This is a genomic window from Pauljensenia sp. 20925_1_34 (genome assembly GCF_041432775.1).
In the GTDB taxonomy this organism is placed as follows: Bacteria; Actinomycetota; Actinomycetes; order Actinomycetales; family Actinomycetaceae; genus Pauljensenia.
The window spans coordinates 57672-115342 of record NZ_JAPWAG010000004.1; the positions used below are offsets into that span (position 1 = coordinate 57672).

The 57671-nt window shown below is 67.4% G+C and carries 52 protein-coding genes (2 of these 52 cut by a window edge); 9 read left to right on the forward strand and 43 right to left on the reverse strand.

The annotated features are described in order from the left end of the window. Window positions 1-278: the start of a hypothetical protein gene (locus tag O3669_RS02780; protein WP_295967039.1), read on the reverse strand. 370 nt of this gene lie to the left of the window's left edge; only the first 278 of its 648 coding nucleotides appear in the window; its start codon is at window positions 276-278; its stop codon lies off the left edge, out of view. A gap of 93 nt (window positions 279-371) precedes the next feature. Here O3669_RS02780 and O3669_RS02785 point away from each other — a divergent pair, with 93 nt between their 5' ends. Then, entirely contained in the window at window positions 372-602 is a 231-nt protein-coding gene (locus tag O3669_RS02785; RefSeq protein ID WP_295920191.1) for an RNA-binding S4 domain-containing protein, read from the forward strand. Window positions 603-651: 49 nt separating this feature from the next. Here the strand turns inward: O3669_RS02785 and dnaE are convergent, their stop codons facing one another. From dnaE to dinB, 21 genes are all read right to left on the reverse strand, one after another. Continuing rightward, a complete protein-coding gene (dnaE, locus tag O3669_RS02790) occupies window positions 652-4194 on the reverse strand; it encodes a DNA polymerase III subunit alpha (protein WP_371523556.1) in 3543 nt (1180 codons plus the stop codon). Between the two features lie 108 nt (window positions 4195-4302). Further along, on the reverse strand, window positions 4303-5208 hold the full coding sequence (locus O3669_RS02795; RefSeq protein ID WP_371523600.1) for an RluA family pseudouridine synthase: 906 nt from the start codon (window positions 5206-5208) through the stop codon (window positions 4303-4305). Between the two features lie 8 nt (window positions 5209-5216). Continuing rightward, window positions 5217-5720, reverse strand: coding sequence for a signal peptidase II (gene lspA / locus O3669_RS02800; RefSeq protein WP_371523557.1), 504 nt, complete (start codon window positions 5718-5720; stop codon window positions 5217-5219). 70 nt (window positions 5721-5790) lie between these two features. After that, a complete protein-coding gene (locus O3669_RS02805) occupies window positions 5791-6363 on the reverse strand; it encodes a DivIVA domain-containing protein (protein ID WP_371523558.1) in 573 nt (190 codons plus the stop codon). A 172-nt stretch (window positions 6364-6535) separates the two neighbouring features. After that, window positions 6536-6847 carry a YggT family protein gene (locus O3669_RS02810; protein WP_371523560.1) on the reverse strand — a complete coding sequence of 104 codons (312 nt, stop codon included), beginning with the start codon at window positions 6845-6847 and terminating at the stop codon, window positions 6536-6538. Window positions 6848-6855: 8 nt separating this feature from the next. After that, complete coding sequence (locus O3669_RS02815; protein WP_314769114.1) at window positions 6856-7329, reverse strand: cell division protein SepF; 474 nt, start codon at window positions 7327-7329, stop codon at window positions 6856-6858. A 178-nt stretch (window positions 7330-7507) separates the two neighbouring features. Further along, on the reverse strand, window positions 7508-8266 hold the full coding sequence (locus tag O3669_RS02820) for a polyphenol oxidase family protein (RefSeq protein ID WP_371523562.1): 759 nt from the start codon (window positions 8264-8266) through the stop codon (window positions 7508-7510). Next, the gene (ftsZ, locus tag O3669_RS02825) at window positions 8266-9516 is read right to left on the reverse strand and encodes a cell division protein FtsZ (RefSeq protein ID WP_371523563.1); all 1251 of its coding nucleotides are present in this window, start codon (window positions 9514-9516) and stop codon (window positions 8266-8268) included. The genes O3669_RS02820 and ftsZ overlap by 1 nt, the downstream gene beginning before the upstream one ends. Before the next feature lie 127 nt (window positions 9517-9643). After that, complete coding sequence (locus tag O3669_RS02830) at window positions 9644-10753, reverse strand: cell division protein FtsQ/DivIB (protein ID WP_371523565.1); 1110 nt, start codon at window positions 10751-10753, stop codon at window positions 9644-9646. Continuing rightward, window positions 10750-12141 carry a UDP-N-acetylmuramate--L-alanine ligase gene (murC, locus tag O3669_RS02835; RefSeq protein WP_371523566.1) on the reverse strand — a complete coding sequence of 464 codons (1392 nt, stop codon included), beginning with the start codon at window positions 12139-12141 and terminating at the stop codon, window positions 10750-10752. The genes O3669_RS02830 and murC overlap by 4 nt, the downstream gene beginning before the upstream one ends. Continuing rightward, a complete protein-coding gene (murG, locus tag O3669_RS02840) occupies window positions 12134-13258 on the reverse strand; it encodes an undecaprenyldiphospho-muramoylpentapeptide beta-N-acetylglucosaminyltransferase (RefSeq protein ID WP_371523567.1) in 1125 nt (374 codons plus the stop codon). Before murG ends, murC begins: the two co-directional genes overlap by 8 nt. Window positions 13259-13292: 34 nt before the next feature. Then, complete coding sequence (locus O3669_RS02845; RefSeq protein ID WP_371523569.1) at window positions 13293-14549, reverse strand: FtsW/RodA/SpoVE family cell cycle protein; 1257 nt, start codon at window positions 14547-14549, stop codon at window positions 13293-13295. Continuing rightward, entirely contained in the window at window positions 14536-15981 is a 1446-nt protein-coding gene (gene murD, locus O3669_RS02850; RefSeq protein WP_371523570.1) for a UDP-N-acetylmuramoyl-L-alanine--D-glutamate ligase, read from the reverse strand. Before murD ends, O3669_RS02845 begins: the two co-directional genes overlap by 14 nt. Continuing rightward, window positions 15978-17063, reverse strand: a complete 1086-nt coding sequence (mraY, locus tag O3669_RS02855; protein WP_295966676.1) for a phospho-N-acetylmuramoyl-pentapeptide-transferase — start codon at window positions 17061-17063, stop codon at window positions 15978-15980. Before mraY ends, murD begins: the two co-directional genes overlap by 4 nt. Next, window positions 17060-18457 (reverse strand): UDP-N-acetylmuramoyl-tripeptide--D-alanyl-D-alanine ligase, encoded by a 1398-nt coding sequence (gene murF / locus O3669_RS02860; RefSeq protein ID WP_371523571.1) that lies wholly within the window; start codon window positions 18455-18457, stop codon window positions 17060-17062. Before murF ends, mraY begins: the two co-directional genes overlap by 4 nt. A 17-nt stretch (window positions 18458-18474) precedes the next feature. Next, window positions 18475-20208 (reverse strand): peptidoglycan D,D-transpeptidase FtsI family protein, encoded by a 1734-nt coding sequence (locus O3669_RS02865; RefSeq protein ID WP_371523572.1) that lies wholly within the window; start codon window positions 20206-20208, stop codon window positions 18475-18477. Window positions 20209-20225: 17 nt separating this feature from the next. Continuing rightward, complete coding sequence (locus O3669_RS02870) at window positions 20226-20618, reverse strand: hypothetical protein (RefSeq protein ID WP_295919046.1); 393 nt, start codon at window positions 20616-20618, stop codon at window positions 20226-20228. Beyond that, window positions 20615-21643, reverse strand: coding sequence for a 16S rRNA (cytosine(1402)-N(4))-methyltransferase RsmH (gene rsmH, locus O3669_RS02875; RefSeq protein ID WP_371523573.1), 1029 nt, complete (start codon window positions 21641-21643; stop codon window positions 20615-20617). The genes O3669_RS02870 and rsmH overlap by 4 nt, the downstream gene beginning before the upstream one ends. Before the next feature lie 112 nt (window positions 21644-21755). After that, a complete protein-coding gene (gene mraZ / locus O3669_RS02880) occupies window positions 21756-22187 on the reverse strand; it encodes a division/cell wall cluster transcriptional repressor MraZ (RefSeq protein WP_295919042.1) in 432 nt (143 codons plus the stop codon). 1756 nt (window positions 22188-23943) lie between these two features. Next, window positions 23944-24363, reverse strand: coding sequence for a DUF3040 domain-containing protein (locus O3669_RS02885; protein ID WP_295967164.1), 420 nt, complete (start codon window positions 24361-24363; stop codon window positions 23944-23946). A 65-nt stretch (window positions 24364-24428) separates the two neighbouring features. Continuing rightward, entirely contained in the window at window positions 24429-25775 is a 1347-nt protein-coding gene (gene dinB, locus O3669_RS02890; protein WP_371523574.1) for a DNA polymerase IV, read from the reverse strand. Window positions 25776-25823: 48 nt separating this feature from the next. Between dinB and O3669_RS02895 the strand changes: the two genes are divergently transcribed. Continuing rightward, on the forward strand, window positions 25824-26645 hold the full coding sequence (locus tag O3669_RS02895; RefSeq protein WP_371523575.1) for a spermidine synthase: 822 nt from the start codon (window positions 25824-25826) through the stop codon (window positions 26643-26645). A 98-nt stretch (window positions 26646-26743) separates the two neighbouring features. Here O3669_RS02895 and O3669_RS02900 read toward each other — a convergent pair whose 3' ends face one another. Beyond that, window positions 26744-27820, reverse strand: a complete 1077-nt coding sequence (locus tag O3669_RS02900; protein WP_295919033.1) for a PAC2 family protein — start codon at window positions 27818-27820, stop codon at window positions 26744-26746. 179 nt (window positions 27821-27999) lie between these two features. Between O3669_RS02900 and O3669_RS02905 the strand changes: the two genes are divergently transcribed. The 3 genes from O3669_RS02905 (at window position 28000) to O3669_RS02915 (ending at window position 33582) form a co-directional block, all read left to right on the forward strand. Continuing rightward, window positions 28000-30273: an AAA family ATPase gene (locus O3669_RS02905; protein ID WP_371523576.1), complete on the forward strand. Its 2274-nt coding sequence runs from the start codon at window positions 28000-28002 to the stop codon at window positions 30271-30273. A 60-nt stretch (window positions 30274-30333) separates the two neighbouring features. Continuing rightward, the gene (gene serA / locus O3669_RS02910; RefSeq protein ID WP_371523577.1) at window positions 30334-31539 is read left to right on the forward strand and encodes a phosphoglycerate dehydrogenase; all 1206 of its coding nucleotides are present in this window, start codon (window positions 30334-30336) and stop codon (window positions 31537-31539) included. Between the two features lie 87 nt (window positions 31540-31626). Continuing rightward, the gene (locus tag O3669_RS02915) at window positions 31627-33582 is read left to right on the forward strand and encodes an AMP-binding protein (RefSeq protein WP_371523578.1); all 1956 of its coding nucleotides are present in this window, start codon (window positions 31627-31629) and stop codon (window positions 33580-33582) included. A 54-nt stretch (window positions 33583-33636) separates the two neighbouring features. On the opposite strand, the gene nrdR is transcribed toward O3669_RS02915, so the two are convergent. Together nrdR and O3669_RS02925 are read right to left on the reverse strand one after the other, a co-directional pair. Continuing rightward, window positions 33637-34209, reverse strand: a complete 573-nt coding sequence (nrdR, locus tag O3669_RS02920) for a transcriptional regulator NrdR (protein WP_371523579.1) — start codon at window positions 34207-34209, stop codon at window positions 33637-33639. A 55-nt stretch (window positions 34210-34264) separates the two neighbouring features. Then, window positions 34265-34729 (reverse strand): LysM peptidoglycan-binding domain-containing protein, encoded by a 465-nt coding sequence (locus tag O3669_RS02925; RefSeq protein ID WP_295919019.1) that lies wholly within the window; start codon window positions 34727-34729, stop codon window positions 34265-34267. Between the two features lie 186 nt (window positions 34730-34915). Here O3669_RS02925 and lexA point away from each other — a divergent pair, with 186 nt between their 5' ends. Then, entirely contained in the window at window positions 34916-35596 is a 681-nt protein-coding gene (lexA, locus tag O3669_RS02930) for a transcriptional repressor LexA (RefSeq protein WP_295919016.1), read from the forward strand. 68 nt (window positions 35597-35664) lie between these two features. Here the strand turns inward: lexA and O3669_RS02935 are convergent, their stop codons facing one another. The 3 genes from O3669_RS02935 to hflX form a co-directional block, all read right to left on the reverse strand. Beyond that, complete coding sequence (locus O3669_RS02935; protein WP_314769077.1) at window positions 35665-36654, reverse strand: L-lactate dehydrogenase; 990 nt, start codon at window positions 36652-36654, stop codon at window positions 35665-35667. A gap of 102 nt (window positions 36655-36756) precedes the next feature. Continuing rightward, the gene (locus O3669_RS02940) at window positions 36757-38697 is read right to left on the reverse strand and encodes an ATP-dependent DNA helicase (RefSeq protein WP_371523580.1); all 1941 of its coding nucleotides are present in this window, start codon (window positions 38695-38697) and stop codon (window positions 36757-36759) included. Then, window positions 38694-40226, reverse strand: a complete 1533-nt coding sequence (gene hflX, locus O3669_RS02945; RefSeq protein WP_371523581.1) for a GTPase HflX — start codon at window positions 40224-40226, stop codon at window positions 38694-38696. Before hflX ends, O3669_RS02940 begins: the two co-directional genes overlap by 4 nt. Window positions 40227-40311: 85 nt before the next feature. Between hflX and O3669_RS02950 the strand changes: the two genes are divergently transcribed. Further along, complete coding sequence (locus O3669_RS02950; protein ID WP_371523582.1) at window positions 40312-40926, forward strand: class I SAM-dependent methyltransferase; 615 nt, start codon at window positions 40312-40314, stop codon at window positions 40924-40926. Window positions 40927-40987: 61 nt separating this feature from the next. Here the strand turns inward: O3669_RS02950 and dapF are convergent, their stop codons facing one another. Further along, complete coding sequence (gene dapF / locus O3669_RS02955; protein WP_371523583.1) at window positions 40988-41911, reverse strand: diaminopimelate epimerase; 924 nt, start codon at window positions 41909-41911, stop codon at window positions 40988-40990. Continuing rightward, window positions 41908-42936 carry a tRNA (adenosine(37)-N6)-dimethylallyltransferase MiaA gene (gene miaA / locus O3669_RS02960; protein ID WP_371523584.1) on the reverse strand — a complete coding sequence of 343 codons (1029 nt, stop codon included), beginning with the start codon at window positions 42934-42936 and terminating at the stop codon, window positions 41908-41910. The genes dapF and miaA overlap by 4 nt, the downstream gene beginning before the upstream one ends. Window positions 42937-43008: 72 nt before the next feature. On the opposite strand from miaA, the gene O3669_RS02965 reads away from it, so the two are divergent. Then, the gene (locus tag O3669_RS02965; RefSeq protein ID WP_295919622.1) at window positions 43009-43455 is read left to right on the forward strand and encodes a histidine kinase; all 447 of its coding nucleotides are present in this window, start codon (window positions 43009-43011) and stop codon (window positions 43453-43455) included. Then, window positions 43448-44002, forward strand: coding sequence for a histidine kinase (locus O3669_RS02970; RefSeq protein ID WP_295919620.1), 555 nt, complete (start codon window positions 43448-43450; stop codon window positions 44000-44002). Before O3669_RS02965 ends, O3669_RS02970 begins: the two co-directional genes overlap by 8 nt. A gap of 403 nt (window positions 44003-44405) precedes the next feature. Here the strand turns inward: O3669_RS02970 and miaB are convergent, their stop codons facing one another. From miaB to dapB, 13 genes are all read right to left on the reverse strand, one after another. Next, entirely contained in the window at window positions 44406-45944 is a 1539-nt protein-coding gene (gene miaB / locus O3669_RS02975; protein ID WP_295919617.1) for a tRNA (N6-isopentenyl adenosine(37)-C2)-methylthiotransferase MiaB, read from the reverse strand. 11 nt (window positions 45945-45955) lie between these two features. Further along, window positions 45956-46450 carry a CinA family protein gene (locus O3669_RS02980; protein ID WP_295919616.1) on the reverse strand — a complete coding sequence of 165 codons (495 nt, stop codon included), beginning with the start codon at window positions 46448-46450 and terminating at the stop codon, window positions 45956-45958. A 2-nt stretch (window positions 46451-46452) separates the two neighbouring features. Further along, complete coding sequence (locus O3669_RS02985) at window positions 46453-47082, reverse strand: regulatory protein RecX (RefSeq protein WP_295919614.1); 630 nt, start codon at window positions 47080-47082, stop codon at window positions 46453-46455. Between the two features lie 3 nt (window positions 47083-47085). After that, window positions 47086-48177, reverse strand: a complete 1092-nt coding sequence (gene recA, locus O3669_RS02990; RefSeq protein WP_295919613.1) for a recombinase RecA — start codon at window positions 48175-48177, stop codon at window positions 47086-47088. A gap of 273 nt (window positions 48178-48450) precedes the next feature. After that, window positions 48451-48675: a DUF3046 domain-containing protein gene (locus tag O3669_RS02995; protein WP_371523586.1), complete on the reverse strand. Its 225-nt coding sequence runs from the start codon at window positions 48673-48675 to the stop codon at window positions 48451-48453. 3 nt (window positions 48676-48678) lie between these two features. Next, the gene (locus O3669_RS03000; RefSeq protein ID WP_295919609.1) at window positions 48679-48993 is read right to left on the reverse strand and encodes a helix-turn-helix domain-containing protein; all 315 of its coding nucleotides are present in this window, start codon (window positions 48991-48993) and stop codon (window positions 48679-48681) included. A 170-nt stretch (window positions 48994-49163) separates the two neighbouring features. Next, a complete protein-coding gene (pgsA, locus tag O3669_RS03005; protein ID WP_314769518.1) occupies window positions 49164-49862 on the reverse strand; it encodes a CDP-diacylglycerol--glycerol-3-phosphate 3-phosphatidyltransferase in 699 nt (232 codons plus the stop codon). Window positions 49863-49878: 16 nt separating this feature from the next. Next, window positions 49879-52752, reverse strand: coding sequence for a DNA translocase FtsK (locus tag O3669_RS03010; protein ID WP_371523587.1), 2874 nt, complete (start codon window positions 52750-52752; stop codon window positions 49879-49881). Between the two features lie 56 nt (window positions 52753-52808). Beyond that, the gene (locus O3669_RS03015) at window positions 52809-53708 is read right to left on the reverse strand and encodes a PfkB family carbohydrate kinase (RefSeq protein WP_295919637.1); all 900 of its coding nucleotides are present in this window, start codon (window positions 53706-53708) and stop codon (window positions 52809-52811) included. A 124-nt stretch (window positions 53709-53832) separates the two neighbouring features. Continuing rightward, window positions 53833-55524 carry a ribonuclease J gene (locus O3669_RS03020; protein WP_295919602.1) on the reverse strand — a complete coding sequence of 564 codons (1692 nt, stop codon included), beginning with the start codon at window positions 55522-55524 and terminating at the stop codon, window positions 53833-53835. A 152-nt stretch (window positions 55525-55676) separates the two neighbouring features. After that, the gene (gene dapA, locus O3669_RS03025) at window positions 55677-56573 is read right to left on the reverse strand and encodes a 4-hydroxy-tetrahydrodipicolinate synthase (RefSeq protein ID WP_371523601.1); all 897 of its coding nucleotides are present in this window, start codon (window positions 56571-56573) and stop codon (window positions 55677-55679) included. Between the two features lie 103 nt (window positions 56574-56676). Beyond that, complete coding sequence (locus tag O3669_RS03030) at window positions 56677-57210, reverse strand: GNAT family N-acetyltransferase (RefSeq protein WP_295919599.1); 534 nt, start codon at window positions 57208-57210, stop codon at window positions 56677-56679. Next, window positions 57207-57671, reverse strand: partial view of a 4-hydroxy-tetrahydrodipicolinate reductase gene (gene dapB, locus O3669_RS03035; protein ID WP_295919596.1) — the 3' portion only. The gene runs 276 nt beyond the window's last position; the window shows 465 of its 741 coding nt (coding positions 277-741); the start codon falls outside the window, past its right edge; its stop codon occupies window positions 57207-57209. Before dapB ends, O3669_RS03030 begins: the two co-directional genes overlap by 4 nt.

The following is a 57671-nucleotide window of genomic DNA, read 5'->3' on the forward strand; positions in this document are numbered from 1 at the left end:
GTCTCAACGCGCAGCCACACGGCCGTCCACGGCTTGAGACGCACGATGGACTCTCGGACACCCGACAGCACCAACAGCGAGTGCAAAGCCTCCGGGTACGCGATCGGGGCAAGCACCAAAGCGACCGACAGGCGGCCCCCCTCCAGGTGCAGCGACTCGTCAACGGGAGTATCGTCCGGGTCGAGTGTCGGCTGGGACGAGGACGACGTCCCCGTCTCCCCCAGCGATGCGACCAGCGACTGGAACTCCGCATCGATATCGTCGTTGTGAGCGCTCACCGCTCCTCCTTATTGTCTGTCTCTCCCACCAAGGATACTGTGCATACACGCCCTCGCGCGTCATGCACTCTCCACCAGCGAAAGGACCCCATCATGACAGTGCCCACGATCCCCGTGCGCGGAGCTATCAAGCTCGGGCAATTCGTCAAGCTCGCCTCCCTGGCGGAAGACGGCGCGCAGGCCCGCGAACTCATCCAGGCCGGGGACGTGACCGTCAACGGCGAGGTGGAGACGCGCCGCGGACACCACCTGAGCGCGGGCGACCTCGTCGAGGTCGACGCCCCCTGGGGACGCGCCGCCGCGATCGTCGGCCCCGCCTCCTAAGCACGCCCAACGACGCGAGCCGGGTCCCACCGGGGCCCGGCTCGTCGTCTCAGGATGAGGTCACGACCCCGCCCGCGCCGACGACAGCCTTAATGTGGCTGAAGAAGGCGCTCGTTTGCTCGACGCGCAGCTTCGGATCCAGCTCGACGACCGTCGTGCGTCCCGGCTCCGTCAGGTGCAGGCGCACCGGGGACCCACCCGGGTAGGACTCGAGGACCGCGCGCAGGTCAGTCAGGAGCTCGGGCGTGCACCTGGCAGCCGGCAGGCGCAGGTCGAGGGGCAGGTCCGCACCGCCCGACAGATCCAGGAGGGTCATCGACTGACCGTAGATGGTCATGCCCTCCTCGCGCACGTTCACCTTTCCTTCGATCTGGACGATGATGTCCTGCGCGAGGTAGGTCTGAATCGACTCATACGAGCGCGGGAAGAAGAGCACGTCCACCGAGCCCGACAGGTCCTCGATCGTCGCAATAGCCCACGCATTACCCTGCTTCGTCACCTTCGTCGTCACGCCCGAGACCAAGCCCGCGATCTTGACGATGCGATCCGCCATCGCGCCCTCCGAGCCCACGACCTGCGCGATCTCGTAGTCCTGGTGGCGGGCCAGCGCCGCCTCCACGCCGCGCAGCGGGTGGTCGGAGACGTACAGGCCCAGCATCTCTCGCTCCGCCGCCAGCTTCGTCTTGCGATCAAACTCAGGCAGGTCCGGAATGTCGATCGTCAGGCCCGAGCCGGAGTCGTCGTCCTCGCCCAAGGCACCGAACAGGTCGAACTGTCCGATGGCCTCGTTGCGCTTGACGTCGATGATCGCGTCCACGGCCTCGTCGCAGCGCGCGAGAAGGGCGCGGCGCGTGTGCCCCATCGAGTCGAACGCGCCGGCTCGGATCAGGGACTGGATCGTGCGCTTGTTGCACACCACCTGCGGGACCTTGTCCAAGAAGTCCTGGAACGAGGCGAACCGCCCCTTGTCGGCACGGGTTTCCACGATGGCATCGACAACCGGGCCGCCCACGTTCTGGATGGCGTTCAGACCAAAGCGGATCGCCTCGCCGTCAGGCGCAAAGTTGCCCATCGACGCATTCACGTCCGGGGGCAACACCGTGATGTCCATGTGGCGGCACTCCGCCAGGTACAGGGCGCGGCGGTCCTTGTTGTCCTTCGTCGAGGTCAGCAGGGCAGCCATGTACTCCGTCGGGTAATTCGCCTTGAGGAAGGCCGTCCAGTAGGAGACGAGGCCGTAGGCCGCCGAGTGCGCCTTGTTGAAGGCGTACGCGGAGAAGGGAACGACGACGTCCCACAGGGCCTTGATTGACTCCTCGGAATAGCCGTTGTCCACCATGCCCTGGCGGAAGCCCTTGAACTGCTGGTCCAAGACCTCCTTCTTCTTCTTACCCATGGCCTTACGCAGAATATCTGCCTGACCCAGCGAGTAGCCCGCCAGCTTCTGGGCGATCTGCATGACCTGCTCCTGATACACGATCAGGCCGAAGGTCGTGCCCAGGATGTCCGCAAGCGGCTCGGCGAGCTCCGGGTGGATGGGCGTGATCTCCTGACGCCCGTTCTTACGCAGCGCATAGTTCGTGTGCGAGTTCGCGCCCATCGGACCCGGACGGTACAGGGCGCCCACGGCCGAGATGTCTTCGAAGTTGTCGGGCTTCATGAGCTTGAGGAGGTCGCGCATGCCGCCGCCATCGAGCTGGAACACGCCGAGGGTCTCGCCGCGTCCCAACAGCTCGTAGGTCTTCTTATCGTCGAAGGTCAGGTGATCGAGGTCCGGGTCCGGCTTACCGTTGAGCGCGATGTTCTCAAGCGCGTCGGACACGACCGTGAGGTTACGCAGGCCCAGGAAGTCCATCTTGAGCAGGCCCAACGTCTCACACGTCGGGTAATCGAACTGCGTGATGATCGCACCGTCCTGCGGGCGCTTCATGACCGGGATGATGTCGGTGAGCGTGTGGGAGCTCATGATGACCGCGCAGGCGTGCACGCCCCACTGTCGCGTCAGGCCCTCCAGGCCGAGCGCATACTGGACGACCTCGTGCGTGTCGGGGTTCTCCTCGTAGAACTTACGGAACTCCGTGGCCTCGGCGTAGCGTTTGTCCTTCTCGTCGAAGATGCCGTGGACCGTGATGTCCTTGCCCATGATCGCCGGGGGCAGCGCCTTGGTGAGCTGCTCACCGACCTTGAAGTCCTTGCCGAGGATACGAGCGGAGTCCTTCAGGGCCTGCTTGGTCTTAATCGTGCCGTAGGTGACGACCTGGCTGATGCGGTCCTCGCCGTACTTGCGCTTGACGTAGGCAATGACCTCGTCGCGCCTGCGTTCGTCGAAGTCGACGTCGAAGTCGGGCATCGAGATTCGTTCGGGGTTGAGGAATCGCTCGAAAATCAGGCCGTGCTCGAGGGGGTTGAGCTCGGTGATCTTCAGGGCGTAGGCCACCATCGAGCCCGCGCCCGAGCCACGGCCCGGTCCCACGCGGATGCCCTGGGACTTCGCCCAGTTGATGTAGTCGGCGACCGTGAGGAAGTAGCCGGGGAAGCCCATCTTGATGATGACGTCTTCCTCGTACTGGGCCTGCTTGCGCACGTCGTCGGGGATGCCGTTCGGGAAGCGGTCGCGCAGGCCTCGCTCGACCTCCTTGATGAACCACGAGGTCTTGTCTTCGCCCTCGGGCACCGGGAAGTCGGGCATGTAGTTGGCGCCCTCCTTCGTGGTCGTGAAGTGCACGTCGCAGCGCTCGGCGATCTCGAGGGTCGAGTCGCAGGCGCCGGGCAGCTCGCTCCACAGCGCACGCATCTCGTCCGAGGAACGGATGTAGTAGCCGTCGCCGTCAAACTTGAAGCGATCAGGGTCATTGATGCGCGAGCCCGAGTTGATGCACAGGAGCGCGTCCTGGATCTTGCGGTCCTCGCGCTTGACGTAGTGCGCGTCGTTGGTGGCAACGAGGGGCGCGTTCATGAGCTTGGCAATCTCGAGGACCTGCTGGTGGGTGCGCCGCTCGATGTCGATGCCGTGGTCCATGACCTCGACGTAGAAGTTCTCCGCCCCGAAAATGTCGCGCAGCTCCGCGGCCTCAGCCACGGCCTCGTCCCACTGCCCCAGGCGCAGGCGCGTCTGCACGGCGCCCGAGGGGCAGCCCGTGAACACGATGAGGCCCTCATGGAACTGGCTGAGCAGCTCCTTGTCTGCGCGAGGCCACTTGCCGAACTGGCCGTCCGTCGACGCATAGGACCCCAGGCGGAAGAGGTTGTGCATGCCCGTCGTGTTGTAGGCGACCAGGGTGAGGTGGTTGTAGGAACCGCCGGCGCTCACGTCGTCGGCGCGCTGCCACGGCTCACCCCACAGGACCTTCTGGCGATCGAAGCGCGAGGTCCCCGGCGTCACGTACGCCTCCAGGCCGATGATCGGCTTAACTCCCGCGTTCTTGCAGTTCGTGTAGAAGTCGAAGGCACCGAACAGATACCCGTGATCCGTCAGGCCGATCGCGGGCTGCCCGAGGCGCGCGGCCTCCTCCGCCATCGCTTTCGTCTTCGCCGCTCCGTCGAGCATCGAATACTCGGAGTGGTTGTGAAGGTGCACGAAGGAATCAGCCATGCGTCGATTCTACTGTCCGGGGCGCGCGCCGGGCCGCGCAACTCCCACCCCCGGCGGTCGTTCATCTCACGGCTTCATCATCGACGAGGCCGGGGCGGGGCTGGCGGGTCAGGCGCGGGGGTGGCGCAGCTCCTCGAGGGCGGCGGCCAGGTCGGGCGGGTAGGGGCTGGACACGCTCATCGGCATACCCGTGCGCGGGTGAGCAAAGCCCAGGCGCACGGCGTGCAGCCACTGGCGGGTGAGCCCCAGACGCTCGGCCTGCGTGGGGTCGGCGCCGTAGAAGGTGTCGCCCACGCAGGGGTGGCCAACGGCGGCCATGTGGACGCGAATCTGGTGAGTGCGTCCCGTCTCCAGGTGTACCTCGGTGAGCTGGGCGCCCGCCATGAGCTCGAGGGTGTCGTAGTGGGTCACGGCGTGCTTGCCGCCGTCGATCACCGCCATGCGCCACTCTCGCGAAGGGTGGCGCCCGATGGGGGCATCGATGGTGCCCGAGGCTGGGTCGAGATGCCCAGCGACGACGGCGTGGTAAATCTTGTCGATCGTGCGTTCCTTGAAGGCGCGCTTCATGACCGTGTAAGCCAGCTCGGACTTGGCGACCATCATCGCACCCGAGGTTCCCACGTCGAGGCGGTGGACGATGCCCTGGCGCTCGGGCGGCCCGTAGGTGGTGATGCGGTAACCCGCGGCCTCGAGGTTTCCCAGGACCGTGGGGCCCTCCCACCCCGGACCCGTATGTGCGGCGACACCAACCGGCTTGTCGACGACGACAATGTCCTCATCGTCGTACAGGATCGCCATGTCGGTGACCGGCGTCGGCTTGGTCTCCGGTTCGGGGATCGTGACCTCGATAATGTCGAGAGCGCCCAGACGCTCCGACTTTCCGGCCGCGACACCGTTGATGAGGACGTGCCCCTCCCCTGCCAGCTCCGCGCAGCGCGAGCGCGACAGGCCGAGCATACGGGCCAGTGCGGCATCCACCCGTTCGCCCACCAGAGCGTCGGGCACGGGGAGCATACGCGAGCTCACTTGCCCTTCTCCTCTCGGGGCTCGCGCCCCAGCGCAACTGCCAGCAAAGCGGCACCCAGCACAATCCAGATATCCGCGACATTTCCGACGAACCACGTGCCATAGGCGATGAAGTCGGTAACGTGACCAACGCCGAAGCCGGGATCCGCGGTCAGCCTGTCGATGAGGTTGCCGACCGCGCCGCCCATGAGCGTTGCGATCGCCAGAAGCGAGAAAGGCCTACGGACTCGAATCGCAAGCACAGCGAGGAAGCACATGATGATGAGCGTGAAGACGGTCAGGACCCATGTCCTGTCCGCTCCGAAGGAGAAGGCAGCGCCCGAATTGTGCACAAGCCGCAGCGACAACAGCTCGCCCACAATGGGGCGCTCAATGTCGCCGACGAGAGCGCCGCGCGCCCACGCCTTCGAGGCTTGGTCCGAGACGACCGCGACCACCGCCAAGACGACGGCCCAGATCCACGTCGTGCGTGTGATGAGCGAACGAGTTGAGTCAGCCATGGTTCCCTATCTTAAAGGACCGGCGGCGGCGCACCGCAGGGTGCACCGCCGCCGGGAAAGAGATATGCGATCAGTTCTCGCCGTTGCCGACCTCGTTGAGGAGGGACTCGAGGTGGGTGCGCAGGTTGGTCCGGTACTCGGACTCGAAGGTACGCAGGCCGTTGATCTTGTTCTCAAGCAGCTCGCGCTCCTGCTCGAGCTGGTTGAGAACGGAGTCCTTCTGCTTCTGGGCGTCGGCGATGATCGACTCGCGCTGGGCGTTGGCCTCGGCGATGATCTTCGCGCTCTGCTCTTCGCCGTCGCGCACGTACTCGTCGTGGACGCGCTGGGCGAGGGCCAGCATCGAGGTGGCAGACTCCGCATCCTGGGGGCTGGACAAGACCGGCGCCGCGGGGGCGGGGGTCTCGACAACCGCGGGGGCGGGGGTCTCGGAGGGGGTGAACTCGGAGTTGGACAGCTCGGCCACGCGACGCTCGGCGGCCTCCAGCTTCTCCTTGAGTTCCTGGTTTTCCATCTGCAGGGAGTAGATGGTGGAGACTACCTCGTCAAGGAACTCATCAACTTCGTCCTGGTCGTATCCCTCGCGGAACTTGACGTACTGGAACTTCTTGTTGAGCACATCCTCGGTGGTGAGCAGGGCCATTTCTTCGCCTCTCGGTCGTTTCGATTGGACGCGCGGATCCCGCACGCCTGGACGACCGGGAAGGCCGCCCGCTATCACGTCACAAAAATAATAACTGATATTGTCACACTAGCAACATTCATCACGGCTGGAGTGTCGTTTATGTGCGACCTCTCATGCCGAAATTTAATGCCTATTGGCTAATAAAAAAGAGAACGTTAACCAACCGCTGCGCAACAATGAGAACCAGGAACAACAGCATAAAACCGACATCGATCGCCATTCCGCCGCCCAGGCGCAGGGGCGGAACGAAGCGCCTCAACCAGCGGATCGGCGGGTCGGTCAGGGAGTAGAGAAGGTTTGCCACAACCAGGAAGGGGCCACGCGGGCGCCATCCGCGCACGAAAAATTGGACCCAGTCCACAATGACGCGCACGAAGAGCGCCAGCATGTAGAGGTTGATGAGGACGTTCAGCCCCCACGCAACCCAGTTCACGACGATCACGGGTGAACTCAGCCCTGGTTGTAGAGAGAGCCGCGGCGAGCCGAGGAAGCGCTGTCGCCGGTGACCTCAACCGAAGCCGGGGAGAGCAGGAACACGCGCGCCGTGACGCGCTCGATGACGCCGCGAAGGCCGAAAGTCAAGCCGGCGGCGAAGTCCACGAGGCGACGGGCCTCCTCCTCACCCATATCGGTGAGGTTGATGATGACAGGGGTGCCATCGCGGAAGGCCTCGCCGATGGTGACGGCGTCGGAGTAGGCGGTGGGGTGGATCGTCACGATGCGAGTGAGATCCTCGGAGGGTTCTTCGCGCCGGATGGCGGTCAGCGTCGGACGGGAAACGGGAGTGATATCGGCCACTGGAGCCACCTCTTCCACTTCGTCGACCTCTTCGAAGTCCTCGAATTGATCAAACTGGTCGATGGGCTCCTCGGGCGAGACCCAGCCCATGAACTTACGTGCTCGTGCACCGAACGAATCGCTCATCATTCCTCCTTCTGCCGATGCATAGCCACAAGCTACAGGCGCTTGACGGTTGCGCGCTGCAGGGCGCTCGGCGCGTCGCGAGGAGGGCACCAATAAGGGAAGACACGCATGCCCCGCGGGGCGCAAAGCAGTGACAGCACTGCGATTCTCGCTCACCTTCGCAGGTGCGACGTATCGGTTAGACGGGAACGATGACGAGCGCTTGACGCCCACAGCCAGAATCGCGGCGATACGAGAAAAGGGCTTGGTCCTCGAGGGTGCAGCGCGGGTCTGTCACAACACGCACGCCGAGGGCGCTCAACGAAGCTGCCGCTGCCGCCGGCAGATCGAGGGAGGGCGTTCCCCACGAGGTGCGCGTGCGAATTCCGGGCATGGACGACTCACTCTCAGAGGCCATCTGCTCGGGCACCTCGTAGCAGCTCCCGCAGATCGCGGGGCCGATAAGGGCTTCGATCGGCCCATCGGTGCGTGCACGAAGAGCAGCCACCGCCTCTGACAGAATCCCCCCGAGGAGGCCGCGCCGACCGGCGTGGACGGCGGCGACGACACGCCCGTCGGCAGCCGATAAAACGACGGGCAAGCAGTCGGCGGTCTGTACGGCCAGCGCGGGCCCGCCTCGCCACTCGCGCGCGTCGATGACGACACCGTCGGCCTCCACCGGGCCCCACTCCCCCGTCGCGGGACGCCCCAGCGCAACACCGGAACGAGCCAGCACAGGCCCCTGCTCGCCGCGGGCGATCACCTCGACGACGGTCGAGTGCGTCTGGTTCATCCAGACGACGTCCCTGCCGAGCAGATCGGCGAGCGCGCGACGCCTGCCACGAACGAGTTCCTCGCGGTCGCCGACGTGTAGGCCCACGTTGCCGCATAGCGCACCGGTGCCCGGGTCCACCTCGGTGAGGTGGACCCGGGCACCGGCAAGAAGCTGCGTTGTCATCAGCGCAGGAAGGGCGGGATGTCCAGCTCTTCCTTTTCGGGGGCCTCGGGGTAGATGCGGGGCACCTCGAAGGAGTGGTCGGACTCGTTCTCCTCGTACTCCACGGCGGCGGGAGTCTCCACGGCGGCCGGAGCAGCCTCGCGCACGGGCGCGGCCACGTTCAGTCGGTGCTGCGGGCGACGCGTGGGCAGCTGGGTGATACGCGAGGTCTCGGGAGCCTTGGCTTCGGGAGCCGACGAACGCTTCTGAGCGACGGGCGCGGAGACGCGAGAGGCAGCGGCGGGACGCACCGGGGCCACCTCCGCGACATCGTCGAAACCGGCCGCGATGACCGTGACACGAATTTCGTCGCCGAGGGTATCGTCGACGACAACACCGAAGATGATGTTCGCCTCGGGGTGGACGGCCTCGCGCACGAGCTGCGAGGAGGCGAAAACCTCCTGGAGGGAGACATCGGAGCCACCCTGGAAGAACATGAGCACGCCGTGGGCGCCGTCGATCGAGGCCTCGAGCAGCGGGGAGGAAATCGCACTCTCGACCGCGCGCAGCGCGCGATCCTCGCCGGTGGCCGCGCCGATGCCCATGAGGGCCGAGCCGGCGTCCTTCATGACGGACTTGACGTCGTTGAAGTCAACGTTGATCAGGCCCGGGGTGGTGATCAGCTCGGTGATGCCCTGGACACCCGAGAGCAGCACCTGGTCGGCAGCACGGAAAGCGTCGAGCACGGAGATGGAGACGTCGGAGATCTCGAGGAGACGGTCGTTCGGGATGACGATCAGCGTGTCGACCTCTTCACGCAGCGTGGTCACGCCGCCCTCGGCCTGCGCCGCGCGGCGGTTTCCCTCGAAAGAGAAGGGGCGGGTGACGACGCCGACCGTCAGCGCGCCTGCCTCGCGGGCCACGCGGGCCACGACGGGGGCCGCGCCCGTACCGGTGCCGCCACCCTCGCCGGCGGTCACGAAGACCATGTCCGCGCCCTCCAGCGCGGCGGCGATTTCGTCAATGTGGTCCTCCGCAGCCTTACGGCCGACGGCGGGATCCGCACCGGCACCCAGGCCGTGCGTCAGTTCGCGGCCGATGTCAAGCTTTGTCTCGGCATCGGACATGAGAAGAGCCTGCGCGTCAGTGTTGACCGCGATGAACTCAACGCCCTTGAGGCCGACCTCGATCATTCGGTTCACGGCGTTAACTCCGCCGCCGCCGACGCCGACGACCTTGATCACTGCCAGGTGGTTTTGCGGTGTCGCCATGGATGTCTCCCTTGCATCAGACCCTCAACCTCTAGTTGAAGGTTGATGTTTAATGTGCTTCGTGTCGGAAAGAAATTAGGGGTCCGCGCGTGATCCTTCAAGCCAACACGCGGACAAAGAAGAAGACCTAACTGGTCACAGGATGATTCGGCGCTGACACGTCGTACGTCGTTGCCTTCACATTTGCGAGCAACGTTGCGAGCACTCGCGCTTTTTGCGGCGCATCCTCGCTGGTTCCCCACTTGACAGTTTGGCCCCCTCGCAGGGTGAAAGTCACCTGGTTTCCGGTCGAGGAAATCGCCGAAACCTGAGAGCGAGTCGACTCGTCCAGCGCCCCCAGAACGGAGGCGACGTCGGAGGCTCCCCGGGCGCGATCCTCGGGCAGGGTGACAAGCGGGTATCCTCCCACGCCGCCCACCTGCTCAAAGCGCTCACCCTGGTCGTCGACCAACCAATAGGCTCCCTCGGCTGCCTCGACCACCATGCCCGTGCGCATCGTCACGGACACTTTCAGGCCCGTCGGCCAACGGCGCGAGACCGTGACCGTCTTGACGGCCACGTTGGACAGGACCGCGTGCGCGACCGCCGCCGTGTTCAGGCGTGTCAGCGGCACCCCCTCGAAAGAGGACACCGACGAGCGCACCGACTCGACCGTGACGAGCCTGCCGTCCTGACCCGTGACCTGGACGTTCGCGCTCGAGAGCGCGAAGAGGGGCGAGAAGAAGGCCACCCACCCCACGGCGGTCACAACCACGACCGTGACAACGGACAGCCCGATGCGGCGCAGGAGGAGCATGCGACGCGCGCGCGTTCGCTCACGCAGTCGATCCCCCAGGTCCGTTGCCTCCACGCTGCCCAGCAACGTGGCGGCGTCGGCCGTGCCCACGGGCGTTGCGACCGTTCCGCGCGTGCGTCGACGCTCAAGCGCCGACGACGACTCGTCACCGCGCCCCCGAGAGCCGCGCTCAGCGCTCGCCTCGCTTGGCTCCTCCCCGCGCTGGCGCGACCGGCGCTGAGCGAAGCGTTCGCTCGTGCTGCGCCGATTGGCACCGCGTTCGCTCGCCTCGCGCTTCGAGGCCCCCCGACGGCGGCTCGAACCCTCGCCACGGGACGACCGCGCCTGCTCCGACGAGGCCGGGGAGGCCTCGTCGGTATCGCGCGTCGGAGTCTCGGCGCGCGAAGGCGCGGCTGGCCGCTCGCGCTTGCCCCCCGGACGCCTCGGGGACGGTGGCCTCATGCCTGAGCCCGCTGCCACTCGTCCAGGACATCCGCGCCGCAGCGCGTGATCGAACCCGCTCCCATCGTCACGCACACGCCGCCCTCGGGCGTCAGGGACGCCGCCAGGCGCGCAGCCTCGTGCATGTCCTCGACATAGGACGCACCGGGTACGCGCGAGGAAATGAGCGTCGAGTCGACGCCGGGTTCCGGGTCCTCACGGGCACCGTAGATGCCCGCCAGGACGACGTGATCGGCGCCCGCCAGCGCGTGCGCGAAGCGCTCGGCGAAAATGCGTGTGCGCGAATACAGATGCGGCTGGAACACGACCGTCACTTCTCCCCCGTCGGCGACGACGCGAGCCTCGCGGATCGCGGCCTCCACCTCGGTCGGGTGATGCGCATAGTCGTCGAAGAGGCGGCGAGTTCCCACCTGGCCGCGCGCCTCGAAGCGCCGCGCCGCGCCCGTGAAACGCCCCAGTCCGTCGGCAACGGCCTGCGGATCCAGGCCGCACTCGATGCCGGCAGCCCACGCGCCCGCCGCGTTGAGCACGTTGTGCTCACCGGGCACGGACATGACCAGATCGGCACTCAGGTCGCCCCACGACAGGCGCGCCGACGCACCGCCGGCATGAACGGCAACGTCGGAGATGACGATGTCCGGCTCAGCCAGCGAGCGCTGCGCACGGCCGTAGGTCACGACGCGCAGCCCCTCTGAGCGCGCGGCCTGCGCCAGGCGCACCGCACCCTCGTCCTCCGCACAGGTCACCAGCAGCCCGCCCGGCACCATGCGACGCGCGAACTCCACGAAAATCTGCTCGAACTCCTCGCGCGAGTGGTAGCGATCCAGGTGGTCGGGCTCGACGTTGGTGACAATCTCAATCGCCGGGGAATAGTTCAGGAACGATCCATCCGACTCGTCGGCCTCGGCCACGAAAACGTCGCCCGCGCCCAGGTGCGCGCCCGTGCCCAGCTGCGGAAGCACACCGCCAACGGCCACCGACGGATCCAGACCGCACGCGGCAAGCGCAATCGCCAGCATGCCCGACGTCGACGTCTTGCCGTGCGCGCCGGCCACACCCACGAAACGCATCCCGGTCGCGGCAAGCGCCAGGGCCTGGGAGCGGTGGATCACCCGCTGGCCGCGCTCGCGCGCGATCGCCAGCTCGGGGTTGTCCTCTCGGATCGCCGTGGAGACCACGACGACTGCCTCGGGATCCACGTGGGAGGCCTCGTGCCCCACGAACGTCCCCACGCCCACCGCGCGCAGATGCTCCAGCACGGCCGAATCCTCGCGGTCCGACCCCTCGACAATCGCCCCGCGCGAGCGCAACAGCTCCGCGACGACGCTCATGCCAGCGCCACCGATACCAATCAGATGGAAACGATCGTTCAACGTCGGCTCACTCATGGCCGCCCTCCTTCACCTGCGCCAGCGCCAGATCAGCCAGCGCGCGAGCAGCACCCGCGCGCCCCAGCGACTGCGACGCAGCCGCCATGTCCGCCAGACGGGTCGACCCCAGCAACGGGAAGACGTTGCGGCGCACGAACTCGGCGGTAAAGTCCTTGTCGTCGATGAGCTGGGCGCCCCCGGCGGCGACGTGATCGGCCGCGTTCAGGCGCTGCTCGCCGTTGCCGATCGGCAGCGGCACGTAGATGCAGGGAAGGCCCAGGGCCTCCATCTCCGCGACCGTGCCCGCGCCCGACCGGCACACGACCAGGTCCGCGACGGCCAGCGCGTCCTCCATCGTCGTCAGGTAGTCGATGACGTGCCAGCGATCCGACAGGCCAGCGGCCTCAACCGCCTTGCGCACCGGCTCGTCCTTACCGCGACCGGTCAGGTGAATGACCTGCGCGCCCTCGGGCAGCGCATCCGCGCCGCCCGTCATCGACTCGTTGACGTGGAGCGCGCCCAGCGACCCGCCGGTGACCAGCAGGGTCGGAGCGTCGGGGTTCACGCCCAGGCGCTCGGCAGCCTCGCGCCTGGCGGCGCCCGCTCCCCGGGCACTCGCGCGGCGCTCCGCCAGATCGGCAATCGCCGACCGCAGCGGCAGCCCGGTCACGACCGTCTGACCCGAGCGCGCCGCCAGCGGCGAGGACGGGAACGTCAGGGCGACCACCGCGGCGTTGCGTGCGCCCACCTTATTGGCCAGGCCCGGACGCGCGTTCTGCTCGTGAATAACGATCGGCACGCCCGCGCGCTTGGCCGCAATGTAGGCCGGGGTCGACACGTAGCCGCCAAAACCCACCAGCACGTCCGCACCGTCGAGCGCCTGCGCGCACCGCTTGACCGCGTCCGAGAAACGCGAGGGCAGCGTGAAGAAGGCCAGCGAGGGGCGCCTGGGCAGCGGGACCCTGGGAATCTCCACCAGCGGGAAACCCGCAGCGGGAACCAGATCCGCCTCCAACCCCGCCTTCGTGCCCAGCACGACGACCTCGGCGCCGCTCTCGCGCAGCTGCGCGGCCGTCGCCAGAAGAGGATTCACGTGGCCGGCGGTCCCGCCGCCAGCCATCACAACCTTGACCATAAGCGTCTCCTTAACGCGAGCGTGACCTATCAGTTTATCGTGCGGCGCGCCTACGCGGGGCCACCCGCGGGTCGCGACCAGCCGAGGCCTCGTCCGGCCTCCCAATCATCCGCATCCCCGCGCGCGCACGCGCAAAGGACGCCACGACCGCCACCGAGGTGATCGTAAACAAGAACGACGAGCCGCCGTAGGACACGAGCGGCAGGGGGACGCCGATGACCGGGCCCACCCCCGTCACCGACAGCACGTTGATGACCGTCTGCACGCCGATCCAGGTGCCAACACCCGAGGCGGCAATGACAACAAAGAGCTCCGAGGATTCGCGCGCCACGCGGAACATGCCCCACACGAGCAGACCCAGGCACAGCAGCACCGCGAAGGTTCCGAGCAAGCCGAACTCCTCTCCGACGATCGCGAAGATGAAGTCCGTGTGCGCGGCCTGCAGGTAGTTCCACTTCTCGCGCGACGCGCCCGGCCCCAGGCCCGTCAGGCCACCCGATCCCAGCGCCCACAGCGAGTGATCAATCTGCTCCGGCGCTGACTCATTCGGACCCTTGGCGGTGCCCGGAAGAACAGCCAAGACTCGACGAATACGCGTCGGGTTAGCGAGCACGAGGAACACGAGAATGGGGACGGCCAGCGTCAGCAGGACGCCAAACCAGCGCTTGGGCAAGCCAGCCACCCACACGGCACCCAGCGCGCCCATGGCCACGACCATCGACGTGCCCATGTCGCGGCCCAGCATGACGGCCCCGAGCGCAATCAAAATCGGCAGGGCGACGGCAATGCTCATCGCCTTCAGATCCGAGCGCTTGGACGCCGACTTGGAGACAATCCACGCCAAAAACACGACGAGCGTGAGCTTGAGAAACTCCGACGGCTGCGCCATGATCGGGCCCATCTTCACCCAGTTCGCGTTACCGCCCTCCGAGCGGCCCAGCGGCGTGATGACCAGAGCCTGAAAGACCAGCGCAAAGACGAACAGCGGCGCGGCCATCGTCGTGAGCCAGCGCTGAGGAATGAGCTGAACGACGGTGGCGATAAGCAGCGACGACAGAATAATGAACAGCGGGCGCGCGTACGCCGTGTAGGGGTTCTCCCCCTCCGCGATCGACGTGACGGTCTGCGCCGAAAAACCCATGACGAGACCAAAGAACGAGAGGATGAGCGCCGGGACGATGACCAGGAAATAGGTCATCACCGGGTTCGCCTCGTGCTCGCGCCCCGACCCGAAACGGATCCGAGGCACGCTCACCGTCGGGACGTGCCAGCCGCGCTTATTCGTTGCCACCGGCGCTCCCCCACTGGGCCGCCAGGCGACGCACCGCGTCGGCGAACACGTCGCCGCGCTGGCCGTAGTTGTCGAACTGATCCCACGACGCGCACGCCGGGGCAAGCACGACAGTGTCGCCCGGACGCGACAGAGCCACGGCCTCGTTGACGACCGAGAACATCCAGTCCTCGTGGCCGTCGACCTCGACGTGGGGAACCTCGGGGGCGGCGGCGGTGAGCTCCTTGACCAGCGTGGTGCGGTCCTCGCCGATGACGATGACGCCGCGCAGGGTCGGCTCGACCTGGCTAATCAGCTCGGCAAAGTCCTGACCCTTGGCGTCGCCACCGACAATCCAGATGGCGCTGCGAGGAGGCAGTCCCGCCAGGGAAGCGCGGGCGGCGTGCGCGTTGGTCGCCTTCGAGTCATCGATCCACGTCAGGTCGGCTGCGCGGGCGACGACGGCACGGCGGTGCCCAGCCGGGCGGAAGGCGCGCAGGCCCGCCTCTACGGCCTCGGGCTCGACGCCGTAGGCACGCGCCAGCGCGGCGGCGGCCAGAGCGTCCGACAGGACCGCGGGTGACGGGTGGTCGCCGAACGCCTCGGCCAGATCGGAGATGTGGGCAAGCGCGACGGCATGGCGGTGGCGGTCCTCAACGAACGCGCGATCGACCAGCAGACCCTCGACGATGCCCAACTGGGACACGGTCGGCGCACCGAGGGTCACGCCGATAGCCCGCGCACCCTCGACGACGTCCGCGTTCTCCACCATGGCCTCGACGCGACGATCCGAGGCGGGGTACACGCAAGCGCGCACCGTGTGCTCGTAGACGCGCGCCTTGTCCGCCGCGTAGGCCTCGACGCTGCCATGCCAGTCCAGGTGATCGGCGTCCACGTTCAGGCAGATGGAGGCCAGCGGGCTCACCGTCAGCGCCGTGTGTAGCTGGAAGCTGGACAGCTCAACGGCGAAGACCTCCGCGTCGGAGTCGATCGCCCGGGTGATCGGGGTACCGATGTTGCCAACTTCCTCGGCTTTCACGCCGGAGGCACGCAGGATCTCCCCCAGCATGCCAACGGTCGTCGTCTTGCCGTTCGTGCCCGTCACCGTCAGCCACGGGCGCCCGGCGTGAGGGCCCTCCTCCTGGAGGCGCCAGGCGAGCTCAACCTCGCCCCACAGGTCGATACCGGCCTGGGCGCAGGCGGCGAAGACGGGGTGATGCGCGGGGATACCCGGGGACACGACGACGAGGTCGGGGCGGGCATCGAGCACCGCGGCCGCCAGAGCGTTCGCATCCTCCTCGACGTGGACGGGCACGCCCGCAACGTCGTCGAAGGACAGGGTCTGCGTGGGTCTCGCCGCGAAAGCGCTAACCTCCCAGCCGCGGGTGAGCAGAGCACCGGCGGCTCCCTGGCCGGACTTACCCCAGCCGATAACTGCAGCACTGCGGTTCATCGAGCGGACACCCACTCCGCGTAGAAAGCGCCGGCGCCGGCCACGGCGATAATCGCGGCGATCAGCCAGAAGCGGATGACGATCGTGACTTCCTTCCACCCCAGCAACTCGAAGTGATGGTGGAGGGGCGCCATTCGGAAGACTCGTTTGCCGGTCGCTTTGAACACGCTAATCTGGATGACGTCGGACATGACGACGGCGACGAACAGGCCGCCGACGATGATGGCGAGAAGCTGGGTCTGGGTGAGGATCGACAGGCCAGCGACGGCACCGCCGAGTGCCAGGGAACCCGTGTCACCCATGAAGATTTGCGCGGGGGACGCGTTCCACCACAGGAAGCCGGCCAGCGCACCGATGATCGCGGCGCAGAAGATCGCCAGGTCGAGCGGGTCGCGCGTCTGATAGCAAGCCAACCGGTTGACGTCGGGCTGCGTACACGCCTGGATGCGCTGGAAGTAGGCAATGAAGGTGTAAGCACCGAAAACAAAGATCGACACGCCCGCGGCCAGGCCGTCCAGGCCGTCCGTCAGGTTCGTCGCGTTCGACCACGCCGTGACAATGAGGTTCGTCCAGATCAGGTAGAGGATCACGCCGATAGCCGTGCCCGCGAAGGCGAGACTCAGCGGGGTCGGGCGCGCAAACGAAATCGCCAGCGTGCTGGCATACTCGTTGTATTCGTTGGGATTGATGAGGGTGCCGCCCGCGAAGAGCGAGGCGACGGCGACCTGACCGATGATCTTGCCCGACGGGTGCAAGCCCAGCGAACGCTGACGCATGATCTTAATCCCGTCGTCAAGCAGGCCGATCGTTCCCAAGCCCACGAAGAGGAAGGCCAGCAGGAAGCCCGACCACGAGGGCCCCGCCCCCGCGACGAACGAGCCAATCAGCCAGGCGATCACGGTCGCCAGGATGATGACGACACCACCCATCGTGGGCGTGCCACGCTTCGTCAGGTGCTGAGTCGGCCCATCCTGGCGGATGAACTGGCCGTACTGGTGCAGCACCAGGAAACGGATGAGCAGCGGTGTACCCGTTACGGACAGCGCCATCCCAATGATGAACGCAGCGATAAGACCAATCACCGGGTCATTCCCTTCTCCCGCAGGATGTCAGCCACCTGCCACGAATGTGAACCAAAGGAACCCTTCACCAGGACGACTGCGCCATCCCCGGCGAATTCCAGAGCCAGGCGGGCCGCGTCGGCAGGATCCGACGCAACCTGGCGGTTGGGAACCGCGCTGGCTCCTTCCAGATAGTAGTGGGCGTCGGCGCCCAGGCCAATGAGCGTCTCCACACCGCAGGCCTCGATCATCGCGCCGACCTGCTCGTGCAGCGACTGGGAGTCCTCCCCCAGCTCGAGCATCTCGCCCAGGACGGCGATCATGCGACCGCCCTTGCCGATCGACGACAGCGCGGCGATCCCCGCACGCATCGAGTCAAGATTCGCGTTGTAAGAGTCGTCGATCACCGTCAGCTCGCACCCGTCGATGACCAGCTCGTGGACGTCCATACGGTGGGGGCTCAGCGCTCGCGCACTCGAGAGCACCTGGACAACGGTCGCCAGGTCCACGCCCAGCGTCAGGGCGCCCGCCGCTGCCGCCAGCGCGTTGGCCACGTGGTGACGTCCGACGATCTTCAACGAGACCTGCGCCGTGCCAGCGGGCGTGACCAGCGTGAAGGATGCTCGATCTGCGGCGTCAACGCTCACATCCTGCGCGCGCACCTCGGCTCGCGGGTTACCGGAGGCAGAGAAACGGATGACCTCACCCGAGGCCAGGGGCGCCATCGCCTCGACATTCGGGTCGTCGGTGTTCAAGATAACGGGGCCGCCGGGGCGCGTGCCTCGAATCAGCTCGGCCTTGGCAGCCGCGACGCCTTCGAAACCGCCGAAGCCACCCACGTGAGCGTGGCCCACACACAACTCGATCGCCACGTCCGGGGCGACGATGTCGGTGAGGTAGGTGATGTGGCCGGGGCCCGAGGCTCCCATCTCCAGGACCAGGTGACGAGTATTCTCGTCGGCCAGCAGGACGGTCAGGGGCAGCCCGACCTCGTTGTTAAACGACAGCTTGGGAGCCACCGTCGGCCCATCCGCGCTCATGATCTGAAGCAGCAGATCCTTCGTGGTCGTCTTACCCACGGACCCCGTCATCGCGATGACGTCCAGCGCACCGCCCGCGCGCAGCGCCTCCACGTGCGCCCGAGCCAGGGCACCCAGCGCCTCGGTGGAATCCTCCACGACGATCTGAGCCACGGCCTCGTCAACCTCATGCTCGACGATAACCGCCACCGCTCCGCGCGCCACGGCGCCCGCCACAAAAGCGTGACCGTCGGCGCTCTCGCCCCGCCGGGCGACGTACAGCGAGCCCGCCTGGGCCTCGCGAGAATCCGTCACCACACTTCCGGTCACGCTCACGTCGCTTCCCACGAGGCGACCCGAAACCGCCTCCGCAATCCACTGCGCTGATGTCCGCATGCTTTTCTCCTTCAGGCTCACGGAGTCGTCGGGTACAGCGTAGCCGACCCCGAGGAGGCCGGGATACCCAGGTTTCCGACGGCAGTACGTGCTATGTCACCAAACAGCGGCGCCGACGATTCGGATGAGACCGACGCCACTTTTGGATTGTAGAGAATCACGGCGATCGCCAGGCGCGGCGCGTCCACCGGAATGATGCCGGCCGTCGTCGAGACCAGACCCGAGGCCCCGTCGATGACCGTCTCCGCGGTGCCCGTCTTCACACCCACTCGGTAGCCGGGAACCTTCGACGCAGCCGCGGTACCCAGATCGTCCTCGACAACCGACTCCATCATCGTCAGCAGCTGCGACGCAGTCGTCGCCTCCAGGACCTGAACCGGCTGGGTGCCCTGCGGGACCTCAACCGTGCCGTCCGTGTTCGTCCACGACTTGACGATGTGCGGGGAAATCCGCACACCGCCATTGGCGATCGTCGCGAGCGCCGAGGCCTCCTGGACCGCCGTAATCGCGTACGCCTGGCCGAACATCGTCACATAGCGGTCACGGCCCTGCCAGTCGTCGGAACTGCGCAGCAGGCCAGCGGACTCGCCGGGCAACTCAATGCCCGTCTCCTGACCGAAGCCGAACGCGCGCATCATCGAATAGCGCTGATCATCCGTCATCGTCTGGCCAATCAGCACAGTTCCCGTGTTCGAAGACTCGGCCAGGACGCCCGTCGCCGTCAAAGCCTCACCGTCATGCTCGTGGAAGTCCGTGATCGGGCCACCCGCATCCGGCAAATTCAGCGAGTACGGCACCTGAAACACGCTCGTGGGCGTGATCGTTCCCTGGTTCAGCGCCGCGCCGATCGTGATGAGCTTGCCCACCGACCCCGGCTCGAACGTGTCCTGCACGGCGTGCACCTTCTGCGGGTTCGCGTTATCCGGCTCCTTCGAATTCGAATCCGCGATCACCAGGATATGGCCGGTCGCCACGTCCTCGATAACGACCGTTCCCCAGTCCGCCTGGTGCTTCGCCACACGCGCATCCAGCAGGTCCTGGACCTGATGCTGGAGGTCGGCATGGATCGTCAGCTCCACCGAACCGCCGTTCTTGGGCTCCACCGTCGTGCGCTTACCACCGGGCATGACCGCGCCGTTGGGGGCGATCTCGAAGGCCTGCTGGCCCGGCGTACCCGTCAGCAACTGGTCAAACTGCGCCTCCATACCCGAGGAGCCCTGGCCCTCCGCGTTCACCGTGCCGATGACGGGGGCCGCCACGTTTCCGTTGGGGTACTCGCGCTCGAAGACCGACTCCCACTCAATGCCGTAGATATCCAGCTTACGGATCTCGCGGTAGGTCACCGCGTCCACGTTGCGCTTGATGTACTCGTAGGTCGAATCCCCCAGCATCATGCCGCCCAGCTCCGCCTCGTCCAGTCCCAGGAGCGGGGCGAGCTGATGAGCGGCCTCGGCCGGGCCGCGCCCGACCTCGTTGCCGTCGTCGTCGCGATGCACGTAGGAGGCGATGTTCACCTGGTTCACCGCGATGTCGTAGGTCTGGATCGAGTTGGCCAGCACGACGCCCGTCGCGTCCGTGATCGAACCACGCGCAGCGGCCACAGCCGTCGACGACGTACGCACGCGCTGCCCCTGAGCGGCCAAAACCGGCCCCTCAACAATCTGGAGCTGCACCAGGCGCACACCGCACAGACACAGCGCGCCAATGATGATCACAAGGATCCAGCGCGAGCGCGAAATGACGCTATCCATAGGCACGTGGCTCCGCCTTACTTGGCGGGCGTCCCGCCTTCAACGGTTCCCGTCTCAAGCGTGATGAAACCGGACGCGCCGGCGGGCACCATGCCGTTTTCCTTAGCGGCCCGCTCCAGCTCGGTCGGCGACGCCTTACGGTCAAGCTCGGCGCGCATCGTCCACGACTGCGCCTCCAGCTCGTTGAGAACCAGCTGCTGCTCGCGAATCTCGAAAGACGTCTGCGCCATGCGCGTGTTCAGAACCATCGAGGCCAGCACGGACGCGAGTGCGACCGTGATAAGCAGCACGAGGACAGCCACGGCCGAGCGACGAGGGCGAGTGCCTTCAACGACGTGGAACTCGCGGACCTCCTCGCGGCGCAGTTCCGGACGAGCCGCGGGACGGGCCTTAGCGGTTGCTGCACTCATGAGAGATCCTTCCATTCGGAAATGAGTTCCGCTCCGCGCAGTCGCACGGATGCAGATCGGGGGTTGTGGTCTTGTTCAGCTCGGTCGGCCTTGTTCGCGCCCTTGGTGAGTAGTCGCAGACTGGGGGCCATATCGTCGGGGATGATCGGCAATCCGGGAGGGGCGGAGCTGGTTGATCCGCGCCGCAGCACGTCCTTGACGATCCGATCCTCCAGGCTCTGGTAGGACTCAACGACCAGTCGTCCTCCGACACGCAGGCTCGCCAGAGCACGGGGCAGAGCCCGCTCCAAGATGGTGAGCTCATCGTTGACGGCCACGCGCAGCGCCTGGAACGTGCGCTTGGCGGGGTTGCCGCCCGTGCGGCGGGCGGGCGCGGGAATGGCCTCACGAATAATGTCGACGAGTTCTCCGGTGCGCGTGATAGGCGCGTCGTCCCGGCGACGGATGATGAGACGGGCGATGCGCGGTGCGAACTTCTCCTCGCCGTAAGTGCGCAGGATACGGATCAGCTCACCCTCCGAGGCCGTGGCCAGCAGGTCGGCCGCGCTGGGTCCGCTGGTGGCGTCCATCCGCATGTCGAGAGGCGCGTCCTTGGAGTAGGCGAAGCCTCGCTCGGCCTCGTCCAGCTGCAGGGAGGACACGCCCAGATCCATCAGGACACCGTCGATGCGCGCGCCGGGACCGCACTGCTCAGCCACGGCCTCGTCAATGCGATCGTAGGTCGTGTGAACCGCGCGGAAGCGATCCCCGAAACGCTCGAGGCGCTCCGAGGCCAGTGCGATCGCCTGCGGGTCGCGATCGATGCCGATGACCGTCAGCCCGGGGAAACGATCGAGCGCCCCCTCGGTGTGACCGCCCATGCCCAGGGTCCCGTCAACGAGGACCGCTCCGGGGCCCTCAATGGCCGGGGCCAGCATGTCCAGGCACTCGGCGAGGAGGACCGGGACGTGACGCTCCGACGCGGGGCGCCCGCCCTCGTCCGGGCGGCGCGACGAATCGCGCACCGCATCGAGTGCTTCAGTCATGTCGCGCCTCCTTCACGCTGATCATGTCCGACCCATCCACCCAGGTCCCCCACCGTGCTCCGCCATCGGGGAAGTGATGTCGGAACAGCGGGCGGAGACCTCGGCGTACGGGTCAGAACATCCCGGGGATAATTTCTTCTGCTGTATTGGAGAAGGCCTCCTCCTGGACCGCGAGGTACTCGCGCCAGGCCGAGGCATTCCAGATTTCTGCTCGCGAACCCGCACCAATGACGGCGAGCTCGCGATCCAGACCGGCGTATGCACGCAGGTCCGCCGGAACGCTAATGCGTCCCTGTTTGTCAGGAACTTCCTTGTAGGCTCCCGAGAGCATCACGCGAATCCAATCGCGCGCCTGCTTCGACGACAGGGGGGCTCGTCGAAGCTCAGCAGTCATGCTCTCGAATTCCGCGACGGGGAATGCGTAGATGCAGTGCTCTTGGCCGCGAGTGAGGACGATTCCGCCCTGCATATCCTCACGGAAACGAGCGGGCAGAAACATGCGTCCTTTGTCGTCGAGCTTGGGCTCATACGTGCCAAGGAACATGTCACCGCCCTCCCCTGTTCGGAACTTTCCCCCACTTTAACCCACTTAGCACCATATTTACAGAGAAACTTGCGGCGTGGCGCGCAATACTAAACGGCTTTTCCGCGCGTTTACAACAAAAAGTTCCCGTGGAGAAAAGTGGAGGAAATCTACGACACATTCCGTGACACGTGTGGCGAGAGTGCCTCACGGCCCAGGCGCTCCAAAACTTATTAAGTGGCGGTTTTCCAGCGCTCATAGACGACGGTTCGGCTCATTTCCGCACGTCACAACCAATACGACAGGACAGTTGGCAGTCCACATGGAGGGACACGGGGAGGAAGGTGGAGGAACTCCGGGGGAGGAAGGTGGAGGGACCCACGGGTGCAAGGTGGAGGAACCCCGGGGAGGAAGGTGGAGGGACCCCGGGGAGGAAGGTGGAGGAACTCAGGGGTGCAAGGTGGAGGAACTCAGGGGTGCAAGGTGGAGGAACTCAGGGGTGCAAGGTGGAGGAACCCCGGGGAGGAAGGTGGAGGAACCCAGGGGTGCAAGGTGGAGGGACCCCGGGGAGGAAGGTGGAGGAACCCCGGGGAGGAAGGTGGAGGAACCCCGGGGAGGAAGGTGGAGGAACCCAGGGGTGCAAGGTGGAGGGACCCAGGGGTGCAAGGTGGAGGCCAACGGGAGCATCATGAAACAACCCGTGAAACACAGTGGGGCGACTTTTGTAAAGCTGTACGCGAGCTGGCGTGTTGTTCGGCATTGAGGCGCTGGGCAACGAAAAACACGCGACGAGAGTATGAAGCGCATGCCTGGGAAGACGCGGCAGTAAGGCATCGAAGAGTCGCGGAAGTCTTCGGGGAGGTCCACGCGTCTACCAGGAAGCGGAATGTAACGCTCGCGGCAGCTGGACCCGACAGGTGGTCGTGGTAACCCGCGTATGCGCAGCTGGGCCCGATCAGTGGCAGCGTGGGCGCGCCGCCCATACTGCCACCTGTAGGGTTAACATGCGCATCCAAGGGCCCGGACGACCACCTGTGGGGTTAACAGGCTCTTCGCATTGTGGGGTGTGGGGGTGGTGTTCGAAGCGTCCCGGGGATCGTGGACAGTGTCGTGGGACGACGATCGAACACAGGAGCTCGCCTTGGGCGCCTCATCAACCAAAAGTCGCACGTAATTTGGGTACCCTAACTTTTCATAGGTATCGAGAAAACCGCAGAATTCCAACGATGTGATTTCAACGTTTGAAATACGTGCCGGGGAATTACGTGCGACATTTCTGAGGAACCACAACATGAGACGCCACAAAGACCCAAGCGGAAGACACCCCAAGCAGAAGACAACTCAAGCACAGAAGACCCCCGCAACCCCGACAGCCGCCACAACCGCCACAAGCACGGGGGCACTGCACCCGTTACGTGGCGGTGCACCCGTTACGTGGCGGTGCACCCGAACAGAAGAGGTGCATTGCCTACGGATCGGGTGCAGCGCCCCAACAAACAAGAACAAACGCGGAACTGACACACCGAACCACTCACCGCCGCACCCCTCCATGCGCACCTGGACCCTACTGGCGGCAGGATGAGCACGCCGCCCACGCCGCCACCTGCACTCCAGCCCACTCCGGCCCAATCCGACACCTCCTACACCCTTACATGCGAAGAGCCGGTTAACATGCGCATCACAGGCCCCCGGCCGCCAGACACGAGATGGCAGATCCGATAGCGAAGCGGGGGTGCGCCTCGCGCTCCCCCGCCCTCACGCCCGGATGATCAGATGATCAGTCGTCGTTCTTGCGATCGTCCCAGCGGCGCTCCTGATCCTGAATGAAGGAATCCCAGCCGCCGTTCTCTTTGTTCTTCTTGCGCCGAGGCCTGTCGGAAGCATCCGAGGGCGAGGCGGGCCTGGACAGCGCGTAGAGGATGCCGGCGACCGTCACGGCGAAGCCGGCAACGCCAATCAGAATCGACACGATGGAGTAGCCCAGCGACACGGCGACGACGAGGAGTACCATGCCCAGGACAGCCCCGGCAAAGCCGAGGGCGATGCGGCGGGGAGCGCGCGGGCCGCGCTGGGGCTCGGACTCCGTTTCTTCCGCGGGGGCGGGGGCGGACATCTGCGAGGCCAGCGCGGGATCTTCCTCGCGCAGGGATGCCTCCATCTGCTCGAGGACCTTCTTCTCATACTCGGTGAGAGCCATTTCCTGCCCCTTTCGGACGTTAACTGGTTCAAGCTTAGCGTACGGCGCGCCCCGCACGGAACGCCTCACAGGAGGGTCCCCTGTTCCCCGCGTTCAGGCGAAGCGGCGCGGGATCCGCCGTCCCCGCCCGAGGCCTCGGCCGCGCCGGTCCCAGCGCCCCGTCCCCCGGCCTCGGCACCGAAGGAGCGCCTGCCCGGCAGATTCTTACCCAAGAGCGTGGCGGGTGCCAGGGCTGCGGAACCGAACTTGGAGCGGATCTGGTCCATCGCGCGCTCTGAGGCTGCGGGCTTCTCATCGCGGTCGAGCGTCACGGCGACGCCGCCGGAGCGGGACTGCAGGCTTTCGACGCGCACGCCGAAGAGGCGCACTCCCCCGCTCGGCATCGCCTCGCGGGCGAACAGGGACTGGGCGGCGCGGGCGATCTCGCGCCCGGTGTCGGTCGGTGCGACCAGGCTGACGCTGCGCGTCATCGTGTGGAAGTCGGCGCCGCGCATTTTAATGCCGACGGTCCACCCGACGACACCGCCGGAGCGCAGCCTGCGGGCACAGTCGTGCGACGCCGCCAGGATGAAGTCCTCGATCTCGTTCCGCGAGCGCACGTTCTCCTCGAAGGTGCGCTCCATGCCGATGGATTTTTCGGGTCGTGAGGTGGTCACCGCCCGCGGGTCGATGCCCCAGGAGAGGTCGTGGAGGTGGTGGGCGGAGGCGACGCCGAGGAGTTTGGTCAGGCGTGTCAGGGGCGTGTGGGCGAGGTCGCCGATGGTGTCGATGCCTTCTCGGTCGAGGATGGCACCGGTGCGTCCGCCAACTCCCCACAGTGCGCCGACGGGCAGCCCGTGCAGGAACTCGATTGTGGCGGAGGCGGGGATCAGGAGCAGGCCGTCGGGTTTGGCGTGCGAGGAGGCGATTTTGGCCACCGATTTGGTGGAGGCGATTCCCACGGATGCGGGCAGTCCCACCTGCTCGCGGATGCGGGTTCGGATGAGGCGGGCAATGTGGGTGGGTGGGCCGAGTCGGCGCCGTGCGCCGCGAACGTCTAGGAAGGCCTCGTCGATGGAGACCTGTTCGAGGGCGGGGGTGATTGTCGCGAGGATGTCCATGACCTGGCGGGAGTAATGGCTGTAGAGCGCGTGGTTGCCGGGGATGAAGGCCGCCGTGGGGCACAGGGCACGCGCGCGGGATGTGGGCATGCCGGCGCGTACGCCCAGGGCGCGGGCCTCGTAGGTGGCGGAGGTGACGACGCCGCGCCCGGAGGTGCCGCCCACGACGATGGGCCGTCCGATGAGGGAGGGGTCTTCGCGCATTTCGACCTGGGCGTAGAAGGAGTCCATGTCGACGTGCAGGATCGGCGTGGCCGAGTCGTCCGATCCCCAGTCGCGTTTGGCGCGCGCGTCTCTGGGAGCGTTTGACATGTCACCTCCTGAAGCAGCGAGCACGGTCCCGTGGTTACAGTGTCCACCATGGCACGCTCATCTTCGTCACGCGACATCTCCTTCGAGACGGATTTCGGCTCGGCGCGTATCCGGTGGGATGGCCCGCGCGCGACGCTGTTCCTGGACGGCGTGGAGTCTTCGGCGGTGGATACGTCGGATCCGACGTATCTGGAGTTCGAGTACATGCAGCACATGAGCGCGGTCGTGGCCGCCGCGTGGGGCCAGGGGGATCGTTTCCGAGCGTTGCATGTGGGTGGCGCGGCGTGTGCGCTGGCGTGCGCGTGGTCTGCTACCTTCCCGCAGTCGCGGCACGTGGCCGTTGAGGTTGATCGGCTCCTGGCTGAGCAGGTGCGTGAGCATTTCCCGATCCCAAAGGCCCCGCAGGTCAAGATCCGCGTGGGCGACGGGCGGGCTATCCTGGATCAGACGCGCGAGGGTTCGTTCGACGTGATCGTGCGCGACGCTTTTGCCGCGGGGCTCACTCCCGATCACCTGCGCACGATTGAGTGCGCCCGTCAGGCGCGCCGTTCTCTGACGGATCGGGGCGTGTACCTGGTCAATTGCGCGCACGGGGGTGCGGCCAACGCGCGCCAGGACGTGGCGGCGTTGCAGGAGGTCTTCCCCTTTGTTGCGTCGATCCAGGATCCGAAGGTGGGGCGAAGCGGTCGGCACGGCAACGTCGTCGCACTGGCATGCAACGACGGGGTGGTGGACGCGGACGACATCGATCGGGCGCTGCGTACGCTGGCCTTGCCCGCGCGCATCACCAGGCCCGCTGAGCTGGTGCGCTGGGTGGCGGGCTTCCCCGCGCTCACGGACGCTCAGATCGGCTATCCCCCGTCTCACTGACGAGGTCAGCCCTCCGTTCCCCCGCCCGCGCCGCGGGTGCGGGGTTGCCCGCGTGCCCCCTGGGGCGCGCCGCGAGCAGGGCCGGGGGTGTCCGACGCTTAGGCGCGGTGGCGCGGCGAGGAGGGCCCGGGTTCTTTGCCGTTGCGGCGGGCCTCGACGCGGGCGAGCACGTCTTCGAGGGTGTCGGGCTTGGAGGGAGTCTCGGTGCCGTCGACGCGGGGGGCGCGCTGGACGGACTCGATTTCTTCGGCTTTGGCGCGCGAGACCTGCGCGAGGTAGGCCTCGATGACGTCGCCGATGTCCTTGGTGGACTTGTCCTCGTCGCGGGCGGCGGCAGGCTGGGCCATGCCGGCCAGCGGGATCGCGCCGTCGCCTCCGCTCCACGCATCGAAGTGTTCTTCGAGGTTGGAGACGGTGTGGGAGATGTCCGGGTTGGATTCAACGAGCTTTTCGATGTTCTCCTGGTCCTGCGCGGCGCCCTGCTCGAGGTCGCCGACGGGCAGAGACAGGTCCGCGAACTTGGCCAGCGAGGTCAGCAGCGCCGAGGAGGCGGCCGGGTAGCCGGTGTCGGCCATGTAGTACGGGACAGCGCCGAGCAGCGCGAGCCCGCCAATGCCTCGTTGCCCGAGTCGAATCTGCACGAAGGTCGACAGGGGCGCGGGGAACTGCATGTGGTTCGTGATCTTCGCGCCGCCCGCGGGCAGCAGGGAGGCATCAGTGGCCTGGACGTGCACGGGAGTGGGCCGCGTGTGGGGGACGCCGGAGGGCACGCCGTGCAGCGAGAAGGTGATCTCCACGCCGGCGCGCTTGCAGATGTCGTTGATGGCGTTCGTGAAGGACTCCCAGTGCGCGTCCGGTTCGGCGCCGTGCAGGACAAGGATCGGATTTCCCATGTCGTCCTCGACCAGGTCGAGCACGGTCTTGGGCATGACCATGTCCGGAGAGGACACCCAGTCGTCAACGGTCACGATGGGCCGGTGCGAGCGGTAGTCCATGAGGGTGTCGGCGTCGAAGGTAGCGACGCGCTCGTTGTGCAGCGACCGCAGCATCTGCCCGATCGCTATGCGCCCGGCGGCGCCGGCGTCAATCGCCCCATCGAAGTGGATGAGGAGAATCTTGGCCTTCGCGCCTGCGGCGGGCCCGTCCTCGTAAAGGTCGGTCGCGGTGATGCTCACGTATCCTCCTCATGCTCGGTCTTTTCTCTCATGTCTAACGTACCTGTGGGGGCGGCGCCGCGTCATGCGAGGACACGTTTTGAGCTTGGGGCGAAGTCACGGTGTTGAAAAAAGGCTGCTCACAGCGCAACGACGAAAAGTGAGCAACAATAGAAGGCCACCAATATCGAGGAGGACCTATGACCACGGGCGCGCAGCAGGAGTCACGCACGGACCTTCCGTTGCCTGAACAGGACTTCGTCGACGCCGCCTACGAGCGTCTCGACGCGCTTCGCGCCTCCTACCGGGATCGTCAGGGCCGCATTCATTCGACGCACGGTGTCGGAAACGCGCAGGCGTGGACGGAGCGCGAGGCCCTGTCTGCGCACCTGGGTGAGATGGCCGCGCGCCTGGAGGGCGTGGAGGAGCGCCTCGTGTTCGGTCGCCTCGACATGGTGGATTCGTCGACGCGCCACGTTGGTCGCCTGTCCCTGTCTCACGAGGACGGCACTCCCCTGCTCGTGGATTGGCGTGCCCCCGCCGCGCGTCCCTTCTATCAGGCGACGTCGGCTGAGCCGGAGGGCGTCGTGCGTCGCCGCCACATTTCGACTCGCGACCGGCGCGTGACGGGGCTGGAGGACGAGCTGCTCGACGCCTCGCACGCCCAGGGCCTGGAGCTGCAGGGCGAGGGCGCCCTCATGCATGCCCTGAGTGAGGCGCGCGACGGGCGCATGGGTGACATCGTGGCGACCATCCAGTCTGAGCAGGACCGCATCATCCGCGCCTCCGACAAGGGCCTCCTGGTCGTCCAGGGCGGCCCGGGCACGGGCAAGACCGCGGTCGCGCTGCACCGCATCGCCTACCTGCTGTATGCCCACCGCGAGCGCCTGGAGCGCTCGGGTGTTCTGCTCGTGGGGCCCTCGCGCTTGTTCTTGCGCTATATCGAGCAGGTGCTGCCCTCCCTGGGTGAGACGGGTGTTGTGTCGGTGACGATGGGCGATCTCGTGCCGGGCGTGCGTGCGCGTGCGTCCGAGGACGAGGCCGTGGCTCGGATCAAGGGGCTGCCGGCCTGGGCGGCGATCGTCAAGGAGGCGGTGCGAGCGCTCACGAAGCTTCCCAAGGGGGATCAGGAGCTGCGCGTGTGGAACCGTACCGTGACGCTCACCCGCGGCGACGTGGAGGCGGCCAGGCGGCGCGCCAAGCGCTCGGGGCGTCCCCACAACGTGGCGCGCGAGTCGTTTGCACGCGAACTGATGGACGTGTTGGCGCTTCGCCTGGCGCGCGAGGCTGGGGACGCCGACTCCGAGGGGCGCGTCGAGCCGGAGGTCAAGCGCTCCTGGCTCATTGAGATTCGAGACTCGGTGGATTGCCGCCGCGCGATCAACACGGCGTGGATGCCCACGAGCGCGCAGACGCTGCTACGCAGGCTCTATGCACGCCCGGAGGTGTTGGCGGCGGCCAACCGGCGCGCGAGGTCGCCGTTGCGCCCCGACGAGCTGGCCCTCCTGGTGCGGCCGCGCTCGGCGCCCTGGACGATCTCGGACGTTGCGATCCTGGACGAGTGCGAGGAGCTGCTCGGCCCCATGCCGACCTCGTCGGCTCCCTCGAAGGAGACGGACGGGGGCGAGCTCGAGCGCGCTCGTGCCGCCATCGAGGGGCAGAACCTGGGAGGCGGCATCGTCACCGCGCAGATGCTCGCCGAACACACCGCGGAGCAGGAGTCGTGGGCGCCCCTGGCCGAGCGTGCGGCCAAGGATCGCGCGTGGGCCTACGGCCACATCGTGGTCGACGAGGCCCAGGAACTCTCCCCCATGGCGTGGCGCGCCCTGCTGCGCCGCTGTCCCTCGCGGTCCTTCACGGTCGTCGGTGACCTGGATCAGCGCCGCGGCTCTCAGCGTCCCGCCTCGTGGGAGAAGGCGCTAGGGCCCGCGGCCCGCGCTTTTGCCGCCGAGTACGCCCTGACCGTCTCCTACCGCACCCCTGCGACCCTCACGACCCTTGCCGAGGGTGTGGTGGCGCGTGCGGGGGCACCTGTCCTCTACCCGATGACCGCCGTGCGCGACGTCGAGGGATGCTACCGCGTCACTCACGTGGACGCGCCCGAGGCTGCCCCGGCCTCGTCCCGAGACACCGACCCGTTGTGGGAGGCCGCGCACCAGGCCCGCCAGATCGCAGAGGAACGCCTGGACCGCGAGGCGGGCGCCTCACGCGGCCGCGTCGCCATCATCGTGGGCGCGCAGCGTGCCCGCGCGTGGGGCGCCGACGTCGACGGGGACAGCGCGCTGTCCGAGCGCGTCGCCCTGCTCTCAGCGAACGCAACGAAGGGCTTGGAGTTCGATTCGGTCGTCCTGGTCGAGCCCGGCGAAATCATGAGCGACGGCATCGGCGACCTGTTTGTCGCCCTGACTCGCGCCACCCACGACGTCCACGTCGTCCACGCCGCCGCGCTGCCCGCCGGCATGGAAGAGTGGTAGTCGGTGACCACACAGTGACGATGCCACGCTGGTTGTGCCCCCATCTGCCATGATGGAGTCATGACACGAGCATTACTCTTGGAAAACCCGCACCCGATCGCCGACGAGATTTTCGCCAAGTTCAGCATTGAGGTCACCCGCGTGACGGGCGCCCTGTCTGAGGACGACCTGATCGATGCGCTCGAGGGTATCGACTACGTGGGTCTGCGTTCCAAGACCGAGGTCACCGAGCGCGTCCTGCGCGCCCGCCCGAACCTGAAGGCCATCGGCGCCTTCTGTATCGGCACTAACCAGATCGACCTGGCCACCGCCACCGAGATGGGCATCGCCGTGTTCAACGCCCCCTACTCCAACACGCGTTCCGTCGTCGAGCTCGCGATCGGCGAGATTATCGACCTGTCGCGCCGCGTGACGGTGAAGAACTCGCGCCTGCACCGCGGCGTGTGGGACAAGAGCGCCGACGGCGCCCACGAGGTGCGCGGGCACACGCTGGGCATCATCGGCTACGGCAACATCGGCACCCAGCTGTCGGTGCTGGCCGAGGCCATGGGCCTCAACGTCATCTTCTACGACGCCGCCGAGCGCCTGGCCCTGGGCAACGCCACGCAGATGCCCACCATGGAGGCCGTGCTACGCGAGGCCGACATCATCTCCGTGCACGTGGACGGCCAAGAGTCCAACACCAACCTCATCGGGCGAGGCGAGTTCGAGCTCATGAAGCCCGGCGCCCTGTTCATCAACCTCTCGCGCGGACACGTCGTCGACGTGGATGCCCTGCACGCCGCACTGGTCTCGGGCCACCTGGGCGGCGCGGCCATCGACGTGTTCCCCGAGGAACCGCGCGCCAACGGCGACCCCTTCTCCTCGCCCCTGGCCACCCTCGACAACGTCATTCTCACCCCGCACATCGGCGGGTCCACGGAGGAGGCACAGTACGACATCGGCCGTTTTGTGGCCGCCAAGATCGGTGAGTACCAGGCCAGCGGCTCGACCGACATGAGCGTGAACCTGCCCAACCTGACCATGAACATCGGCAGGCGTTCGCGCTACCGCGTGCGCCTCATCCACCGCAACGTGCCCGGCGTCATGGCCCGCGTGAACTCGATCTTCGCGTCGTCGGAGGCCAACGTCGACGCCCAGATCCTGGCGACCATGGACGAGGTCGGCTACGTGCTCACCGACATTTCGGCCGGCCTGGGTCGCGAGGCCCTGGAGGAGCTGAGCCACCTGCCCGAAACCGTCCGACTGATTGCGACGCCCCTGTAGAAACTGTCGCTTTCATCGCGCTTCCAGGTGGTCAAACGAGGCCGTAACTTACGGTATCGTAGGGGCAGCACCACCAAAGGAGCATAGATGGACCTCACGTCCTCGCTGCGGGCGCTCTATGCGCCCGGCGTCGCCTACGAAATCGCCACTCCCGACCAGCCGATCCCGGATATGGTCCTGGACGTCGCCGCCCGCTATCCCAAGCGTGCCGCCATCGACTTTTTCGCCCGCCAGCTCTCCTACGAGCAGCTGGTCGAGCAGATGCGTCGGTGCGCGGGGGCCTTGCACCAGGCGGGCGTGCGCGCGGGAGACCGCGTCGCTCTCGTCATGCCCAACTGCCCACAGCACGCGGTTGCAGTCCTGGGCACGATGCTGCTGGGCGCCGTCGTCGTCGAACACAACCCGCTTGCTCCCTCCGGCGAGCTCGAGGGCGAGTACGCGCGCCACGGCGCGCGCGTGACGATCGCCTGGTCCAAGACCCTGGAGAAGCTGACCTTCCTGGGCCGAGGCCACACCACCTTCTCGATGGACCTGACGACGGCCCTTCCCACGGCCTCGCGCCTGGCGCTCAAGCTGCCCCTCAAGGCCGCGCGCGACAAGCGCGACCAGCTCACTAGCCCGCGCCCCACCTGGGCTCGCTCGTGGACACGCGCCATGCGCACAGCCACCCCCTGGAACGGAACATGCCCCGCCTCCATGGACGACGTCGCCCTCCTCATCCACACGGGCGGCACGACGGGCGTTCCCAAGGCCGCGGCTCTCACGCACGCCAACCTGCGCGCCAACGTCGAGGAGTCCATCGCATGGGTGCCCGTCCTGCACGAGGGCGCCGAGGTCTTCTACTGCATCCTGCCCCTCTTCCACGCCTTCGGGTTCACGATCGGTTTCCTGGCGGGCCTGCGCCTGGGGGCGACCGTCGTCATGTTCCCGAAGTTCGACACCGCCCTGGTCCTGGCCGCCCAGCGCCGACTCCCCTGCACGTTCTTCCTGGGCGTGCCCCCCATGTACGAGCGCCTGCTGGCGGCAGCCGAGGGCACGGACGTGGACCTGTCCTCCATCCACTTCTCCCTGTCGGGCGCGATGCCCCTGTCGGCGCCTCTGGCCCAAAAATGGGAGGAGGCGACCGGCGGCCTCATGATCGAAGGCTACGGCATGACCGAGGCATCCCCGATCCTCCTCGGTTCCCCCCTGGCATCCTCGCGGGCGCGCGGGGCGCTGGGTATTCCCTTCCCCTCCACGCAGGTGCGCATCGTCGACCCCGAGGACCCCGCGCGCGACGTCGAGGACGGCGCGGTCGGCGAGCTCATCGCAACCGGCCCGCAGGTCTTCTCCGGGTACTGGAATCAGGACGAGGAGACCGCGGAGGTGTTCACCGCCGACGGCTGGCTGCGCACGGGCGACCTGGTCCAGGTGCGCGACGGCTTTATCTACATGGCTGACCGACGCAAGGAGATGATCAACTCCTCCGGCTTCAACGTCTATCCCTCTCAGGTCGAAGATGCGGTGCGCACGATGCCCGGCATCCTCGACGTGGCTGCCGTGGGAGTCCCCGCCGGCGAGAGCGGCGAGGATGTCGTCGCAGCCGTCGTTCTCGAGGCCGGCGCGTCGGTCACGCTCACGGACCTGCGCAACTGGGCGGAAAAGTCCTTAGCGCACTACGCCCTGCCCCGTCAGGTCGTCGTCATGAGCGAGCTGCCGCGCTCCCAGCTGGGCAAGGTCATGCGCAAGAAGGTGCGCGAGCAGATCGTGGGCGCGCGCGGGGCGACCTCCGAGGCCGTGGCTGGTGCCCGCGAGGCCGTGGCCGAGGCCGTGACCGGGGCACGCGAATCGGTGGCCGGGGCACGTGAAGCCATGTCGGAGCGAGTCGCTGAGGCGCGCGGCGCCGCGACCGAGGCGGTTGTCGGCGCCCGCGAAGCGATGTCCGAGGCCGTGGCCGGGGCGCGAGAATCCGTCTCTCAGGCGTCGAGCGAGGCCACCGCGGCCGTACGCAGACTGGCCACAGGCGCCGACCGAACGGACGAGCACGACAGGAAGGACAGCTAGGAGCCACCCGCCGCCGACGGATCGACGAGTCGCCCGCGCCACCAGGCGCGGGCGCTACTCGTCTCCGAGCAGCGACGCAGCGCCGGCACGCTTGCGACTCACCCGGGACTTACGCGGCTTCTTCGGAGCAACCGGGGCGGACACCTCCTCGGACGGCGCGTCGGCGGCCACCTCCGCGGCCTGGGAACGCTCGCGCAGCGCATGGATAGCATCCTCGAAGTCCTCAAGGGTATCGAATGCTCGATAGACGGAGGCGAAACGCAGGTAGGCAATGACGTCGAGGTCGCGCAGAAAGGGCAGGATCGCCTTGCCGACCTCATTGGTGGACACGTTGGATACGCCGGTCGAACGCAGCTGCTCCTCCACCTGCTGGGCGAGGATCGCGAGCTGATCGTCCGAGACGGGCCTGCCCTGGCAGGCCTTTTTCACGCCGGAGACGACCTTGTTGCGGGAGAAGGATTCAACCACGCCCGAGCGTTTGACGACCTGGAACGACGACGTTTCCAGGGTCGTAAAACGCTTCTTGCAGTGCGTGCACTCGCGACGACGCCGGATCGAGGCGCCGTCGTCCGCGATGCGCGTGTCGACGACGCGCGAGTCAGGGTTATGACAGAAAGGACAGTGCACCCCTCAACGGTACACGCTCCAAGCGCCCGCTGTCACAGGAGTCCCGCGAGCCACTTCACCGAACGGGAACGACGACGCGCTGACCGGGCCGCAGAGCTCCGCTGATGCCATTGAGACGTTCAATATCCGCGACGATTTCTTCGACCGGGCGTTCGCTCCTGACCGACTCGGCCATCGACCAAATCGAATCACCGCTGACGGCCGCCTTGATGACGGTCGGCCCATCGTAGGCGCTGGGCTGGATCGCAAGCCCCAGAGCGCCCGCGCCTACGGACAGCGCGAGCGTGGCGAGCGCGCCTGCGACCAGGGACCGACGCGACGAGCGGGCGGGTCGACGCGGAGGAACGGGCGCGCGCAGGAACGCGGGATCGTCCGCCCGCTGGGCTTCGATACGTCGGCGCACGGACGGGGCCGACGAGATGTCACGAACCGTGGCCACGCGCGCATCCTGCGCCGGACGCATCGGGGAGCGGCGCGCCGGGAAGGAAACGGCAGGCCCAGGGGTGTACGGAAGACTCATGGCAACCTCCAAACATCAGTATCGAACACATGTTCGTCGAACACCTGTACGATAGCACGCGCCCATGCGAATGTCGAGACCCACTCGAACATATGTTTCATGTTGCGCGTTTTCGCCTTAAACTTGACGTATCCAGTGGACGCCCACCCATGCACATCTGCGTCCACGCGCACAACAGGAGGGTCCATGACCGAGCGACCGATCAGCGATCGCCACCGCGCGATCTTGCGCGTTATCAACGACAAACTGGCCTCCAGCGGCTTTCCCCCCTCTGTGCGCGAGATCGCATCCTCGGTCGGCCTGGCCTCCCCGTCGACGGTCAAGCACCACCTGGATTCGCTCGAGTCGGAGGGCTACCTCGCGCGCGAACCCGGACTACCGCGCGCCCTCGACCTGACGGACAAGGCGCGCCGAACGCTCGGAATCGCCCCCTCAGCCCCGGCCTCGTCTTCGGTTGTGCCCATTGAAATCCCCGTCTCGCACGTGGAGGAGGAAGGCACCGCGATCCCCCTCGTGGGACGCATCGCGGCCGGATCGCCCATCACGGCCGAACAGCATGTCGAGGACGTCTTTCACCTACCCACCTCCATAACCGGCCGCGGCGACCTGTTCATGCTCGAGGTCTCCGGCCAGTCCATGATCGACGCCGGCATCTTTGACGGAGACTACGTCGTCATCCGCTCACAAAACGAGGCGCGCAACGGCGAATTCGTGGCTGCCATGATCGACGGCGAAGCCACCGTGAAGGAGCTATCGATCACGGACGGTCACGTGTGGCTGCTGCCCCACAACAAGGACTACTCCCCCATCCCCGGCGACGAGGCCACCATCCTCGGCAAGGTCGTCACCGTCATCCGCTCCCTCTAACAGCCCCACCAACGAACGGTGGCGCCGACCCCCGAAGGGATCGGCGCCACCGTTTGCTATAAGCCCGATCAGAAGCCCAGGTCGCGGGCAACATTGCGCAGGCGCTCCGCCGAGGCGGTCAGGCCATCGCGCTCATTGAGGGTCAGCGGCGGGTTCAGGACGCGTCCGGCGCCGTCGCGGCCAACGATCGTCGGGGCGGCCATGACGACGTCCGAGATGCCTTCCCAGTCCTCCAGCAGCGTCGAGATGGTCAGGACGCGCTGCTCGTCGCGCAGCACCGCACCGGCGATGTTCGCGGCGGACAGGCCGATGGCGTAGTTGGTCGCGCCCTTGCCCTCGATGATCTTGTATGCGGACTGGACGACCTCCTGCGCAATGGAGTTGCGCAGAGCGGCGTCGAAGGTACCGCCGGACAGGGTCGGGCCCCACTGGGAGAGCGGAACGTTACCGATCTCGGCGCTGGACCACAGGGCGACCTCGGAGTCGCCGTGCTCGCCGGCCACGTAGGCATGGATGTTCTGCGTGGCAACGCCGGTCTCACGAGACACGAGGTAGCGCAGGCGCGAGGTGTCGAGCACCGTGCCCGAGCCGAAAACCTGGTTGCGCGGCAGACCGGTCAGCTTCAGAGCCACGTAGGTGACGACGTCGACCGGGTTGGTGACGAACATGAAGCGGGCGTCGGGGGCCACATTCTGCAGGTTCGGCACGATCTTCTTCATAAGGTTGACGGTCGAACCGGCCAGCTCCAAGCGCGACTGGCCGGGCTGCTGCTTGGCGCCAGCCGTCACGATAATCAGGTCGGAACCGCGAACGATTTCAACATCGTCGGAGCCTTCGATCGAGCCTGCGGGGGTGAACTGGATGCCATGGGCCATGTCGAGGGCTTCGGCCTCAACCTTGGGCTTGTTGATGTCCTGAAGAACGATCGAACGAGCGTCGCCACGCATCGCACACGCGTAAGCGACGGCCGTACCAACGGCACCGGCGCCGATGATGGCAATCTTCGAGGGACGTCCAGAGGACTTAGAGGGGTACAGGGTCTGCGCTTTGTTTTCCACGTGTCTCTCCTAGATATGAGCAGGCGCTTCCATTGCTGCAGGTCATGGGTCGCCTAATGGTTAATTTACACGATCTTTCACGTGTTGAAAACCACTCTTCACCTACTGATCACCGGCTGCGTTCAGACGCCGCAGAGCGCCGCGCACGACCTCCGGATTCGTGGTGGGCCACATGGCCGGCAGGGAGCGCATGATGAAGGATCCGTAGCGTTTCGTCACCACGCGCGGGTCGAGGATCGCGACGACGCCGCGGTCGCTCGTCGAGCGCAGGAGTCGGCCCGCGCCCTGGGCCATCATGAGGGCCGCGTGGGTCAGGGACACGGACATGAAACCGTTTCCTCCCCTGCGTTCGACGTCCATCGACCGTGCGCGTGACACGGGATCGTCGGGGCGTGGGAAAGGAATCTTGTCGATGACGACCAGGCGGCATGCGTCCCCGGCGACGTCGACGCCCTGCCACAGGGACATGGTGCCCACCAGGCACGAGTCGCGCTCGGCGCGGAAACGTGCGATCAGCTGGGCGAGGGTTTCCTCCCCCTGTAGGTAGACCGTCAGGTCGGTGCGTTCGCGCAGCGCCTGCGCGCCGACGGTCGCCCCGCGCCGGGAGGCGAACAGGGCCAGCACTCCACCGCCCGAGGCCTGGGCCAGGTCCACGAGCTCGTCCAGCAGCTGCTCGGAGGGGCCGTCGCGCCCCGGCAGGGGCAGGTGGGTCGCCACGTACTGGATCCCCTGGTGGGCATGGTCGAAGGGCGAGCCCACGTCGATGCCGTGCCAGGGCACGCCCGACACGGCCATGCCGGTGGCCGCGGCCATGACATCGAAGTTGCCGCCCAGGGCCAGGGTCGCCGAGGTGAGAATCGCGCCTCGCTCGCCGATGCCATTCCCGCCGATCGCGGCCGACACGTCCAGGGGCCCCACCGTCAGGCGAGCGTTGTCGGACTCGTCGCGGGTGATGTAGGCGATCGATTGGTCGGGATCGCGTCCCCACGCGTCCAGGGCCCCGATCAGCTCGTCGATCGCGGCGCGGGCCAGGAGCTTGGCGGCCGGCTCACCCTGCGCCTCGCTGACCTCGTGGCTGGCTCGGCGCGCGGCGTCGTCGAGGACGATCATCGCGTCAACGAGGGCGCTCGGCCGGTACTCCAGGAGGCCGTCGGGCAGGGGTGCCATGGCTGCGCCCAGCCCGGCCCCGGCCTCGTCCAGGTCCGTGGAGTCGATCGACAGGTTCGAGCGCAAGGATCGGGCCACGCGGCTGACCCTGGCCACCGTGATGTCCGCGGCCGCCTGGGAGCGCACGCGGTCGGCCAGCTCGTGCGCCTCATCAATCACGACGGCGTCGTATTCACCAAAAAGTTCGCCCTCGCCGCAGGCGTTGATGCCGAACAGAGAGTGGTTGGTGACCACGACGTCAGCCTCGGAGGCGTCCAGGCGCGCGGCTTGGGCGAAGCACTCGTCGATGAGGGGGCAATGCTTGCCCAGGCACTCGGGCTTGGCGACCGAGGCATGGTGCCATGCGCGGTCGGAGACGCCCGGCACCAGGTCGTCGCGATCCCCCGTCGTGGTCTCGGTGATCCACTCGCGGATGCGCAAGATTTCCTTGCCGAGCTCACCCGTCGGTCCGACGCCGATGTCACGATCCTCGAAGAGCGTGCCCTCAGTCGGGTAGCCGCCGTCCAGCTTGTGCAGGCACGCGTAGTTCGTCCACCCCTTGAGCACAGCGACCTTCAGGCGCACGCCCGTCTCTGACGCGACCGCGTCGACGGCGACCGGCGCGTCCTTGACCAGAATCTGGCGCTGGAGGGCCAGCGTCGCCGTCGAGACGACGCCGCGCACCCCATTCGTCGCGCAGTGCGTCAGCAGCGGGACCAGGTAGCCCAGCGACTTACCCGTTCCCGTGCCGGCCTGAACCAGCAGGTGCTCGCGGTCCTCCAGGGCAGCGGCGCCCTCGGCGACCATCGAGGCCTGCCCCTCGCGCGGAGCCCCACCCATGCCGGCGACGACCGCATCGAGGACGCGGCACGAGGCCTCGACCAGATCCTCGCTCACGAAGCGCTCACCGGCTCATCGTCGGCTATGCCGCCCACTGCCTCGCGGGCGATGATGGCGGCCAAGGCCTCGTCGACGCGGGCCACGATCCGAGTGCCGGTCTCCACGTACTCCTCGCGCTCGACCTCACCCTCCTCGTGGATGCGGTGGACCAGCGAGCCCGCCGAGTAGGGCACGATCGCGTCGATGGCCACGCGGGGCCGGGGCAGCATGTCCTCCAGGGCCGCGCGCAGCGCCTCCACGCCCCAGCCGGTGTGGGCGCTGAGCGGTACCGCGCCGGGGAAGACCGTACGCAGGAGGGCGATCTGCTCGGGCGACGCCAGGTCGGCCTTGTTCAGGGCGATCAGCTCGGGGATGTCCGAGGCCCCCTCGATCGTGTCGATGACGGCGCGCACGGCCTGCACCTGGGAGGCCGGGTCGGGGTGGGCGGCGTCCACAACGTGCAGGATCACGTCGGCTTGGCCCACCTCCTCCAGGGTCGAGCGGAATGCCTCAACCAGCTGGGTGGGCAGGTTGCGCACGAAGCCGACCGTGTCGGTGAGCGTGTACTCGCGCCCATCCGCGGCACGCGCCCGGCGCACGGTCGGGTCCAGGGTCGCGAAGAGCGCGTCCTGGACGAGGACGCCCGCGTCCGTCAGACGGTTCAGCAGCGTGGACTTGCCCGCGTTCGTGTACCCGGCAATGGCCACCGAGGGCACTCCCCCGCGGCGGCGCGAGTTGCGCTGGGTTCGACGGGCGGGTTCCATGCGCGCGATGTCCGCGCGCAGCTTCGCCATGCGCGTGCGGATGCGGCGGCGGTCCAGCTCGATCTTGGTCTCACCGGGGCCGCGAGAGCCGATGCCCGCGCCGCCCGCGACGCGACCGCCAGCCTGACGGGACATCGACTCACCCCAGCCGCGCAGACGCGGCAGCAGATACTCGAGCTGCGCAAGTTCAACCTGGGCCTTGCCCTCACGGGACTTGGCGTGCTGGGCGAAAATATCGAGAATGAGGGCCGTGCGGTCCACAACCTTGGCGTCCACGACGTCCTCCAGCCCACGGCGCTGGGAGGGGGCCAACTCCTCGTCGACGATGACCGTGTCGGCCTCCACCGCGCGCACGATCTCGGCCAGCTCACGGGCCTTGCCGGATCCCAGGTAGGTCGCCGGGTCGGGCTTCATGCGGCGCTGGATAATGCCATCGAGCACGCGCGAACCGGCGGTCTCCGCGAGCGCGGCGAGCTCGCGCAGCGAGTTCTCGGCCTCTTCCTCGCTCTGCGTGGTGCGCAGGCCCACGAGCACGACCTTTTCGAGTCGCACCTGGCGGTATTCGACCTCGGAGATGTCCTCACGGTCGGAGGCACCCGTGTCGACGCGGCGCGTGCCCGCGCGGGCGTCGCGTTCCAGTGCGCCTGCGTCCCCCGAGTTGTCCTGTCCCGCGGTCGAGGAGAGCGCCGCTGCCGAGCGCGCGAGAATGCGCGCGACGACGTCGTTGACGCGCTGGTCGCGTTCCTCGATCGAGGCGTTGGAATCGGTGGGAGTGGTGTCCATATCCGTCCTTCACGTGGGGGCTTCCAGTGTCGCACGGCGGGCCCTCATCTGCGCCTGCGCGCGCGGGCGCGATAGGCTTTCTTCCGTGGACGAACAGTACTTCACCGACTCTGCCCCCGCGAGCGCCGACGAGACTCACGTGATCGAGGTGAGCGCCCGCGGCTTCGATCTGTCGATGTGCGTGTCGTCGCGCGTCTTTTCGGGTTCCAAGCTGGACTTGGGGACCCGTCAGCTGCTTTCCGTCGCGCCCGACCTGCCCAAGGGCGGGACCTTCCTGGACCTGGGGTGCGGTTGGGGTCCGATCGCGACCGTCATGTCGCTGGAGTCGCCGGGCGCGAGCGTGTGGGCGGTGGACGTCAACTCGCGTGCCCTGGATCTGACGGCTCGTAACGCGGCTGCCAACGGGGCCGCCGGGGTGCGCACACTCAAGGCCGAGGAGGCGCTGGCCGCCTCCGCCGAGACGGACACGCGCTTTGACGTCATCTGGTCCAATCCGCCGGTGCGCATCGGCAAGGAGGCGATGCACGAGATGCTGGCGTCGTGGCTGGGCCGCCTCGCCCCGACGGGCGTCGCCTACCTGGTCGTCCAGCGCAACCTGGGCGCTGACTCGCTCATCGGCTGGCTCAATGGCCGGGGTTTCCAGGCCTCCAAGTTCGCCTCCAAGAAGGGCTTCCGCATTATCGAGGTTCGCCCCGCCTAAGGGGTCGGTTCCCGTGACGAGGCCGTGGCCTCGTCCCCGGGTCCTCGCAGGCTCCCTCGGGTCAGGACAGGCGGATGTCGGCCACGCGCGTGGCGGGGCCTGTCAGGAACACGGAGGCATCCGTGATGCGCGGGGTCTCGCCACTCCAGTCGATGACGTCGTCCAGGCCCACGGTTACCGTGCCGCCGGGGATGTCGACCCTCCACTGGGTGGGGGCGCCCGGTCCCCGACGCAGGGCGGTGGCCAGGGCCGCCGCGCAGCAGCCGGTTCCGCACGCCTGGGTCTCCCCCACGCCGCGCTCGAGGACGCGCATGGCGATGTGCCCCTGCTCCTGCCCGGCTTGCGTGAGGTCCACGACCAGCTCCAGGTTCGTGCCCGCCTCGGGCGCGGGGTCGTAGGAGGGGCGCGCGGCGGGCGGAATCATGGACACGTCCACGGTGGGCAAGAAGACGGCGCGCAGGGTCGCCTCGTCGGCCAGCTCGACGACCGTGTGCGGGTTGGGCATGTCCACCCAGATACCGCCCAACACGCCGTCGATGCCCGGGACTCGCACGTCGATCGTCTCGCGCGCCGGAGACGCCGCCGGACCCATGTCGACGCGGTAGCTCGCGCCCTGCCCCTCGTCCTCCGATTCCGGGGTCACGCGCTTGATGCCGCCGCGCGTGGCCACATCCAGCGTCTGTCCAACCGGCAAATCCACGAGTCCCTCGCGGCGCAGGTGATCGACGAAGACGCGCACGCCGTTGCCGCACATCTCCGCCTTCGAACCATCCGCGTTGCGGTAGTCCATGAACCACATCCCGTCGCACTCGACCGCGCGAATGAAGCCGTCCGCGCCGATCCCAAACGCCGGGGAACACAGGGTCGCGACCTCGGCCTCGCTCGGGTCATAGTCGTCAAAGCGATCCGTGGCCACGACGAAGGAATTACCGGCACCGTGCGCCTTGACAACACGGGCATGGGAGGGCAGCTGCGAGTTCTTCATGAATCCACCGTAGCGCGGGCACCCGCCTCACGCAGCCGCCGCCCGCGTGACGAGCGTGCCAGGGCAGCCTCGGCCGCGCGCTCCGTCAGCTCGACCACGTGGGCCGCCACGGCCTCGTCCGAGTCGAACTCCTCCACGTCCAGCCAGTGCACGCGCGGATCCGGGCGCAGCCACTTGACCTGGCACCGGGCCAGCTGACGGGTGGCCAGCGCGATGGATTCCACGGCCTCCTCCTCGCTCATCACCCCGTCGATCACCGCGAGCGCCTGGGCATAGCCCGTCGCCCGCGAGGCGGTCTTGGCCTCGCGCAGGCCCTCGTCGATGAGGGCGCGAACCTCCTCGATGAGGCCAGCGGCCAGCATCTGCCGGGTACGCAGGGCAATACGTTCGTCGAGCTTGTCCATCGGGCGACGCAACGCCACCATCAGCGCGGGGGCCACGAACTCGTGGCGGGGCATGGACGCCGAATAGGGCCTGCCCGTCAGCTCGATAACCTCCAGGGCTCGCACGATGCGACGCGCGTTGTGCGGATCAATGCGCTCGGCCGACACCGGGTCCAGGGCCGCCAAGCGCTCGTGCATGCCGCGCGAGCCCAGCGGCCCGGCGGCCTCCTCCTCCAGGCGGGCGCGCAGCGCGGGATCCGTGCCCGGAAACTCAATGACGTCCAGGAGCGCGCGCTGATACAGTCCCGAACCGCCCGCGACCACCGCGACACCCCCGCGCCCGTGAATCCCGGCGACGTCGGCGCGCGCATGCTTCTGGTAGGCGGCCACCGAGGCCTCGTCGCGCACGTCGAGCACGTCGATCTGGTGGTGGGCGATTCCGCGGCGCTGCGCCACCGGGGTCTTGGCCGTCCCCACGTCCATCCCCCGATACAGCTGGAGGGCGTCCGCCGAGACGATCTCGCCCGCCCCGCGCGCACCCAGCGCCCGCGGGAGGCGCACCGCCAGCTCCAGGGCCAGGTCGGACTTACCCGAGGCCGTGGGACCCACGACCGCGCACACGATCGTTGACGCACATGTCATACAAGACTCCATGTCTCCCAGTGTACGGGTGCCTCCCCCCGCTCCCCTCCGACAACGGCTAGTCTTAAGGCCATGAGCACAACAGATACTCCTCCGGTCACACTCGACCGGATCACGACGGCGGTCGAAGCCGTCGGCCTGATCCCCTTCACCTCCGCCACCGGCCAGATCGCGGCAATCCTGCCCAACCGAACCGTGCGCATCGCGGCGCCCGAGGGCCGGCCCGCCCAGGGTGTGGCCGACTACCCGCGTTTCTTCCACGCCGACCACGCTGACCAGATCGCCTCTGCGGTCCGCCGCCTCAACGCCTCCACGTACCTTCCCAAGGTCACCTCCACGGTGACGGAGACGGGCGCCATTGCGCTGCACCTGCAGCACACCTTCAACTGGGTGGTCGGCGCGACCGACGCACAGGTGGGCGCGGAAGTCCACCAGTTCATCATGGCCGCCATCTCGATGATGAACCAGATCGACATCATGTTCCCCGACCAGTGGACCCAGGAGGCCGACAATGCCTGAGTGGAAGAGCTTTACCTTCGGCGAAGACGGGGAAGCAACCCCCACCCCCGAGCAGCCCGCGCAGGCCGCTCCCGCCAACCCAGCCATGGAACCCGACGAATACGCCGCCAAGTGGGGCACCGAGGTCTCCGAGCTGACCATCGAGCGCATCGTGACGGTCCTGGAAGGCGACGGCCTGGAATGCGAATCCGACGAGTTCATCGTCGCCACCTGGCTTAACGACGTCCCCTTGCAGATCCACCGCGAGCCCGCCGACGCCCCGTGGGCGCAGGTCGAGACCCGCATCGTCCCCCCGGGCGAGGGCCACACCGAGATCTCCCTGCAGGAGCTCGCGAACCGTTGGAACGTCGGGCACCTCCAGCCCACTGTCTTCCCCATCGAGAACGGCGACAACTGGATCCTCGTGGCTGCCTCCCGATTCTTCGTCGGCGAGGGCCTGTCGGATCGCCAGATCCACGCGATGGCCCGCCGCGGCCTCATCATCGGCCTGCAGGCCGCCGAGGAGCTGCCCACCCTCTTCGACGAATCTGAGGATTCCGAGCAGTAGCCTGTCGCCGCTGGCTGCGCCCTCCACCAGTGCCCCGTTCCTGACAGGAGCGGGGCACTCTCGGTGAGTGTGCGCCGACTACATGCGACGGCGAAACGCATACCGCCTGCGCGGTATAGAGTTACGGGTCGCATAGGGGGGCTCGAATCGACCCGCACTACCGAGAGTGCTCCCGCATGCCGGCCGCCTCAACATCGTGACGACCGCCACGAGACAAAGGTAATACTGAGGGCGGCATTTCACGCGGCTTTCACGCACGACATTTTCCCGATTTTCCGCATGTTGGTGGGAAAATGTGCAGGCACGCGAGGCCCCCGTACAGGTGATTGACGAGCAGCGCGAGTATCTGCAGATCACCGCCCAGATGAGGGATCATCCGGGCGGTGAGGTGTCGTGTCGGGTATCAGCGCGGGGCGCCCACACGCAGGGTCGGGATGCCCAGGGACACGGCGGTGTCCGGCTCGTCCTTCGCCTGGCGCGCCTGCCACGCATCGCCAGCGCGCGTGCGGCGCACCTCGAAGAGGCCGCCCTGAGCGCCGGAGTCCGCGATCAGGTGGTGGGGCGCACCGTAGGTGACCGTCGCGCGAATCATGTCGCCCGGACGCGGGCGATCAGCCTGCGCGAGGCCCTCGGGAAGGGCGACATGCACGAGGCGATTATCGCGGGCGCGCCCAGAGATGCGGTGCGTCGAGCCATCCTTGCGGCCGTCGCCCTCGGAGACGAGAATCTCCACGTCGGTGCCGGCCAGCGCGGCGTTGTCCTCGGCGCAGATGCGCTCCTGAAGCTTGACGAGGCGCTGGTAGCGCTCGAGAGCCACGTCGTCGGGCACCTGGTCCTCGCGGTCGGCCGCAGGAGTTCCCGGGCGGCGCGAGTACAGGAAGGTGAACGCCGACGTGAAACGAGCCTGTTCCACGACGTCAAGGGTCGCCTGGAAGTCCTCCTCGGTCTCGCCGGGGAAGCCCACGATGATATCCGTCGTGATAGCTGCCTCGGGAATCGCGGCGCGCACGCGCTCCAGAATCCCCATGAAACGCTCGCGCCGGTAGGAGCGACGCATCTGGCGCAAAATCGCGTCGGATCCCGACTGCAGCGGCATATGCAGGCTCGGCATGACGGTGGGCGTCTCCGCCATCGCGGCGATGACATCATCGGTGAACGCAGCCGGGTGAGGCGACGTGAAACGCACGCGCTCAATGCCCTCGACGCGGCCCACCGCGCGCAGCAGGTCGGCGAACGCGCCGCGCTCGCCAAAGCCCACGCCGTAGGAGTTGACGTTCTGACCCAGCAGGGTCACCTCGATGGCGCCCTGGGACGCCACGGCCTCGACCTCTGCGAGGATGTCGCCGGGGCGGCGGTCACGTTCCTTGCCGCGCAGGTGCGGCACGATGCAGAACGTGCAGGTGTTGTTGCAGCCCACAGAGATCGACACCCACGCCGCGAAGGCGCTGTCTCGGTGAGTCGGCAGGGTCGACGGGAAGACCTTGAGGGATTCCTCGATTTCGACGGCGGCCTTGCGGTTGTGCTCGGCACGGCGCAGGAGCGCCGGGAGAACGTCGATGTTGTGGGTGCCGAAGACGGCGTCCACCCACGGGGCCTTGGCGACGATGCCGTCGCGCATCTGCTGAGCCAGGCAGCCTCCGACCGCAATCTGCATGCCCGGACGCTCACGCTTGACGGCGGCCAGCTGGCCGAGGTTACCAAAGAGGCGGGTCGCGGCGTTCTCACGAACCGAGCAGGTGTTGATGACGACGACGTCGGCACCCATGTCGCCCGCGTCTGTCGCGCGCGCGGCGGCCTCGGGGACCGTGTCAACGGGGACGAGGCCTGCCTGCTCCAGCAGACCCGCCATTCGTTCGGAGTCGTGTTCGTTCATCTGACAGCCAAGCGTGCGCACCGCGTAGGTGCGAGGCAAGGCGTCTAGCTGCGTGGTCGTCGTATTCATCGCACCACAGTCTAGTCGTGCGCGTGGCCGCCAGCGCAGTCGAGCACGTCACGCAAGAGGACGAGAGCGGCGTCAATCGTACCCGCGCGCACCTGTGTCCGATCCCCCTCCACATGGAGGAGGCGATGCTGTGTGCCACCGGGGTGGGCGCAGGCGATGTGGACGGTGCCGGCCGGGAAGCCGTCGGCAGGGCCCGGGCCCGCCACGCCCGTCGTCGACAGTCCGATGGTGGCGCCAAAGAGGCTGCGCGCACCCTCCGCCATCTGCCGGGCCACCTGCTCGTCGACGGGGCCGGTCAGCGCGAGGCGCTCACGCGAGACCCCCAGGACCGAGGCCTTGGTGTCCACCGCGTATGTGCAGGCTCCTCCGCGTACGACGTGGGAGGCGCCGGGAACGTCAACCAAGCGGGAGACGAGGCCCCCGCCCGTCAGCGATTCAGCGGTCGCAACCGTGAGAGCGCGCCGCGCCAGCTCTTGGATCAATCGTGCAACCTGCGCGTCGTCCATTCTCAGGACACCTCCCAACTCCAGCACTCACCGTCGTCCGCACTACCAGCATGCCATTCATCCAGGGCTTCTCGCACCGCATTGGATGCCACAGCCGGTGAATAGCCCTTGCGGGCCAGCATCGAGCACAGTCGCCGGTAGGCCGTGTCGCGGGGAACACCGGCCAGGGAGCGGCGCTTGCGGGCCACGAGCTGCGCGGCCCGCTCCGCCTCGTCATCCCGATCGATCTGCGACAGAGCGTGCTCGATGACCGGCGCGTCCAGGCCCTTACGGACAAGCAGCTCGCGCAGCGCGCGACCCGACGCGCCCGTGCCCGCAAAACGCGAGCGCACGAGCGCGTCAGCGTAGGCCTGGTCATCCACCAGCCCCACAGCCTCGAGTCGGTCGACAACCTGGAGCGCCAGCTCGGCGCTGAAGCCACGGCCCTCGATAGCGCCGGTCAGCTCGGCGCGCGAACAGGCACGCGCATCGAGCTTACGCAGAGCAACCTCGCGCGCGGCCTCGATGGCAGCCGTTCCCGTCAAGGCTGCGTTACGTTCGCGCGCCCTGGCGAGACGCTCCCCGGGGGAGGTACGCCGAACGCGCTCCTCCCCCAGCTCCGGATGATCCTCCGGATCCAGATAGCGCACCACGGCTCAGAAGCCTGCGTCCTCGTCCGGGTCGACGGCGGGAGCCTTCTTGGCCCCCTTCTCCGGTTCGGGTTCCTCGGCGATGCCCAGGGCGATCAGAATTTTTTGCTCGATTTCGTTGGCCAGCTCGGGGTTGTCCACCAGGAACTGACGCACGTTCTCCTTGCCCTGGCCCAGCTGGTCGTCCCCGTAGGTGAACCAGGAGCCGGACTTGCGTACGATGCCGGCCTCGACGCCCATGTCGATGATCGAGCCCTCGCGAGAGATGCCCTTTCCGTAGACGATGTCGAACTCGGCCTGCTTGAAGGGCGGGGCCATCTTGTTCTTGACCACCTTGGCGCGCGTGCGGTTACCCACGGGCGAGCCGGCTTCCTTGAGGGTCTCGATGCGGCGCACGTCGATGCGCACGGATGCGTAGAACTTCAGTGCCTTACCGCCCGTCGTGGTCTCCGGGGAGCCGAAGAACACGCCGATCTTTTCGCGCAGCTGGTTGATGAAGATCGCGGTGGTCCCGGTCGCGGACAGAGCGCCCGTAATCTTACGCAGCGCCTGGCTCATGAGGCGCGCCTGCAGGCCCACGTGCGAGTCACCCATCTCACCTTCGATTTCGGCCTTGGGTACCAGCGCCGCGACCGAGTCGATGACGATGATGTCGATGCCGCCCGAGCGGATCAGCATGTCGGCGATCTCCAGGGCCTGCTCGCCCGTGTCGGGCTGGGAGACCAGGAGGGAGTCGGTGTCCACGCCGAGCGCGCGGGCGTAGACGGGGTCGAGGGCGTGCTCGGCGTCGATGAAGGCCGCGTTTCCGCCGGCCTTTTGCGCGTTGGCCACGGCGTGCAGCGCGACCGTGGTCTTACCGGAGGATTCGGGACCGTAGACCTCGATCACACGGCCGCGAGGCAGACCGCCGATGCCCAGCGCCACGTCCAGGGCGAGAGAGCCGGTGGGGATCACCTGAACCGGGGGACGATTGTCGTCACCCAGGCGCATAACGGAGCCCTTGCCGAACTGCTTATCGATCTGCGACAGGGCTACTTCGAGCGCCTTGTTGCGGTCGTTCGTGACGGTCTTTGCCGCCGATGCTTTACGGGCTGCCATGATGATCCTTTCGTTCGAGGCCTCTCCGACCTGCGAGTGTCCTGACCTGGATGACGCCCCTCTCCGAGGCGACATGACGAGTATGCGACCGGCCATCGTCATCTGCGTCCCGCGCGCGGCGCCCCTGTGGACGACACGCGTGGACGATTCGTCGCGCACAAGCTTAGATGGAACAGGTGTTCGACTCCCAGGCGACACGCCGAACCGTCGGACAGGTGCGATAACACGCAGCGGCACACACCGACGCAGCGACGCGTCGGATGACAGGAAGGCCTAGTGCCCCCGCTCGCGAGGATCGATGCGATGAATCCAGCGCGCATCCTCGCGCCCGGTTTCTTCGCAGAGCTGAGCCCAGACCTCGTCTGGATTCACCCCGGAGGCCAGCGCATCGCGCGCGGTGGCGCCCAGCGAGGCGAGGTACAGATCGCAGACATACGAGCGGCCGAGGGCCGACCCGAAGGTCGCCTCGACCGCATCGTAAAACTCGGAGTGCTTCACGCGTCAGGAGATCAGCGTGACAGGCACAAGATTATCGGGCACCGCGTCGGGAATGACCGCACCATCGATGATCGCCATGCGCTCGGAGACCTCACGCAGGACGAACCAGAGGGGGACGCGCAGAGCGGAGGTGATGGCCTCGAGCAGCTCGGAGGACGCTTCCTTCTGCCCGCGCTCAACTTCGGAGAGATAGCCCAGGGACACCTGTGCTTCAGAGGAGACTTCGCGCAGGGTTCGACCCTGGCGCTGGCGGATGCCGCGCAGGACATCGCCCAGTTCGCTGCGCAGCAGCGGGGTTTCGCTCAGTGTCTTTTCCATACCGTTACTGTAGCCGTTCTGATTTGAGGGACGCATTGTTAGTTCGCGCATCGGAACACCGTGACGCTATGCCACCGCCCGTCGTGTTGCGTTCATACCGTGTCAACGCGGGCGATTCAGCGGATATTCCACCGAGCAGTCGAATCGAGTATGGGTTGCGTCACCCAGACTCAACTCTGGACGTGCTGGCCCGCGAGAGCGGAGCCGCTCGCCGAATCGTCGTCGGCCTCACCGCCCTCACCATCCTGAGCAGCGGGCTCACGCATGAGCTTGACGCCCGCAACGACGTAGTGCGCGCCGGAGAAGAGAGTGATCGCCAAAGCGATGCCGGACAGAGCCTGGCCAAAGCGAATCAGGCAGACAACCCACCATTCGTTCGACGGATTCATCGCGAAGAAGTGACTCCACGGGATCAGGAGGGTGCCCAGCGCCATGATCTGCAGGAAGGTCTTGACCTTTCCGAGCGAGTCGGCCGCGACGACGATTCCGCGGCGCAGGAAGAAAGCGCGCATCGCGGTGATGCCGAGCTCACGCACAGCGATGAGGACCGTGACCCACCACGGCACGAACTCCTGCCAGGACAGCAGGGCGAAGCCGCACAGGGTCAGGGCCTTGTCGGCGATGGGGTCGACGAGGCGCCCGAAGTCGGTGATCTGGTTCCACGAGCGCGCCAGCTGCCCGTCGAAGCGGTCCGTGATGGCGGCAATGGCGAAGACGACGAAGGCCGCCCACTTCATGGCCCAGGAGTCCTGCAGGGCGAGGATGACAAAGAGGGGAACAAAGACCAGTCGCGCCAGGGTCAGCGCGTTCGGCAGATTAACAAGGGGCACTTTGTTGTCCCGTTGAACGCGTGACACGTTATCAGTCATTGCTGGTCCCTCTCTCTTAGCGGCCGGTAAGCTGCCAAGCGTCCTCGTCCTCATCCGGCTCCTCGTCCACCCAGCCGGGTGCGGAACCACCAAAGTCATGTCCAGAGTACGGGTCTACCCCGCTGTTGCGCGAATCGCGCGCGCGTCCCGTTCCCGATTCGTAACCAGAAGACGCGTCTGCGGACCCCGCAGACGAGGCCCCCTCCCCCACGGCGCTCGTGCTGGCGCTGACCTCGGCGGGGCTGGGAGCCCCCGTGGGTGCGCCGCTCGAGGGCGAGGGGGATGCGGGCGCGGCGGAAACCGCCGCGGGTGCGGGCTCGGCCTCGGCGATGGAGGTGGATTCACCGCGCAGCATGGCGAGAACCTCGGGGAGCTGTTCGGGGGTGACAAGGACCTGGCGTGCCTTGGACCCTTCGGAGGGGCCGACGATGTCGCGTGATTCGAGCAGGTCCATGAGGCGACCGGCGCGGGCGAAGCCGACGCGCAGTTTGCGCTGGAGCATGGAGGTGGAGCCGAGCTGGGTGGAGATGACGAGTTCGGCGGCCTGGAGGAGGTCTTCGAGGTCGTCTCCGATGTCTTCGGCGACCTTGGCTTCCTTCTTATCGGGCACGACGTCGTCGCGGTAGTGGGCCTCCATCTGGCTCTTGACGTGCGCGACAACCTGGTGGATCTCGGATTCGGAGACCCACGCGCCCTGCACGCGCATGGGCTTGGAGGCGCCGGCGGGCAGGTAGAGGGCGTCGCCCTGGCCGATGAGCTTTTCGGCGCCGGGCTGGTCGAGGATCGTGCGCGAGTCGGTGAGCGAGGAGGTCGCAAACGCCAGTCGCGAGGGGATGTTGGCCTTGATGAGGCCGGTGACGACGTCGACCGAGGGGCGCTGGGTGGCCAGCACCAGGTGGATGCCGGCGGCGCGCGCGAGCTGCGTAATGCGCTGAATGGAGGCTTCCACATCGCGGGGGGCGACCATCATGAGGTCGGCGAGCTCGTCGACGACCACGAGCAGATACGGGTAGGGGTGCAGGGTGCGCTGCAGGCCTGGCTTGGCCTGCACCTGCCCGGAGGCGACCGCCTTGTTGAAGTCGTCGATGTGCTTGAAGCCGTAGTCCGACAGGTCGTCGTAGCGCGCGTCCATCTCCTTGACGACCCATTCGAGGGCCTCGGCGGCCTTCTTGGCGTCGGTGATGATGGGCGAGATGAGGTGCGGGATGCCCTCGTAGATCGTGAGCTCCACGCGCTTGGGGTCGACCAGGATCATGCGCACCTGCTGGGGGGTCGCACGCATCATGATCGAGGTGATCATGGAGTTGACGAAGGAGGACTTACCCGAACCCGTCTGGCCGGCCACCAGCATGTGCGGGGTCTTGGCCAGGTTGGTGACGACGTAGCCGCCCTCGACATCCTTGCCGACGCCGACGACGAGCGGGTGCTGGTTGCGGCGCGCAGCCGAGGAGCGCAGGACGTCGCCGAGGGCCACGTTCTCGCGGTCGGCGTTGGGGATCTCGATGCCGATGGCGCTCTTGCCGGGAATCGGCGCGAGGATACGCACGTCGGCCGAGGCCACCGCATAGGCGATGTTCTTCGACAAGTTGGTGAGCTTGTCGACCTTGACGCCGGCGCCGAGCACGACCTCGTAGCGGGTCACCGTCGGGCCGCGGGAGAAGCCGGTGACCCGCGCGTCGATGTTGAAGTCTTCAAAGACTTGCGCGAGGGCGGCGACGACCTGATCGTTGACGGCCGAGCGCGTCATGTGGGGTGGCCCGGAGACGAGCAGGTCGCCGGAGGGCAGCGTGTAGGTGATCGAGTCGTCCAGGTTGGGCTGGAATGCACCATCGGGCTCGTCGGTGATCGGCGGGGGCGCGGGTTCGTCCTCGGGTTCGGGTTCGTGAGCCGGGACGTGGGCGGGCACCTGCTGGTCGGTCAGGACGGGACGCATCTGGGTGAGCATCTCGGTGGGCGCGTCCGGGCTCGTGGGACGAGGCCGTGGCTTGGGCGCAGGATCGGGCGAGGACACGGGGACCGGGCCGGATTCGAGGAGGCGGGTCTTGTCCACAGATTCCGTCTCGGCCGCCTGGCGGAAGGATTCATCGCCGTCGTATTCGTCAAGGAAAGCGTCGTCTCCGGCGGCCAGGTCCTTGCGGGACTTGCGGCGAGCCTTCTTCGCCGTATCCTCCTGACCAGCCTCGGCCTCGCCGTCCTTTTTATTCCCCCCGCTCAGGTGGGCGGCGAGGTCACGCAGACGCGCGGGCACGTCGGCCACGGCCGTGCGGGTGGCCAGCAGGATCGAGTAGATCAGCAGCAGGACGAGGAGTGCGCCGGCGCCCCAGGAGGAGACCAGGAGGGCCAGCGGGCGGGCGATAAACCAGCCGAGGAGGCCGCCCGCCGCGTCGATTCCGGGTTCCTCCCCCATGCCGGGGTTGCCGCGCGAGATGTGCACGAGGCCGCTCAGGGCCAACGTGATGCCGATGCCACCGGCCACGTGGTGAGGCAGGGCGGAGCGACCCGACCTCGCGGACACCAACTCGCAGGTCAGGGCGACGAGGAGCAGGGGCAGCACGACGGAGAAGATGCCGAAGAGTCCGGCGGATGCGTAGTGGATGGCGTCCCCGGCCTCGCCGGAAATCTGGAACCATTCGCGCAGGGCGATGACGATCGCTGCGGCGAGCGACACGAAAGCTGCGGCGTCGCGCTTGACCTGCGGGTCCGTGGCCTTCCAGGCGCGCGCCACGACGACCCCCGCGCGGGCGACGCCAGCGAAAAAGCGGGCGAGGAAGCCGGGCTGTGTCGGCTGGGGCGTGGGCTCGGGCTTGGCGGCCGGTCGGGACTTGCCCGTTTTGGCGCGCGGGCGCGCGGGAGCCTTACCAGAAGAGGAACGAGGAGACGATTGTGCCATGATCCCTCCACGATATCGCCCAGTCGGTTCGCGGGCAGGAGGCGCGCCGCGCGAGATCAGCGCAGGGTGTTCGTAACAACCCCGGTTTCGAGCACATTCTCAACCTGTTCGCGCGTCGGCACGGGCAGGGCAGACTCGTGGGAAATTGCCAGCGCCGCGCCCGCGTTCGCCATCAGGCACGCGGTCTCCAGGTCGTAGCCCATGACGAGACCCGCGCACATCTCCGCGATGTGGGTGTCCCCCACGCCGGCGGTGTCGGCGATAGTCACCTCGAAGGCTGGAATGTGGACAACGGGGGCGTCCGCATTCACCTGCAAGTGGCAGCCCGTGCCGCCCAAACGGCGCACGGTGGCCGCGTCGGGACGCATGTAGGAGCGGATCGTGGAGCCGGGCTTGTTGCGCTCCAGAACGTCGGCGAGGGTGGTGGCCTCCCAGTCGTTCATGGTGACCACGTCCGCGCGGGCGAAGATCGTCTCCCATGCCTCGACGGGCACCTGGGCGACCGCGGGCGAGACGGACACGACGAGCGTGACGAAGGGAGGCAGTGCCGCCGCCCATTCGCTGAGCTCGGCGGCCGCGTGGGCGTTCGTCATGTCCGAGGCCGCCACGTGGATGAGGTCCCCCTCGCGCAGCTCGATGCAGTCGAGGGTCGCGCGCGACGGCTCAGCCTCCACGCCGGCGGTGACGACCGACCGCATCGTGCCGTCCTCAACGATCAGCTGAATGACGACGCCGATGTCACCGACCAGTTCGGGGGTCAGGACCTCCACGCCCGCCTCCACCAGCTGCTGGCGCAGTTGGAAGGAGTTGGGGCCAGTGCCCAGGGGTGAGGCCGCCGCAGTCGGAACGCCCATCGCCGCCGCCGCGCACAGGGTCGTAAACCCGCCGCCGGGCCGCGAACTCGCAGCTTCGGCGTGCACCGAGCCCCCGCGCTCGGGCACATACGCGATGTGCATCGGCAAGACCAGAGCAACCGAGTGCGTCGAAATAAAGCGACCCGCCACGGATTATCCTTCCCTCGTACGCCGCGCATCCCCGCGATGGGGGCCACGGCCTCGTCAATGAAATACAGCCGACCTGCTACTGCTCGGTGACAACCGGAACGATCATGGGACGACGGCGCAAGCGTCGCGCGACCCAGCGCCCGATCACGCGGCGCATCGCCTGCTGCAGGACGTAGGGGTCCTGCCCACCGGGGGCGGCAGCGTCCTTGAGCGCCTGCGCGACGTCGGGCAGGATCTCCTCGAACACTGAATCGTCCTCGGCCATGCCGATCGCGCGGATCTCCGGGCCGGCCAGGACCATGCCCGAGTCGTGCTCGACGACGGCGAAGATCGAGATGAATCCCTCCGAGCCCAGGGTGCGGCGCGTCTCCAGCTCGTCCTCGGAAATTTCGCCGATGGAGCGGCCGTCCACGTACACGTACTCGCAGGGCACGATGCCGGACACGCGGGCGACGCCGTCCTTGAGGTCGACGGTCACGCCGTCCTCCGCCAGGACCACGTTCTGCGGGTCGATACCCGTCTTGACGGCCAGCTGGCCGTTGCCCACCAGGTGGCGCACCTCGCCGTGGATCGGCATGACGTTCTTCGGCTGGACGATGTTGTAGCAGTAGATGAGCTCCCCGGCGCTCGCGTGACCGGACACGTGCACCTTCGCGTTCTCCTTGGAGACGACGCGCGCACCCAGGCGGGTCAGGTCGTTGATGACGCGGTACACGGAGTTTTCGTTACCCGGGATCAGCGAGGACGCCAGCACGACCATGTCGCCCGGCTCAATCGTCACGGTGCGGTGCGAGCCGACCGACATGCGCGACAGGGCCGCCATCGGCTCGCCCTGGGAGCCCGTCGCCATGTAGACGCGCTGGGAGGGCGGCAGCTCGCCGATGCCCTTGAGGTCCACGATGATGCCCTCGGGGATCGACAGGTAGCCCTTTTCCTCCGCGATGCGCATGTTGCGCTCCATGGACCGGCCCACGAAGGCCACGCGACGCCCGTGGTGGGCGGCCGCGTTGATGACCTGCTGGACGCGGTGCACGTGCGAGGCGAAGGAGGCGACGACAATCTGGCCGGAGGCCTCGCCGAACACCTGATCCAGGACCGGGCCGATCTCGCGCTCGGGCGTGATAAACCCGGGCACCAGGGCGTTCGTGGAGTCCACCATGAATAGGTCGACGCCCTCCTCGCCCATGCGGGCGAAGGCCCGCAGGTCGGTGAGGCGGCGGTCCAGCGGCAGCTGATCCATCTTGAAGTCGCCGGTGATCAGGACGTTTCCGGCGCTCGTGCGCACAAAGACCGCGAGCGCGTCGGGGATCGAGTGGGTGACGGAGACGAACTCGAGGTCGAAGGGGCCCACGGTGAGGCGGTCTCCCTCGGCGACGACGTTGAGATCGGGATCGGGCAGGCGGTGTTCGCGCAGCTTGGGGGCCACGAAGGCAAGGGTCAGGTCGGAGCCGTAGACCGGGATGTCGCTGCGCAGCTTGAACAGGTAGGGCACGGCACCGATGTGATCCTCGTGTCCGTGGGTTAGGACCAGGCCGACGACGTCGTCCATGCGCTCTTCGATCCAGGAGAAATCCGGCAGGATCAGGTCGACGCCGGGCTGGCTCTCCTCGGGGAAGAGAACGCCACAGTCCACGACCAGGAGCTTGCCCCGGTACTCGAGGACGTTCATGTTGCGGCCGACCTCGCCGAGACCTCCCAGCGGGATCACTCGCAGTGCGCCATCTTCCAGGGGCGCGGGTTCGCTGAGGTTCTCGTACAAAGACTTCATGGTGCCAGTCTGCCACGTCAGAGGGGTTTTCCCCGCATCGGGGGATGCGAGAGGTGGGTCGGCCCCCTCACACTTGGCGCGTGAGGGGGCGCGTCCTCATCGACGAGGCCGTGGCTGGGCCCGGTCGATGCGGTGTCGTTGGAGCGGGTGGCTCACAGGAGCCCGGCGACGCACAGGGCGCGGCGCAGCGCGGAGACCTCGTCGTCGCTGATGCCGACCATGGGCAGGCGCACGGCCGGGCTGTCGATGACGCCCTGAAGCCACAGGGCGTACTTGGCCATGACGGCTCCCTGCCCGCCGCCCATGATGGCGTGGACGAGGGGGCGCAGGGAGTAGGACAGCTCGCGGGCCTCCCACACTTGGTCGGTGTCGAGCAGCTCGATCATGCGGCGGTAGTGGGCGGAGGCCACGTGCGTGACGACGGAGATGAAGCCGGAGGCGCCACCCGTCATCCACGCGAAGTTCAGGCCGTCGTCGCCGGAGTAGTACTCCAGGCCGGTGCGGTGCATGCGCTCCACGCCGGTCTCGACGTCGCCGGTGGCGTCCTTGACGCCGAGGATGCGCGGGTGTTGGGCGAGGATGTCGAGGGTCGAGTCGGAGAAGGCGATGCCCGTGCGGCCCGGGATGTCGTAGAGCATGACGGGCAGGTCGGTCGCATCCGTGACGGCTCGCACGTGGGCGCGCAGGCCCTCCTGGGAGGGGCGGTTGTAGTACGGGGAGACGATCAGCAGACCGTCCGCGCCGTGCTCCTGAGCGCCCTCGCCGATGCGCACCGCGTGCGCAGTGTCGTTCGAGCAGGCGCCGCACAGGATGAACGCGCGATCCCCCACGGCCTCGCGCACGGCGTCCGTCAGGTCGTTCTTCTCGGGCTGGTGAGTCGTGGGTGACTCTCCCGTCGTGCCGGACAGGAGGATCGTGTCGCAGCCTTCGTCGACAAGCTTGATCGCGAGGCGCTGGGCGGAGGGAAAATCGATCTCGCCAGCCTCGGTCATGGGCGTGACCATGGCGGCTGCAAGGGACCCGAATCGGCGGGGAGGAATATTCGTCATGGCTCCCATCTTACGCATCCCGACATGGTCGGTGCCCCACGCCGTCTGAACGGTGGTGTTCGCGAGGCGGGGGCTCGCCACGCCTCCCACCTCGCGTGGGCCCTTAGTCGCGCCCAGCCCACCACATGTGCTGGGTCTGCTCCCCCATGGAGCGCACGGCCCCCGAGGGGGCAAAGCCCGCCGAGGTGTAGAAGCGCTGGCGTTCCTCGTCGTCCACGCCGATCCACACGTGCAGCGCCCCACTCGTCAGGTCCGCGATGGCTGCCAGCAGGCGCGAGGCGTGTCCGGCGCGCCGGAAGTGCGGGTCCACGACCAGCTCGTACACCTGGGTGGCGATCACGCTCCCCTGCTCATCGGGTGCCGAATCGACCGGCTGCGCCCCGGCCTCGTCGGGGCCCGCGAGGGCAAAACCCGCGATCGTGTTGGCGTGGAGCGCGACCAGCGCGGCGGAGCCCACGGGTCTGGGAGCGGCCAGGGTGGCCTCCCACTGGCGGGCCAGCAGCTCCTCGGTGACGCCCTGCGCTGCCAGGGCCTGGTCCCCCATGAGGGCGCTCCAGGCGAGCACCTGCAGGCGCGCGATCGCGCCCTCGTCGCCGGGCTGGGCGGGCCGAACGGAACGGTCCGGGGCACTACTCACAGGCCCATGACCTTGTCGAGGCCGATCGTCAGGCCGGTGCGGCCACTCACGCGGCGCACGCCCAGGAGGACACCGGGCATAAAGGACACGCGGTCGAAGGAGTCGGTGCGGATGACCAGCTGCTCCCCCTCGTTGCCCAGCAAGATCTCCTCCGAGGCGGTCAGGCCGCGCAGGCGCACGGCGTGAACGGGCACGCCGTCGACGCGACCACCGCGACTGCCCAGCTCGTCCGTCTGCGTCGCGTCGGGCATCTGACCCAGCCCAGCCTGCGCGCGTGCCTGAGCAATGCCGCGCGCTGTGGCCACAGCCGTGCCCGAGGGGGCGTCGACCTTGCCGGGGTGGTGCATCTCGATGACCTCGGCGGACTCGAAGTAGGGGGCGGCCATGGCCGCGAACGTCATGGCCAGGACGGCGCCCATTGCGAAGTTTGGGGCGATCAGGACGGCGCGACCTGCGGCCTC

Bases quoted from the DNA above. Each gene is read 5' to 3' on its own strand.
- O3669_RS02795 (WP_371523600.1), bottom strand. From the start codon at position 5,208: ATGCTCCCCGTGCCCGACGCTCTGGTGGGCGAACGGGTGGATGCCGCA.
- O3669_RS02870 (WP_295919046.1), bottom strand. From the start codon at position 20,618: ATGAGTGCAGCAACCGCTAAGGCCCGTCCCGCGGCTCGTCCGGAACTG.
- O3669_RS02980 (WP_295919616.1), bottom strand. From the start codon at position 46,450: ATGGACGACGCGCAGGTTGCACGATTGATCCAAGAGCTGGCGCGGCGC.
- O3669_RS02815 (WP_314769114.1), bottom strand. From the start codon at position 7,329: ATGAGCGATTCGTTCGGTGCACGAGCACGTAAGTTCATGGGCTGGGTC.
- O3669_RS02895 (WP_371523575.1), top strand. From the start codon at position 25,824: ATGGCACGCTCATCTTCGTCACGCGACATCTCCTTCGAGACGGATTTC.
- dnaE (WP_371523556.1), bottom strand. From the start codon at position 4,194: ATGGCTGATTCCTTCGTGCACCTTCACAACCACTCCGAGTATTCGATG.
- O3669_RS03000 (WP_295919609.1), bottom strand. From the start codon at position 48,993: ATGGAAAAGACACTGAGCGAAACCCCGCTGCTGCGCAGCGAACTGGGC.
- dinB (WP_371523574.1), bottom strand. From the start codon at position 25,775: ATGTCAAACGCTCCCAGAGACGCGCGCGCCAAACGCGACTGGGGATCG.
- O3669_RS02965 (WP_295919622.1), top strand. From the start codon at position 43,009: ATGAGCACAACAGATACTCCTCCGGTCACACTCGACCGGATCACGACG.
- O3669_RS02830 (WP_371523565.1), bottom strand. From the start codon at position 10,753: ATGAGGCCACCGTCCCCGAGGCGTCCGGGGGGCAAGCGCGAGCGGCCA.
- recA (WP_295919613.1), bottom strand. From the start codon at position 48,177: ATGGCAGCCCGTAAAGCATCGGCGGCAAAGACCGTCACGAACGACCGC.
- O3669_RS02805 (WP_371523558.1), bottom strand. From the start codon at position 6,363: ATGGCCCTGCTCACCACCGAGGATGTGCTCAACAAGAAGTTCCAGTAC.
- O3669_RS02885 (WP_295967164.1), bottom strand. From the start codon at position 24,363: ATGGCTCTCACCGAGTATGAGAAGAAGGTCCTCGAGCAGATGGAGGCA.
- O3669_RS02925 (WP_295919019.1), bottom strand. From the start codon at position 34,729: ATGAGTCTTCCGTACACCCCTGGGCCTGCCGTTTCCTTCCCGGCGCGC.
- O3669_RS02905 (WP_371523576.1), top strand. From the start codon at position 28,000: ATGACCACGGGCGCGCAGCAGGAGTCACGCACGGACCTTCCGTTGCCT.
- miaA (WP_371523584.1), bottom strand. From the start codon at position 42,936: ATGACATGTGCGTCAACGATCGTGTGCGCGGTCGTGGGTCCCACGGCC.
- O3669_RS03015 (WP_295919637.1), bottom strand. From the start codon at position 53,708: ATGCACATCGCGTATGTGCCCGAGCGCGGGGGCTCGGTGCACGCCGAA.
- lexA (WP_295919016.1), top strand. From the start codon at position 34,916: ATGACCGAGCGACCGATCAGCGATCGCCACCGCGCGATCTTGCGCGTT.
- lspA (WP_371523557.1), bottom strand. From the start codon at position 5,720: ATGGCTGACTCAACTCGTTCGCTCATCACACGCACGACGTGGATCTGG.
- murF (WP_371523571.1), bottom strand. From the start codon at position 18,457: ATGCGGACATCAGCGCAGTGGATTGCGGAGGCGGTTTCGGGTCGCCTC.
- murC (WP_371523566.1), bottom strand. From the start codon at position 12,141: ATGAGTGAGCCGACGTTGAACGATCGTTTCCATCTGATTGGTATCGGT.
- dapF (WP_371523583.1), bottom strand. From the start codon at position 41,911: ATGAAGAACTCGCAGCTGCCCTCCCATGCCCGTGTTGTCAAGGCGCAC.
- mraZ (WP_295919042.1), bottom strand. From the start codon at position 22,187: ATGTTCCTTGGCACGTATGAGCCCAAGCTCGACGACAAAGGACGCATG.
- ftsZ (WP_371523563.1), bottom strand. From the start codon at position 9,516: ATGGCGACACCGCAAAACCACCTGGCAGTGATCAAGGTCGTCGGCGTC.
- rsmH (WP_371523573.1), bottom strand. From the start codon at position 21,643: ATGACTGAAGCACTCGATGCGGTGCGCGATTCGTCGCGCCGCCCGGAC.
- murG (WP_371523567.1), bottom strand. From the start codon at position 13,258: ATGGTCAAGGTTGTGATGGCTGGCGGCGGGACCGCCGGCCACGTGAAT.
- O3669_RS02820 (WP_371523562.1), bottom strand. From the start codon at position 8,266: ATGACAACGCAGCTTCTTGCCGGTGCCCGGGTCCACCTCACCGAGGTG.
- hflX (WP_371523581.1), bottom strand. From the start codon at position 40,226: ATGGACACCACTCCCACCGATTCCAACGCCTCGATCGAGGAACGCGAC.
- O3669_RS03010 (WP_371523587.1), bottom strand. From the start codon at position 52,752: ATGGCACAATCGTCTCCTCGTTCCTCTTCTGGTAAGGCTCCCGCGCGC.
- serA (WP_371523577.1), top strand. From the start codon at position 30,334: ATGACACGAGCATTACTCTTGGAAAACCCGCACCCGATCGCCGACGAG.
- miaB (WP_295919617.1), bottom strand. From the start codon at position 45,944: ATGAATACGACGACCACGCAGCTAGACGCCTTGCCTCGCACCTACGCG.
- O3669_RS02915 (WP_371523578.1), top strand. From the start codon at position 31,627: ATGGACCTCACGTCCTCGCTGCGGGCGCTCTATGCGCCCGGCGTCGCC.
- pgsA (WP_314769518.1), bottom strand. From the start codon at position 49,862: ATGACTGATAACGTGTCACGCGTTCAACGGGACAACAAAGTGCCCCTT.
- dapA (WP_371523601.1), bottom strand. From the start codon at position 56,573: ATGACGAATATTCCTCCCCGCCGATTCGGGTCCCTTGCAGCCGCCATG.
- O3669_RS03020 (WP_295919602.1), bottom strand. From the start codon at position 55,524: ATGAAGTCTTTGTACGAGAACCTCAGCGAACCCGCGCCCCTGGAAGAT.
- O3669_RS02970 (WP_295919620.1), top strand. From the start codon at position 43,448: ATGCCTGAGTGGAAGAGCTTTACCTTCGGCGAAGACGGGGAAGCAACC.
- O3669_RS02785 (WP_295920191.1), top strand. From the start codon at position 372: ATGACAGTGCCCACGATCCCCGTGCGCGGAGCTATCAAGCTCGGGCAA.
- murD (WP_371523570.1), bottom strand. From the start codon at position 15,981: ATGAACCGCAGTGCTGCAGTTATCGGCTGGGGTAAGTCCGGCCAGGGA.
- O3669_RS02865 (WP_371523572.1), bottom strand. From the start codon at position 20,208: ATGGATAGCGTCATTTCGCGCTCGCGCTGGATCCTTGTGATCATCATT.